Here is a 57671-nt window from a genome sequence, read left to right as displayed (position 1 = left end):
ACTGTTCCATTTTTTGATACAGCTCCACCATCAATTCCTCCATGTCCTGGATCGATTAGTATGACTTTTTGCTTATTTTCGTCACCTAAAGCTGTATATTTAAAATTATAAGAGATAAAAAATGCTGTTAATATAAAAAACAGAATATATTTAAACTTCTTCCTTGATACCATCTTTATACCTCCTAATCTGAACTGTTCTTTTTATTTTGTCCATGAAATTTATTTTTATTAGTTGTAGTTTATAAAAGAAGAGTAAGAATATCACAGATATTCTTACTCTTCTTTTATTATATATTTATCCAATACCTAATTATTATAATACTCCCATGGTAATAAACAATTGCATAACCCTAGATAACAGTTTTTTCCTAAAAAATAAAGACTTTTTAGGAGTTTTACTCCTTAAAGTCTTTAACACCTTTGAGATGGAGTAAAAACTCCATTTCAAACTAAAAGCCCTGTTTATGTATAAAGTCTACCTATTTATAATTGATTCAGCAATATTAGTTGAGTGATCTCCTATTCTTTCAAAATTGCTAATCATGTCTAAAAATACTGCTCCTTCTCTTGCAGTACAAGCACCTCTATTCAATCTCCTAATATGAGCTTCTCTATACTCTTTTTCTAACCTATCTATATTTTCTTCAATTATTAATATATTTTGAGCTTTTTGTATATTATTTTCTTTAAAACTACTTAAACTTATTGTTAAAGCATCCATAGTGCATTCATACATATGCTTTAATTCTTTCATACCTTCTTCAGTAAATATTAATCTTTTTTGTATTTTTTCACTAGATAGGTCTACTAAATTTTTGCAATGGTCACCTATACGCTCTATATCATTAACAACATGAAACATAGATGTAACTATATTTTTTTGTTCCTCTGATGTATCTTTATTAGATAATTTTACCAAAAAAATTGTAATCTCATTTTCAAGCAGATTTATTAATTTTTCGTTTTCATAAACTTGTTTAATCAAATCTTCATCAGATCTTTCAAATGATTGCATTGCAAGAGTTAAATTTTCTTTCGCTTTTTCTGCCATACGAACAATTTCTTGAGTTGCTTGTCCAATAGCTATTATAGGAGTCTCTAATAATCTTTCATCAATATACTTAGTCCCAAAAGTCTCTATTTCATCATCTCCTGGTATTATCTTATTTACTAATATAACTAAATAATTAATAAATGGTATCATAATTATAGTATTTACTATATTGAAAATAGTATGAGCATTAGCTATTTGTCTTTCTACATTATTTGCATCAAGTTTTATAACAATATCCTTTAAGAAGGGTATAAAAGGTATAAATATAATCGTACCCATCAAATTAAAAAACAAATGAATAAGTGCTGCTTTCTTAGCTGTTTTCTGAGTTCCTACGCTTGATATTAAAGCTGTTACGCAAGTACCTATGTTATTACCAAACAATATAGGTATTGCAACTTCAATAGGAAGGGTTCCTGTTGCTGATAAAGCTACTAAAATTCCTGTAGATGCTGAAGAACTTTGTATTACAGCTGTCATAATCATACCAACTAAAATTCCTAATGCAATATTCCCCTTAAGAGAAATAATCATCTTTCCAAAAAAATCTGATTGTGCTAATGGTGCCATAGTTTCTTTCATTAATTCCATACCCATAAAGAGTATACCAAATCCTAATATTATATTTCCCATTTCTTTTACTTTTTCTTTTTTAGAAAATAGGGTCATTGATGCACCTAAAGCTATAAACGCTGGTATAATTCCTGTCATATTAAAAGCTATAATTTGAGTAGTAATAGTTGTACCTATATTAGCTCCCATTATTACTCCTGCAGCTTGATATAAATTCATTAATCCCGCATTAACAAATCCCACTACCATAACAGTTGTTGCACTACTACTTTGAATTATTGCTGTAATAATAGCACCAGTAATAACACCTTTTATTGGATTTGATGTTATCTTTTCAAAGAAAACTTTCATGTTATCTCCAGCAAAATTTTCTAGACCGTCACCCATCAGCTTCATACCATATAAAAATAATCCTAATCCACCTAATAGGCCTATAATAACTACACTTAAATTCATACAACCCCTCCATATTTATTCTTCATAAAAATAAAGATTTCACATTACATAGGTCTTGTCTATTCTTTAATTGTTTTATGTATATACTACTATATTTAAACATATTCTTAATAAATTTAATACCACTTTATATTAAATTAAACTTATTATACCAATACATAACTTGCATTTACTTCAAAATTCCATATAATGTGCATAAAAAAAGCAAGAAAGATCTCTCTCTCTTGCTTCGAAACATTTCTTGTTATCTCTTTGAGAATTGAGGAGCTCTTCTTGCTTTCTTAAGACCGTATTTCTTTCTTTCTTTCATTCTTGGGTCTCTAGTTAAGAATCCTGCCTTTTTAAGCTCTGGTTTTAATGTTTCATCAGCTTTAACAAGTGCTCTTGATATACCATGTCTTATAGCTCCAGCTTGACCTGTAAATCCACCGCCGTGTACATTTACTAGTACATCAAATTTTTCTTTTGTTGCTGTTAAAACTAATGGTTGATTTACAATAAATCTTAATGTTTCTAATCCAAAATAATTTTGAATATCTCTTTTATTTATTGTAACTTTACCTTCGCCTGGTACAAGTCTTACTCTAGCTACTGCTTTCTTTCTTCTACCTGTTCCAAAATATTGAACTTTAGCCATCTATATGTATCCTCCCTTCAGTTATCCTAGTATCTTAACTCTAAAACTTCTGGTTTTTGAGCTTCTTGGTTATGTTCTGAACCACTATATACTTTTAATTTTTTAAGCATCTTTCTTCCTAAAGGTCCTTGTGGAAGCATTCTTCTTACTGCTTCAGCAAAAACAAATTCTGGTTTAACTTCTAAAGCTTTTTTGTAAGACATTTCTTTTAATCCACCTGGATATAATGAATGATGTCTTAACATTTTTTGCTCTAATTTTTTTCCTGTTAATAATATCTTTTCAGCATTCAATACTATAACATAATCTCCAGTGTCAACACTTGGTGTATAAGTTGGTTTATGTTTACCTCTTAATATTGAAGCAACTTGACTTGCTGCTCTTCCTAATGCTTTTCCTTCAACGTCTACAATATACCATTTTCTTTCTACTTCATTTGGCTTTGCGATATATGATTTCATCTTTTTCCCTCCTTGAACTTTTACTCGTGTTCTTCTATATCAAGACCGGAGCCTGTGGTCTTATATACTTTTACCAAACAAAGAATATTATAATACAATTAGCCGGGCGTGTCAACATATCTTTTTCATCTAAATCCCTAAATCTCTTTAAGTTTTTCTTTATTAAAAAATACTTCCTCTAAACACAATCCCTTGGCCGGAACACATTTTTTAGTCTCTAACCTATTCTTAGCTAATATAATATCTTTTATATGATCTGGTTTAATTTTTCCTGTTCCTACATCTAGTAAAGTTCCTACCATTATTCTTACCATATTATATAAAAAACCATCACCACAAATTATAAATTTAATTATATCTTCATTTTTGATTATTCTTAAAGAATATATAGTTCTTCTTGTAGTTTTTACAGAACTACCAGTTTTTCTAAAAGAATCAAATTCATGAGTACCTAAAAAATATTTACTACCTTCTATCATTAAATTTAAATCTAATTTTGGTGAAAAATTATATAAATAATTTCTACCAATTACAACTTTTTCTTCTCTATTTAAAATTGTATAACAATATTTTTTCCCTTCACTACTATATCTAGAGTGAAAGTCTATCTCTGTTTCTTCAGAAAGTAATATAACAATATCATCTGGTAACTTTGAATTGATTGCATATTTGAATTTATCTCCTGGAATACTACTTTCAGTGAAAAAATTAGCTATAAAACCCCTTGCATGTACTCCAGCATCTGTCCTACTACAACCTATAACCTCAATATTTTCTTTTGTAACTTTTTTAATAGCTTCCTCTAAAACTTGCTGAATTGTAAGAGCATTTTTTTGCTTCTGCCAACCAGCATAATTTGTACCATCATATTCTATTAAAAGTTTTATGTTTCTTTTCACTAACTACACCTCAGTATAATAAAATACTTTATGTCTATGCAAATCTTCTACTCCAAATAGATATAACGACTAAAATCAACATAATAATAGTTGCTATCAAATCTCTATTTTCTAGTTTTAATATCTTCATTCTTGTTCTTCCTTCACCTCCGCGATAGCACCTTGCTTCCATAGCCATAGCAAGCTCATCAGCACGTCTAAAAGAACTAATAAATAATGGAACAAGTAAAGGTATTAAATTTTTAGCCCTACTAAAAAGGTTACCAGATTCAAAATCTGCTCCCCTCGCCATTTGTGCTTTCATTATCTTATCTGTTTCATCCATAAGTGTAGGAATAAACCTAAGAGCTATAGTCATCATCATAGCAAGTTCATGAGCTGGCAATCCTATCTTTTTAAATGGATTTAGAAGTTTCTCTATTCCATCTGTTAATTCTATAGGTGAAGTAGTTAATGTTAATAATGAAGTTCCTACTATTAAAAAAACTAGTCTAATTATCATAAATGCTGCTAAAATTAACCCTTGCTTATAAATTTTTAAAAATTTCCATCTCCATAGGGGTATTTCTCCAACACCTCCACCGGTCATAAAAATATTCAACAAGGCTGTTATAAGGAGCAATATAAATATAGGCTTTAACCCTTTATATATATATTTAAATGGCACCTTAGAAATCATTATCATAACTGCTGTAAAAACTACAACAAAAATATATCCTTTAAAATTATTAACTAAAAATAGGTTAATTATATAAACTATTGATAGTATTATTTTAATTCTTGGATCCAATTTGTGAATAAAGGAATCTCCTGGAACATATTGTCCTATGCTAATATCTTTAATCATTTTTAGCTCCCCTTAATACCTTTAATATTTCTTGCTTTGCTTTGTCTACCGTAAAGATATCTTCGGATATATTAAAATTATTATTTTTAAGTTTTTGTATAAGATATGTAACTTGTGGGACTGCAAGGCCTACTTTTTCAAGGGTTTCTATCTCTTTAAAGACATTTGATGGTACATCATTGAGTATGCACTTACCTTTGTCCATAACAAGAATTCTTGTTGCAAACTTTGCAACATCTTCCATACTATGTGAAACTAATATTATTGTCATATTGTATTCTTCTCTAAGTTGCTTAACTCTATCTAAAATCTCATCTCTACCCCTCGGATCTAATCCAGCGGTAGGTTCATCTAAAATTAGTATTTTGGGTTCCATAGCAACGACACCTGCTATAGCAACTCTTCTTTTTTGTCCACCACTTAAATCAAATGGCGACTTATCTTTATAAATATCATAATCTAGGCCTACCATATTCATAGCTTTTTTTACTCTGCTAACTACTTCCTCATTTTTCAACCCAAGATTTTTAGGTCCAAAAGAAATATCCTTTTCAATTGTTTCCTCAAACAATTGATATTCTGGATATTGGAACACCAGTCCCACTTTCTTTCTAACATCGCTTAATTTTATTTTTTCTGCTGTAATATCTATTCCATCCACTATTATTTTGCCTCTTGTAGGTTTAAGTAATCCATTTATATGTTGAATAAGCGTGGATTTCCCTGAGCCAGTATGACCTATTAAAGCCGCAAATTCACCGTCTTCAATTGTTAAATTAACTTCATCAAGTGCTATTTTTTCAAAAGGTGATCCTGGCATATATATATGTGTTAAATTTTCTATTTTAATTGACATAATACGTTCACCATCTCATCTATAGTTAATATATCTGGATTAATATCTATACCACTTTTATTAAGTTCATAAGCAAGCTCAGTCATCTGTGGAACATCAAGTCCTATCTCTTTCATTAGAGGTACATTACTAAAAATATCCCTAGGTGTTCCTTTCAATATGAGTTTTCCCTTATCCATAACTACTATTCTATCTGCTTCAACAGCTTCTTCCATATAATGAGTAATTAGCACAATAGTAATTCCATAATTTTTATTAATATCTTTAATTGTATTAATTACTTCCTTCCTTCCAGAAGGATCTAACATAGCAGTTGGTTCATCTAATATAATACAATTTGGTCTCATAGCTAAAATACCAGCTATTGCTATTCTCTGCTTTTGTCCACCTGATAACAAATGTGGAGCATGTTTTCTATACTCATACATTCCAACTTTTTGTAATGACTCATCTACTCTTCTTCTTATTTCCAATGGCTCAACACCTAAATTTTCAGGTCCAAATGCTACATCTTCTTCCACTATTGTTGCTACAATTTGATTATCTGGATTTTGAAATACCATTCCTGCTTTGTTTCTTATATACCATAAGTTTTCAGGATTAGAAGTATCCATGTTATCTACATATACTTTTCCTCCACTAGGTAGCAAAAGCGCGTTCATATGCTTTGCTAAAGTAGATTTTCCTGAGCCATTATGTCCAAGAACTACTAAAAATTCACCTTTTTTAATTTCTAAATCCACTTCATTTACAGCAATTTTAGTGTCGTTCTCATTTTTTTGATATTTATAAACAACCTTTTTGCATTCTATCATATTTTCGCTCATATGAACAAATACCCCTTTAATTATCTATAAAAATAATATAACAAAATGGGGACTAAGCTAGAAAATACTTAATCCCCTCCTCTGCAATTATACTAATTCAAGTATAACTACTTCTGCTCCGTCGCCTCTTCTTGGTCCCATTTTATATATTCTAGTGTATCCACCATTTCTATCCGCATATTTTGGAGCAACATCTTCAAATAATTTATTAACTACTTCTTTTTCAGTAACATATGCTAATACTTGTCTTCTAGCATGAAGATCTCCTCTTTTAGCAAGAGTTATCATTTTTTCAGCCATATTTCTAGTTTCTTTTGCTCTAGTTATAGTAGTTTCTATTCTACCGTGTTTTAAGAAACTAGTTACTAAATTTCTTAGCATAGCTCTTCTCTGATCAGTTGGAAGCCCCAACTTGCGTTGCTGTGCCATGTTTCATCCTCCTTTACTCATCGGATTTCTTTAAGCCTAAACCTAAAGCTGCTAGTTTTTCTTGCACTTCTTCAAGTGATTTTTTACCTAAATTTCTAACCTTCATCATATCATCCATAGTTCTTTCAGTAAGTTCTTGTACAGTATTTATTCCTGCTCTCTTTAAACAATTATAACTTCTAACAGAAAGATCTAATTCTTCTATAGTCATTTCAAGAACTTTTTCTTTCTTATCTTCTTCTTTTTCAATCATAATTTCAACATTATCTGCATGATCAGTAAGTGTCATAAATAATTTAAAGTGTTCTATAAGAATTTTAGCTGAAAGACTTATAGCTTCTTCTGGTTTTATAGTGCCATTAGTCCAAACTTCGATAGTTAACTTATCGTAATCTGTGATTTGGCCAACCCTTGTGTTTTCTACCGTAAAGTTAACTCTCTTAACTGGAGTATATATTGAGTCGATAGGAATATTTCCTATAGGCATATCATCTCTTTTATTTTTATTTTGAGCTACATACCCTCTTCCTCTATCAACATTGATTTCCATATATAATTTTCCACCTTCTTCTAAGGTAGCTATATGTAAATCTTTATTGATAACTTCAACATCTCCATCTGATGTAATATCAGCAGCAGTTACTTCACCTGGTCCCTCTGCATCTATATATATAGTCTTAGGACCATCGCTTTCCATCTTTAATGCTAAGCCTTTAATATTAAGTATTAATTCAGTTACATCTTCTTTAACGCCTGTTACAGTTGAAAACTCATGAAGAACGCCATCCACCTTTATAGCATTAGCTGCAACTCCAGGTAGTGATGATAAAAGAATTCTTCTTAATGAATTTCCAAGCGTGATGCCATAGCCTCTTTCTAATGGTTCAATAACAAATTTGCCATAAGTACCATCTTCAGCAGCTTCAACACATTCTATTTTGGGCTTTTCTATTTCTAACATACGAACCCTCCCTTAATCAATTATATCAAACTGAGGGTAACTGATTCCATTCCAATCACCATTTATTATTTGCTATATAACTCAACAATCAATGTTTCATTTACTGGAACATCAATGTCTTCTCTGTTAGGTTGAGCAACAACTTTTGCTTCGAAGTTTGCTATATCTCCCTCTAACCAAGCTGGTAATGCTTTTGGATTTTCAGCAAATACTTTAAACTTTTCACTAGCTCTGCTATTTTCACGAACACTTATTACATCATTAACGTCTACTTGGTATGATGGAATGTTTACTTTCTTACCATTTACTAAGAAATGTCCATGAGTTACTAATTGTCTAGCTTCTGTTCTAGAAGAAGCTAAACCTAATCTAAATACTACATTATCTAATCTCATTTCAAGAAGTCTTAATAAGTTTTCACCTGTTATACCCCTCATCTTATCAGCTTTTTCATAGTATTTTCTAAATTGTTTTTCAAGTATTCCATAGATTCTTCTTGCTTTTTGCTTTTCTCTTAATTGAACTCCATAGTTAGAAAGCTTCTTTCTACTTTGTCCGTGCTGTCCTGGTGCATATCCTCTTCTAGAAAATGCACATTTGTCTGTATAACATCTATCCCCTTTTAGGAATAGTTTCATACCTTCTCTTCTACATTGTCTACATGTAGGTCCAGTATATCTAGCCATTCAAGTAACACCTCCTGTTTCTAATAATTAAACTCTTCTTCTCTTTGGTGGTCTACAACCATTATGTGGTATTGGAGTAACATCTTTTATTAATGTTATTTCAAGTCCCGCTGCTTGTAGAGATCTTATAGCAGCTTCTCTACCTGCACCTGGTCCTTTTACATAAACTTCAATGCTCTTTAAACCGTGTTCCATTGCTGATTTTGCTGCAGTTTCAGCAGCCATTTGTGAGGCAAATGGTGTGCTTTTTCTTGAACCCTTAAATCCTAAAGCACCTGCACTTGACCAAGATAAAGCATTTCCGTTAACATCAGTTAATGTAACAATTGAATTATTGAAAGTTGATTTTATATGTGCGCAACCGTGTTCTATATTCTTTCTTTCTTTTCTTCTTTTTCTCACTTTTGCCTTAGCCACTTATCGTCCCTCCTTCTTTAATTATTTCTTTTTCCTAGCAACTGCCTTCTTAGGACCTTTTCTAGTTCTTGCATTAGTTTTTGTTTTTTGTCCTCTTACTGGAAGCCCTTTTCTATGTCTTATTCCTCTATAACATCCTATTTCTACTAATCTCTTTATATCAAGAGCAATTTTTCTTCTTAAGTCTCCCTCAACTTCAAAAGTCTTGGTTACATAATCTCTTAAAGTATTAACTTCTTCTTCTGTTAAGTCCTTAACTCTTGTTTCAGGATTTACACCTGTTCCAGCAAGAATTTGACGAGCTCTTGATATCCCAACTCCATAGATGTATGTTAGACCTACTTCAATTCTTTTATCCTTTGGTAAGTCTATACCAGCTATTCTAGCCATTAAATACTACACCTCCTAATTTTCAATTATAATAACTTTATTTATATATAGCAGCCGCATATTATCTTTGTTTAAGTATCATACCTATACATAATATTGCAAAACTATAAATTTATCAATGGTTTTAAAAAAATTTAATGATTATTAACCTTGTTTTTGTTTATGCTTAGGATTTTCGCAAATAACCATTACTTTCCCTTTTCTTTTTATAACCTTACATTTTTCACATATAGGTTTTACTGATGGTCTAACCTTCATTTCTAACCCTCCTTATTTAGCTCTCCAAGTTATTCTACCTCTTGTTAAATCGTATGGAGAAAGCTCAACTGTAACTTTATCACCTGGTAAAATTCTTATAAAATTCATTCTTAATTTTCCAGATACATGCGCTAATATTTTTTGACCACTCTCTAACTGAACTTGAAACATAGCATTAGGTAACGCTTCTAAAACTGTACCCTGCATTTCAATTACATCATCTTTTGACATAAGGCACTTAACCCTCCTTATTAGCTTCCCTATTTTCTAAATACTTTCTAATTTTTGTATTACTAATATTATTAGATATTATCAACTGTTTTATATTTTCTGCTACTTCATTAGTTAAACTTAAATGTTTTAACTTTTTCTTCTTTGGTCTATCAAGCTTTCTTAGATCACCGTCTACAATGTAAACATACTCTTTACTAATTACATCTATAATAATAAAGAACTTTTCCGAATCTCTTCCAGCTTGAGAGTATACAACTCTACCTACAAGATTATCATAATCCAACATGGTCACCTCGACTAACTTAAAGTTAAAATTTCAGGGCCATTTTTCATGATCGCAACAGTATTTTCATAATGAGCTGATAATGTTCCATCATTAGTAACTACAGTCCAACCATTTGGTTCAACTCTAACATTATATTGACCTATATTAATCATAGGTTCAATTGCTAAAACCATGCCTTCGGTTAACTTAGGTCCTCTGCCTGGTTTTCCGAAATTAGGTATTTCAGGATCTTCATGCATATCTCTTCCTATTCCATGGCCTACGTAATCTCTTACTACAGAATATCCTTGTCCTTCTGCATATTCTTGAACAGCTGAAGATATATCTGTCAATCTATTACCTAAAATAGCTTTTTCTATACCCTGAAAAAAACTTTTTTTTGTAACTTCGATTAACATCTTAGCTTCTTTAGAGATTTCACCTACAGCAAAAGTTCTAGCAGCATCTCCGTGATATCCATTTAAAATAGCGCCACAGTCTATACTTACTATATCGCCTTCCTGCAACACTCTTTTACCTGGTATTCCGTGAACAACTTCATTATTTACAGAAGCACAAATTGACGCAGGGAAACCATAATATCCTTTAAATGAAGGAACAGCATTCTGACTTTTAATATATTCTTCTGCTATTCTATCCAATTCACCAGTAGATATTCCTGGTTTTACAATTTTTTCAATCTTCAAAAGAGTTTCAGCAACTACTTTTCCAGCCTGTCTCATATATTCTATTTCTTTATCATTTTTGATTATTATCATTACTTTTTGCTTCCCATGTAATTAGAAATAGTATTGAATACTTCTTCGATTGATTGTGTACCATCAACCACAAACAACTGATCTTTAGAATTATAGTATTCTACTAAAGGCTGAGTTTGTTTTTCGTAAACAGTTATTCTATCTCTAACTGTTTCTTCTGCATCATCTTTTCTTTGTACTATATCACTGCCGCAAGCATCACATTTTCCTTCAATCTTAGGAGGGTTGAATTTCACATGATAACTTGCACCACATGCTGGACAAACTCTTCTTCCTGTCATTCTTTCGAAAATCAATTTTCCAGGCACATCTATAAGCAATGCAGTGTCAATTTTTTGATTGTTTATTCTTAGAAAATCTTCTAAGGCTTCTGCTTGCTTTACTGTTCTAGGAAATCCATCTAATAAAAATCCATTTTTACAATCTGATTCAGATAATCTGTCTTTAACTAAATCAATTGTCAATTCATCTGGAACTAGCAGTCCCTTATCCATATATTCTTTAGCTTTTACGCCTAATGTTGTTTTCTCTGATATATTTTTTCTAAATATATCTCCAGTAGAGATATGTGGAATAGTATATTTTTCACTTATTAATTTTGCCTGTGTACCCTTACCTGCTCCAGGAGGCCCTAATAATATTATTTTCATAATTATCATCTCCAAATTCTTTGAATTATCTTACTTAAGGAATCCTTTATAGTGTCTCATCACTAATTGTGATTCTAATTGCCTCATAAAATCAAGAGCAACTCCAACTTCAATTAATAACGCAGTACCACCAAAAGATAGTCCCTTAAATTTACTATATGTTTCAACTACCATAGGAATTATCGCTATTACAGAAGCAAATAATCCTCCAAGTATTGAAACTCTCAATAGTACTCTTTCAATAAATCTTGCAGTAGGTTCCCCAGGTCTTATACCAGGTACAAAGCCCGCAGACTTATGTATGTTTTCAGCCATCTCATCTGGTTTGAAAGTAACTTCTGTATAAAACCATGTGAAGAAAATAACTAAAACAATTGTCGCTAAGGCATATGGCCATGAGTTATATCTAAATATACTATATTTGCTACCGGTTATAAACTTATAAAAAGCAGAATTTTGCCAAAAACCTCCTATTGTCGCAGGAAATTGCATTACAGACATTGCAAAAATTATAGCTATAATTCCTGATGAATTCATATTTATAGGAATATGTGTTGATTGACCTTTAGCCATTCTTCCACCAGAAGCTTTAGCTGCATACTGTATTGGAATTCTTCTTTCTGCTAATGTAGCTATAACTACTGCAGCAAATAATACTATAGAAAATGCCAACAATAATATAACTTCTATAAAATTAACTTCTTCACTTGTTTGCAAACTAGCAATTTGCATTATTTTTTGTGGTAATCTTGAAATTATATTTACAAATATTATCAACGATACTCCATTACCAATACCCTTAACTGTTATTTGATCTCCTAGCCACATTAAAAATGTAGATGCAGTAGTTAAAGTAAGTATAATCAAAAGTACATCTATTTTTTTTATATTAGATATAGCTCCTGCATTTCTGATTAATGCATATGTTCCAAAAGATTGAAGTGCAGCTAAAATAACTGCTCCATATCTAGTATATTTTTGTATTTTCTTTCTACCTTCTTCTCCTTCTTTAGAAAGCTGTTCTAATGAAGGAATTGCAATTGTCAACAATTGAAATATGATTGATGAATTAATATATGGTACAACTCCCATAGCAAATATACTAAAACTGCTTAGAGCTCCACCTGACATTAAATCATAGAAACTAAATAACGTTCCTGCTTTAGTTAAGTTAGATAATGCACCGGCATCAATTCCAGGAACAGGAATATGATTTCCCATCCTGATAATTGCTACCATCAAAATTGTAAATATAATTCTTTTTCTTAAGTTGGGAACTTTCCAAGCATTTCGTAAGGTTGATACCATTTTATATCACCTCTACTTTTCCTCCCATGGATTCTATCTTATCAACTGCACCTTTTGTGAACTTAGTAGCTTTAACAGTAAGCTTCTTTTCTAGTTCACCATGTCCCATTATTTTTACTCCATCTTTAACTTTACTAATTACACCATTTTCTTTTAATAATTCTGGTGTAATTTCTGTTCCATCTTCAAAAATGTTTAATCTATTTACATTAACTTCAACATATTCTTTAGCAAAGATGTTTGTAAAGCCTCTCTTTGGTAATCTTCTATATAAAGGCATTTGACCTCCTTCAAATCCTGGTCTTACGCCTCCACCTGATCTAGACTTTTGTCCTTTTTGTCCTTTTCCAGCAGTTTTACCTAATCCAGAACCGCTTCCTCTACCAACTCTCTTTGAAGCTTTTCTTGATCCTGCAGCAGGTTTTAATTCATGAAGTTTCATGCTTTACACCTCCTCTTGTTTATATTTCTTCTACTTTTAATAAGTAACTTACTTTTTGTATCATACCTCTTATTTGAGGAGTATCTTCGTGAGTAGCACTTTTACCAATTTTCTTTATTCCAAGAGCATTTACAGTAGCAATATGGTCTTTCTTTCTACCAATTAAACTCTTAGATAACGTAACCTTAAGCTTAGCCAAGGCAGACCCCTCCTAACCTAATATCTCTTCTACAGTTTTGCCTCTTAATTTAGCAATTTGTTCTGCAGTTCTTAGTTTTGATAATCCATCTATTGTTGCACCGACCATATTCTTAGGATTGTTAGAACCTAAAGATTTTGCTCTAACATCCTTTAATCCTGCTAATTCAAGGACTGCTCTAACAGGACCACCAGCGATAACTCCTGTACCTTCAGCAGCAGGCATTATTAAAACATCTCCGTTTCCAAACTTACCTTCTATTCTATGTGGAACAGTTGTTCCAACTATAGCTACATCTACTAAATGCTTCTTAGCATCTTCGATACCTTTTCTTATAGCTTCTGGGATTTCAACAGCTTTACCCATTCCAACTCCAACGTGTCCGTTTTCGTCTCCAACTACAACAAGTGCACTAAATCTAAAGTTTCTTCCACCCTTAACAACTTTTGCAACTCTGTTAATGAATACAACCTTTTCCTTTAGCTCTAGTGTATTAGGATCTATTTTCATACCTTTCCCTCCTTTTCTAGAATTTCAAGCCAACTTCTCTTGCACCTTCTGCAAGCTCTTTTACTCTTCCGTGATATACGTATCCGCCTCTATCAAAAACAACTTCTTCTATTCCTTTTTCTAAAGCTTTTTTAGCCACAAGTTCTCCAACAGCTTTTGCTGCTTCTTTATTACTTCCAATTTTTATACTAAAATCTTTATCTAAACTTGAAGCAGAAACTAAAGTTCTTCCAGCTACATCATCAATAATTTGAGCGTATATGTTTTTTTCACTTCTGAATACTGCTAATCTTGGTCTTACAGCTGTTCCAGAAATTTTATTACGAACTCTAAGATGACGTTTTTCTCTAGACTTTTTTCTGTCTACTTTGTTGAACATTTAATTCACTCCTTTCCGCTATTATTCCTACTATTTACCTGATTTTCCTTCTTTACGTCTTATAACTTCGTTTTCGTATTTAATACCTTTTCCTTTATATGGTTCAGGTTTTCTCCATACTCTTATGTTCGCAGCAACTGAACCAACTAATTCTTTGTCGATTCCTTTAACTACAACCTTAGTAGCTTCAGGCACTTCAAATTCAACACCTTTAACAGCATCTATTTCAACTGGATGAGAATATCCAAGATTTAATACTAATCCAGCACCTTTCTTTTGAGCTCTATAACCTACACCAACTAATTGTAGAGTTTTTTGGTAACCTTCAGTTACACCAACTACCATGTTATTAACTAATGCTCTTGTTAAACCATGTAAAGCTCTATGTTGAGCAGTATCACTTGGTCTTGTAACAACTATAGCATTGTTTTCTACTGCCATATTTATATCTTTATGCATTTGTTTTACTAATTCACCTTTTGGCCCTTTAACTGTAACAACGTTATCTGGCGTTACATCAAATTTTACTCCATTAGGTATTTCTATTGGAAGTCTTCCTACTCTTGACATGACCACACCTCCTATTCACAATAAATTACCAAATGTAACAAATAACTTCTCCACCTAATCCTGATTTTCTTGCATCTCTATCTGAAACTATTCCTTTAGAAGTTGAAATAATAGCAACTCCTAATCCATTTAATACTTTAGGAATATTGTCTTTTTTACAATAAACTCTTAAACCTGGCTTTGATATTCTCTTAAGTCCAGTTATAACTCTTTCTTTTTGATTGTATTTTAAAGCTAATTTTAGCATTGGAACTGCTCCATCTGCATATTCTTCAATATCCTTAACATATCCTTCTTGAAGCAATATGTTTGCTATAGCCTTTTTAACGTTTGAAGATGGAACTTCTACATATTCATGTCTAACTATATTTGCATTTCTTATACGAGTTAGCATATCTGCAATAGGGTCTGTCATAACCATTTATTATGCCTCCTTTCTAAATATCATATATTACCAACTAGCTTTTCTGCATCCTGGAATTTGACCTTTGTAAGCCAATTCTCTAAAACAAATACGGCATATTCCATATTTTTTAAGTACAGAATGAGGTCTTCCACATATTCTGCATCTTGTATATGCTCTAGTTGAAAATTTCGGTTCTTTTTTCCATTTTTCAATCATCGCTTTACGTGCCACGTTTTTCCCTCCTTATTATTGAGCAAATGGCATTCCAAGACATTTTAACAATTCTCTTGCTTCTTCGTCAGTCTTGGCAGTAGTAACAAATATTATATCCATACCTCTTACTTTATCTATTTTGTCATATTCTATTTCTGGGAATATGATTTGTTCTTTTAATCCTAATGCGTAGTTTCCTCTACCATCAAATGATTTAGCAGAAACTCCTCTAAAGTCTCTAACTCTTGGTAGAGCTACATTCATTAATTTATCAGCAAATTCATGCATTTGTTGTTTTCTTAATGTAACTTTGCATCCTATCGGCATATTTTCTCTTATTTTAAAGTTAGCTACAGATTTTCTAGCTCTTGTTAATATAGGTTTTTGTCCTGTAAGTTGTTGTAAATCAGAAACAGCTGATTCTAACACTTTAGCATTATCTTTAGCTTCACCTATACCCATATTAATAACTATCTTTTCTAACTTTGGAACTTGCATTATATTTTTATATCCGAACTTTTCCATTAATGCAGGTACTACTTCATTAACGTATTTTTCTTGTAGTCTATTCATTAGGTAACCCTCCTTTCAAAGCCTATAGTATTTCTCCGCACTTTTTGCAAACTCTAACTTTAGTTCCGTCTTCTAAAAGTTTTTTACTAACTCTTGTAGCAGAATTACATTTTGTGCAGTATAACATAACTTTTGAGCTATTTATAGCTGCTTCTTTTTTAACAATTCCACCTTGCATGTTTTCTCTGCTTGGTTTCATGTGTTTAGTAACAATATTTACATCTTTAATTAAAACCTTACCTTTTTTTGGGTATACAGCTAGAACTTCACTTGTTTTACCCTTATCTTTACCTGAAATAACAACTACTTTGTCTGTTCTTCTTACATGAACTTTAGCCATCACAGCCACCTCCTTTTTATAGAACTTCAGGTGCTAATGATAATATTTTGTTGAACTCTTTATCTCTTTCTCTCAATTCCCTAGCAATTGTTCCGAAAATACGAGTTCCTCTTGGTTGTTTATCATCTTTTATAATTACTGCTGCATTCTCATCGAATTTTATGTAAGATCCGTCAGCTCTTCTTACGCCTCTTTTGGATCTAACTATAACAGCTTTGATAACGTCTCCTTTTTTAACAACACCGCCTGGTGTTGCACTTTTAACGCTAGCAACTATTACATCTCCAATGTTCCCATACTTTCTTTTAGAACCGCCCAAAACTCTTATACACATAATTTCTTTAGCGCCAGTATTATCTGCAACTTTTAATCGAGTTTGTGGTTGTATCATGTGAACTTCCTCCTTTCAACCGTTAAATTATTTAGCTTTTTCAACGATTTCTACTAATCTCCATCTCTTATCTTTTGACAATGGTCTTGTTTCCATTATTAAAACTCTATCATTTATTCCAGCTTGATTGTTTTCATCATGAGCTTTGAATTTTCTTGTTTTATTTATTGTTTTTCCATATAATGGGTGACGAACTTTATCTTCAACTGCAACTACAATAGTTTTATCCATCTTATCTGAAACGACTCTACCTATTCTAGTTTTTCTGTTTCCTCTTTCCACTTGGTAATCCTCCTTTCAGTTGATTATTTAGTTAAGCCCTTGTATTTCTTTTTCTCTCAGTATTGTCTTGACTTGTGCTATTGATTTTTTAACCTGTCTGATTCTTATTGGGTTTTCAAGTTGGCCAGTTGCTAATTGAAATCTTAAGTTAAATAACTCCGATTTCAAGTCATTTAATCTTGTTGATAGTTCCTTAGAAGAACTTTGCTTTAATTCGTTTAACTCATTAGCCTTCATTTACTTCACCACCCATTTGTTCGAAATCTCTTCTTGTAACAAACTTAGTCTTCATTGGAAGCTTATGTGAAGCAAGTCTCATAGCTTCTCTAGCAACATTTTCTGGAACTCCAGATAATTCAAACAATACTCTACCAGGTTTAACTACAGCTACCCAATATTCAACAGCACCTTTACCTTTACCCATACGAGTTTCAGCAGGAGTTGCAGTTACTGGTTTATCTGGGAAAACCTTAATCCAAAGTTTTCCTCCTCTTTTTATATATCTATTTATTGCAATTCTGGCAGCTTCTATTTGATTACTTGTCATCCAACAACATTCAGTTGCTTGAATACCGTAATCCCCGTATGCAAGAAAATTACCTCTTGTAGCTTTTCCTCTCATTCTGCCACGTTGTTGCTTACGATGTTTTACCTTCTTTGGCATCAACATAAGTTATTCCTCCTTCCTTTATTGGTTAACTTCTTCTGCTTCAACTTTTCTTTTTGGAAGAATTTCACCATTATATACCCAAACTTTAACACCTATTTTTCCATATGTTGTATCTGCTTCAGCAAATCCATAATCTATATCTGCTCTTAATGTTTGTAGAGGTATTGTTCCTTCATGGTATTGCTCTGTTCTAGCTATTTCAGCTCCACCAAGTCTTCCTGCGCAAGCAGTTTTAACACCTTTTACTCCGCTTCTCATAGCTCTTTGTATAGTTTGCTTCATAGCTCTTCTGAAAGATATTCTTCTTTCAAGTTGATGAGCAATGTTTTCTGCCATTAATTGAGCATTTCCTTCTGGTTTCTTAACTTCAACTATGTTAATTATAACATTTTTTTCTGAAGTTACTTTAAGCAAATCTGCTTTTAATGCATCTATTCCTTTTCCGCCTTTTCCTATAAGCATTCCTGGTTTAGCAGTATATATATTTACCTTAACTCTCTTTGGAGTTCTTTCAACTTCTATTTTAGAAATTCCTGCAGAGTAAGATTTATCTTTTATAAACTTTCTTATCTTATCATCTTCGATTAGGTTATCTGCAAATTTTTTGCTATCTGCATACCATTTAGCATCCCAATCTTTTATAACGCCAACTCTGAGGCCATGTGGATGTACTTTTTGTCCCACTCTATTTCCCTCCTTCTATGCTCTTTCTTTAACAACTAGTGTAATATGTGCAGTTCTCTTCATTATTGAATATGCTCTACCTTGTGCACGTGGTTTAAATCTCTTTAAAGTTGGCCCTTGGTTAGCATAAGCTTCTGAAACATATAACTTATTAACATCTAAGTTAAAATTATTTTCCGCATTTGCTACAGCTGATTTTAATACTTTATTAATTTCTTCAGCTGCTTTTCTTGGAGTATAATTTAGTATAGCGAAAGCTTCGTTAACATTTTTTCCTCTCACTAAATCAAGGACAACTCCAGCCTTTGTTGTAGATACTCTAACATACTTTGCTATAGCTCTAGCTTCCATCTCAGTTCCTCCTTCCTACGACTATCTTACACGTGATGATTTTTCACTTTTATCTACGTGACCTTTAAATGTTCTAGTTAAAACAAATTCTCCCAATTTGTGTCCTACCATATCTTCGCTCACATAAACAGGAACATGTTTTCTACCATCATGAACTGCTATAGTATGACCTACCATTTGTGGGAATATTGTTGATGATCTTGACCAAGTCTTTACAACTTTCTTTTCACCTTGTTCATTCATAGCTTCTATTTTGTTTATTAAAGATTCCTTAACATAAGGTCCTTTTTTAACTGATCTTCCCATTTAGACTCCTCCTTTCGCATAATTTAAAAAGTCCAGGAAGAGAACCGAGATTCTCCCCTTTATTTTTATATTACTACTTTTGTCCTCTTTTCTTAACTATCATGCTATCAGAATATTTTTTATTCTTTCTAGTCTTATAACCAATAGTAGGTTTACCCCATGGCGTAACTGGACTTGGACGTCCGATAGGTGTTCTACCTTCTCCACCACCATGTGGATGGTCGTTAGGGTTCATTACAGATCCTCTTACAGTTGGTCTGAATCCCATATGTCTCTTTCTTCCTGCTTTACCTACTTTAATAATGTCATTTGTTAGATTTGAAACTGTTCCTATTGTAGCTCTACATTCTATTCTTACATATCTCATTTCTCCACTTGGAAGTCTTAAGATTGCATAATTTCCTTCTTTAGCCATAAGTTGAGCTGAAGAACCAGCTGATCTAACCATTTGACCACCTTTACCAGCTTGTAATTCGATATTATGAATTACTGTACCTACTGGTATGTTTTTAAGAGCAAGTGCATTACCTACTTTAATATCAGATTCCGCACCAGACATTACTGTATCTCCTACTTTTAATCCAACTGGTGCAATTATATATCTCTTTTCACCATCAGCATAATTTAAAAGTGCTATGTATGCTGTTCTATTTGGATCATACTCTATAGTAGCAACCTTTGCAGGTATTCCATCTTTATTTCTCTTAAAATCTATTATTCTATATTGTCTTTTTTCTCCACCACCACGATGACGGACAGTTATCTTACCTTGAGCATTTCTTCCTGCCTTTTTGCTCAATGAAACAAGAAGTGATCTCTCTGGTCTATCTGTTGTTATTTCTTCAAAAGTAGCAACTGTCATATGTCTTCTTGAAGGTGTAGTCGGTCTAAACTTCTTAACTGCCATTTATATTCCCTCCTTTTTTTCGCTTATCTGGCCTTTCGCCAATAACGGCTTAATGAATTACATTCCTTCGAAGAATTCTATTGTTTTACTGTCTGAAGTTAGCTTAACCATTGCTTTTTTATAGTCAGCTCTCTTTCCGATATGAACTCCAACTCTTTTAATCTTTCCATTTACTTTAACAGTATTTACTGATTCAACTTTTACATCGAATATTGCTTCTACTGCTCTTTTAATTTCAGATTTATTAGCATGAATATCTACAACGAAGGTGTATTTTTTATCAGCCATATCAGCCATGCTTTTTTCAGTTACTACTGGTCTTCTTATAATATCATAACTGCTCATTGCCATTATGCATACACCTCCTCAATTTTAGCAATCGCTTCTTTTGTAACAATAAACTTTCCATGCTTTAATATATCATAAACATTTAAGTTGTTAACTGGTAACACAGTTACTCCTTGTATATTTCTTGCTGATTTATAAACATTTTCATTAGATTCTGATACAATTATTAAAGCTTTTTCAGTTTCAAATGCGTTTAACATTTTAACCATTTCTTTTGTTTTTGGTGCTTCTAGTTCTAAGCTTTCAATAACTATCATTTCTTGTTCAACAACTTTGCTACTTAATGCTGATTTCATAGCAACTCTTCTCATTGATTTTGGAATAGACATTCTATAGTCTCTTGGTTTTGGTGCAAAAACTATTCCACCATGGATCCATTGAGGAGCTCTTATTGATCCTTGTCTTGCTCTACCTGTTCCTTTTTGTCTCCAAGGTTTCTTTCCTCCACCCGAAACTTCTGCTCTAGTTTTAGTTGATTGAGTTCCTTGTCTTTTATTTGCTAATTGTGCAACTACAACTTGATGTAAAGCACTTTCATTTACTTCTACTCCAAATACGTTATCTGCTAATTGGATATCTCCAACTTTTTGTCCTTCTCTATTAAATAAATCTAATGTAGGCATCCTATATCCTCCTTTCCTGAAAAACTTTTATTAAGCTTTCACTGTATCTTTTATTACAACATAACCTTTGTTTGGACCTGGTATTCCACCTTTAATTAAGATAACATTTTTTTCTGGCATAACTTTTACAACTTGAAGATTTAAAACAGTTGTTTTTTTGTTACCCATATGTCCTGGCATTTTTTTGTTTTTGAATGTTCTTGATGGGAATGATGATGCTCCCATTGAACCAACTGCTCTATGGTATTTAGAACCGTGAGCCATAGGTCCTCTGTGCATGTTCCATCTCTTAATTGTTCCTTGGAATCCCTTTCCTTTTGAAACTCCTGAAACATCAACTTTATCTCCAGCTACAAATACATCAGCCTTTATTTCATTTCCCACTTCATATTCATCTATGTTTTCTAATCTAAATTCTTTAACTATTCTCTTTAAAGCTACACCTGCTTTTGCAAAATGACCTTTAACAGGTTTATTAACTAATTTTTCTCTTATTTCACCGAATCCGATTTGGATAGCATTGTATCCATCTTTTTCTTCACTTTTCTTTTGAACAACTGCACATGGTCCTGCTTCTACAACTGTAACTGGAATAACTTTTCCATTTTCATCAAATATTTGAGTCATTCCTAATTTTCTACCTATTATAGCTTTTTTCATTTATCGCACCTCCCTAAATATTAGCGGATCACAAATTAGCAATCATAATATCTCATGATAATACCTTGTGATTATTAATTATAGTTTTATTTCAATATCTACACCTGCAGGTAAATCTAATCTCATTAAAGCATCAACAGTCTTTGGTGATGGACTTAATATATCTATAAGTCTTTTATGTGTTCTTATTTCGAACTGTTCTCTAGAATCTTTGTATTTATGAGTAGCTCTTAAGATTGTAACTATATCTTTTTCAGTTGGTAGTGGTACTGGACCAGCCACTTTAGCTCCTGTATTCTTTGCAGTTTCAACAATTTTTTCAGCTGATTGATCTAAAATATTGTGATCAAACGCCTTTAATCTAATTCTTATTTTTTGATTTGCCATTATATTTCCCTCCTTTTCATATCTCTTTACTTCATAATACTTTTCGGTGTAGTGTAAACTGCTCCAGGTGTTGCATATTTAAAATCACACCTACACATTTCATATCACCGTCGTCCGATTCAAGATCGAGACATGCTCAGCTAAGAATAACCTGGAAATCCCAGCAACCTCTTGCTTCATCGCCATTGTTGTGTTACAACTCTTATATTGTATAATATTTTTTTGATTTTGACAAGTATTTTTTAGTTTTTACATCAATTTATTTATATTTTATAAATTATATACAATATATCACTTTAAATTCAAAATAAGAGAAGAAAGTTCTCCCTTCTCCTCTTATCCATAAAGGCCTTTATTTATAATTAAATCAATAGAATTATTCTACTATAGTTGTAACAACTCCTGAACCTACTGTTCTTCCACCTTCTCTGATAGCGAATCTTAGGTTTGGTTCCATTGCTACTTGTGTTATTAATTCAACATTCATATCTATGTGATCTCCTGGCATAACCATTTCTACTCCTTCTGGTAATGCAATTGATCCTGTTACGTCTGTTGTTCTGAAATAGAATTGTGGTCTGTATCCGTTAAAGAATGGAGTGTGTCTTCCACCTTCTTCTTTCTTTAATACGTAAACTTGACCTACAAATTTTTTGTGTGGAGTTACTGTTCCTGGTTTTGCTAATACTTGACCTCTTTCGATTTCATCTCTTTGAACACCTCTTAATAATGCTCCGATGTTATCTCCTGCCATTGCTTCGTCAAGCATCTTTCTGAACATTTCTACTCCTGTACATGTTGTCTTTCCTATTTCTTCTTTCATTCCTACGATTTGTATTTCATCTCCTACATGAAGAATTCCTCTTTCAACTCTTCCTGTTGCAACTGTTCCTCTTCCTGTAATTGTGAATACATCTTCTACTGGCATTAAGAATGGTTGGTCTGTAGCTCTTTCTGGTGTTGGTATATATTCATCTACTGCTGCCATTAAGTCTAGTATACATTGATCGTCGCCTTCTTCTATTGCTTTTAACGCTGATCCTGTTACTACTGGACATCCATCTCCATCAAATCCATATTCGCTTAATAATTCTCTTACTTCCATTTCTACTAATTCTAATAATTCTGGATCGTCTACTTGGTCTGATTTGTTTAAGAATACTACTATGTGGTTAACTCCAACTCTTGATGCTAGTAGTATATGTTCTCTTGTTTGTGGCATTGGACCATCTGCTGCTGATACTACTAAGATTGCTCCATCCATTTGTGCTGCCCCTGTAATCATGTTCTTTACATAGTCAGCGTGTCCTGGACAGTCTACGTGTGCATAGTGTCTGTTTTCTGTTTCATATTCAACGTGTGCTGTGTTGATTGTAATTCCTCTTTCTTTTTCTTCTGGTGCTTTGTCTATATCTTCATAGTTTTGTACTTCTGCTCCACCAGCTTTTGCTAATGTCATTGTGATTGCTGCTGTTGTTGTTGTCTTACCGTGGTCTACGTGTCCTATTGTTCCTATGTTTACATGTGGCTTTGTTCTTTCAAACTTTTGTCTTGCCATTTTTAATTCCCTCCTATTATTTATAAGTTAAGCTTAAATATTTTTAGCTTTTTATAGTTTTATATTAATCTAATTATATCTTAATATTATTGACTTTAAACTACTATTTGTAATTTTTTTAGAATATTTATTTTAGAATAGCAGGTTAAAACTCCAATAATCTTATTAGTTGTTTAAATGATTTATAATATACAGAGACTATTTATCTCCTAAAATTTTATCAGCTATACTTTTTGGAACTTCTTCATAATGATCAAATTCCATTGTGTATGTTCCTCTACCTTGTGTTCTTGATCTTAAAACAGTTGCATATCCAAACATTTCTGAAAGCGGAACAAATGAATTTATAACTTGAGCACCTGCTCTTGGGTTCATACCTTCAATTCTACCTCTTCTTGAATTGATATCTCCCATTACATCTCCCATATATTCTTCTGGAACAACTACTTCAACTCTCATCATAGGCTCAAGTAACACTGGACTTGCTTTAGCCATAGCATTTTTAAATGCCATAGAACCTGCAACTTTAAATGCCATTTCTGATGAGTCAACATCATGGTATGAACCATCATAACATTTAACTTTAAAGTTTATAACTGGATATCCGCCTAAAATACCACTTTGGCAAGCTTCTTGAATTCCGTGATCTACAGCTGGAACGTATTCTCTTGGAATAACTCCTCCAACGATAGCATTTTCAAATTCATATTCTCCTTCATGCGGTATTAATTCAATCCAACAATGTCCGTATTGTCCACGACCACCAGATTGTCTTACAAACTTACCTTCAGCCTTAACAGCATTCTTGATAGTTTCTTTGTAAGCAACTTGAGGAGCACCAACGTTACATTCAACTTTAAATTCTCTTTGAAGTCTATCAACGATTATTTCAAGGTGAAGCTCACCCATACCAGCTATGATTACTTGACCTGTTTCCTGATCAGTATAAGTTTTGAATGTTGGATCTTCTTCTGCAAGCTTAGCAAGAGCTATACCCATTTTTTCTTGACCTGCTTTAGTCTTTGGTTCTATAGCTACATGTATAACGGGTTCTGGGAATTCCATACTTTCAAGTATTACTGGTGAGTTTTCATCACACAAAGTATCCCCAGTAGTTGTATTCTTTAACCCAATTATAGCACCTAATTCACCTGCATATAATTCTTCAACTTCTTCCCTGTGGTTAGCATGCATTTTAACAAGTCTTCCAATTCTTTCTTTCTTTCCCTTTGTACTGTTAAATACATAACTTCCACTCTTCATTATACCAGAATAAACTCTTGTGAATGCTAACTTACCAACAAATGGGTCAGTAGCTATCTTAAATGCTAATGCTGCTAGAGGTTCATCATCAGAAGCTATTCTGTCAACTTCTTCTCCGTCTTCATTAACACCTTTAATTGCTTCTATATCTGTTGGTGATGGAAGATAAGCAAGAACAGCATCTAATAAATGTTGAACTCCTTTATTTCTATATGCAGTACCGCATAATACTGGCACTATTTCATTAGATATAGTAGCCTTTCTTAATGCTGTATGTATTTCTTCTTCACTTATTTCTTCACCTTCAAGATATTTCATCATTAATTCTTCATCTGTTTCAACAATAGCTTCCATCATTGAAGATCTGTATTCTTCAGCTTGATCTTTTAATTCAGCTGGAATTTCAACCTCTTCAAAGTTTACTCCTAACTCATGATCAAAAATTATAGCTTTATTTCTAACAAGGTCTATATGTCCTTGGTAGTTATCTTCTTTTCCTATTGGAAGTTGTATAGGTACTGCATTAGCACGTAATCTTTCTCTTACAGAATTTACTGACATAAAGAAATCAGCACCTAATATATCCATCTTATTTACAAAAATCATTCTTGGAACTTTATATTTATCTGCCTGTCTCCATACAGTTTCAGTTTGAGGTTCAACCCCACCCTTAGCATCTAATATAGTTATAGCACTATCTAGTACTCTTAATGATCTTTCAACCTCAACAGTGAAATCTACGTGTCCTGGTGTGTCTATTATGTTTATTTGGTGTTCTTTCCAAAAACAAGTAGTTGCAGCAGAAGTAATTGTAATACCTCTCTCTTGTTCTTGAACCATCCAGTCCATAGTAGCCGCACCTTCATGAGTTTCTCCAATTTTATGAGTTCTTCCTGTGTAGAATAATATACGCTCTGTTGCTGTAGTTTTACCAGCATCTATGTGTGCCATTATTCCGATGTTACGAAATTTGTCTAACGGATATTGTCTTGCCACACTTTCTCCTCCTCTCAGTGAATAAATTACCATACTTATCTAAAGTTAAAATTTAGAATTGGATAAAACTGCTTCGGATTATACCAAAACAGTTTTATCACTAAATTTAAAATTATACTAGTATCTGTAGTGAGCAAACGCTTTGTTAGCTTCTGCCATTTTATGAGTATCTTCTCTCTTTTTAACAGCTGCACCAGTATTATTGGCAGCATCCATTAATTCTCCTGCTAATCTTTCTCTCATATACTTTTCGCCTCTTTTGTTAGCAGCTGCGATTAACCATCTTAATCCTAAAGTCTGTCTTCTTTCAGTTCTAACTTCTATTGGAACTTGGTAAGTAGCTCCACCTATTCTTCTTGCCTTTACTTCTAATAATGGCATAATATTGTTCATTGCTGATTCAAAAACTTCTATAGGATCGTTTCCTGTTTTTTCTGAGATTATATCAAATGCATCATAACACACTCTTTGAGCTAATCCCTTTTTACCATCTTCCATTACATTATTGATAAGTTTTGCTATAACTTGACTATTAAACTTTGGATCTGGTAATACATCTCTTTTAGGTGTATGTCCTTTTCTTGGCACTTTTCTTCCCTCCTTAACAATTGCATTTAATTCATAGGTACTCGGTATTACTACCGCAAAGTGCTCTTCTTCTGCAAAATATAAAATATTATATAATCTATATAAATGCCGAATCTAAGCACTATTTTTCAAACAAATTTTTTGTTTAAACTATTTTTGTTTTGGTCTCTTTGCACCATACTTTGATCTTGCCTGCATTCTGTTAGCCACACCAGCAGCGTCTAATGCGCCTCTAACAATGTGATATCTAACACCAGGAAGGTCCTTAACTCTTCCACCTCTTATTAAAACAACGCTATGTTCTTGTAGATTGTGTCCTATACCTGGGATATAAGCACTTACTTCAAATCCATTTGTAAGTCTAACTCTGGCAACTTTTCTTAAAGCTGAGTTAGGCTTTTTAGGAGTAGTAGTTTTTACAACTGTGCAAACCCCTCTTTTTTGTGGGCATTGTTTTAGAGCTGGTGCTGTTGACTTAGTTTCAACTGCTTTTCTTCCTTTTCTTACTAATTGGTTAATTGTTGGCATCCTTACACCTCCTTAATTTAATAAAGCTATATAAATTTTTGTTATTAACATTTATTGTTTAAGCACTAGCGAAACTGCTGATCCTACGTCTATTCCACATAGATTTCCCAGTTCTTTCATGCTGTCTACATATATAATGTCAAGAGAACTTTCTTTGGCTAACTTTATCACCGGCTGTAGTAAATCACCATCTGCATCTCTTGCAACATAAAGTAACTGGCCTTCACCGTTTTTCAGATGTTTCAAAGTTTGCTTTATACCAATAACTATATGGCCTTCAACTCGATTAACCACCTAGAGCCCCCCTTAACAACATTATCTTAGAGATAAGGATATATCCTTATCTCTAAGATGTCATCATATATACACAAAATGTATTTTAACATTTTACTTTGCCCATGTCAATAAAATCAATATTAAGCTTCGTTAATATTTATTAAATTTTCATCAGCATGTTCTGTATTTAATTTTATGGCTCTATATCTCATCATTCCTGTTCCAGCAGGAATTAACTTACCTATCAATACATTTTCTTTTAATCCAATCAAAGGATCTACTTTTCCTTTGATTGCTGCATCTGTAAGTACTCTTGTAGTTTCTTGGAATGAAGCTGCTGATAAGAATGAGTCTGTAGCAAGTGCAGCTTTTGTTATTCCTAATAAAGCAATATCACCTGTAGCTGGCTCTCCTCCTCTTTCTATAGCTTCATTGTTCATTTCCTCAAAATCAAATATATCAACTAATGTTCCTGGTAGTAGTTCTGTATCACCAGATTCTTTTATTTTAACTTTTCTAGTCATTTGTCTTACTACTACTTCCAAGTGCTTATCATTAATATCAACACCTTGTAGTCTATATACTTTTTGTACTTCAGATAAAAGATAGTTTTTAACTTCTTTTGGTCCTTTTATAGCCAAAATATCATGTGGATTTATAGAACCTTCTGTGATTTCATCACCAGCTTCAAGCCTATCACCATTATAAACCCTTATCCTTGATCCAAATGGTATATCATAAGATTTAACTTCTCCTGAATCAGTTGTCACATGTATTATTCTCTTTTTCTTAGTTTCTTCTACTCTAACAACACCTGAAACTTCACTTATTATTGCAAGACCTTTTGGTTTTCTCGCTTCAAACAATTCTTCAACCCTTGGAAGACCTTGAGTAATATCAGCTCCGGCAACTCCTCCAGTATGGAATGTTCTCATTGTAAGCTGAGTTCCTGGTTCACCTATTGATTGTGCAGCAACTATTCCCACAGCTTCTCCTATATTTATCTTCTTCGCTGTAGCCATATTCATTCCATAGCATTTAGCACAAACTCCATGTTTTGATTTACATGTAAATACTGATCTTATTTTCACTTTCTTAATTCCTAGTGCTTCTACCTTTTCTGCCATATCTATATCCATATAAGTATCTCTAGGAACTACTATTTCTCCTGTTTGAGAATTCATTATATCTTCTGCAGCATATCTTCCTGTAAGTCTTTCAGCTAAACTTTCAATTACTTCATTTCCTTCTTTGATTTCAGTAACTTCAAATCCTTCTAAAGTTCCACAGTCTTCTTCTCTAACTATAACATCTTGGCTTACATCTACAAGTCTTCTAGTTAAATATCCAGAGTCTGCTGTCTTAAGTGCTGTATCCGCATTACCTTTTCTAGCTCCATGTGTTGACAAGAAATATTCTAATACATCTAATCCTTCTCTAAAAGATGCCTTTATAGGAAGCTCTATAATCTTACCTGATGGGTTAGCCATAAGTCCTCTCATACCAGCTAGCTGTTTTATCTGAGCTTTTGATCCTCTGGCTCCAGAATCAGCCATCATAAAGATTGGATTAAATTTATCAAGATTATCCATTAACGCATTGGCTACATCTTCTGTTGTTGCACTCCATTTTTCAATTACTCTTTCATATCTCTCTTCTTGAGATATGAATCCTCTTCTATACATCTTTTCTATCTTTTCTATATTTTCTTCAGTATCTGAAAGTAATTTCCCTTTATTTGGTGGAACTGTCATATCAGATACCGATATAGTTATAGCTCCTATAGTAGAATAATGATATCCTTTTGCCTTTATTCTATCGAGCATAATAGATGTAGTAGTCGGACCATACTTATTGTAGCATTTATTAATTATTTTTTCTAAACTTTTTTTATTAACTAGGAAATCCACTTCTAATTTAAATTCATTTTCCGGATTGCTTCTATCAATAAAACCTAACTCTTGTGGTATAGACTCATTGAAAATAAGTTTACCTGGTGTAGCATCAATTATACCAAAAGATACCTTACCATCCTTAACTTTAGATACTTTAACTTTTACCTTAGCATGAATATCTACTTCACCTAATTGATAAGCCATTAGAAGCTCTTCTGGACTATGGAATACCTTACCTTCTCCTTTAACGCCATCCTTATCTAAGGTTAAATAATATGACCCTAAAATCATATCTTGAGTAGGTACACATACTGGCTTACCATCTGAAGGTTTTAATATATTATTAGCCGCAAGCATTAAAAATCTAGCTTCAGCTTGTGCTTCAACTGAAAGAGGTACATGCACTGCCATTTGGTCTCCATCAAAGTCAGCATTATAAGCAGTACATACCAACGGATGAAGCTTTATTGCTCTACCTTCTACTAGAATTGGTTGGAAGGCTTGAATACCAAGTCTATGGAGTGTAGGGGCACGGTTTAAAAGTACTGGATGTTCGGAAATAACTTCTTCAAGTACATCCCAAACTTGAGGCATTACTCTCTCTACCATCTTTTTAGAACTTTTAATATTATGTGCTGCTCCACTTTCAACTAGCTTCTTCATAACAAATGGTTTAAATAATTCAAGAGCCATTTCTTTTGGAAGTCCACATTGATACATTTTAAGTTCTGGACCTACAACTATAACCGAACGACCTGAATAGTCAACACGTTTTCCTAGAAGGTTTTGTCTAAATCTTCCTTGTTTACCTTTTAGCATATCTGATAATGATTTTAATGGTCTGTTTCCAGGACCTGTAACAGGTCTTCCACGTCTTCCATTATCAATCAAGGCATCAACTGCTTCTTGAAGCATTCTTTTTTCATTTCTTACTATGATATCAGGTGCTCCCAAATCTAAAAGTTTTTTCAATCTATTGTTTCTATTTATAACTCTTCTATATAAGTCGTTTAAATCTGATGTAGCAAATCTTCCTCCATCTAATTGAACCATAGGTCTTAAATCTGGAGGTATTACTGGAATTACATCAATAACCATCCATTCTGGTCTGTTTTTAGACTTTCTAAAAGATTCCACTACCTCAAGTCTTCTTATTGTTCTAACTTTCTTTTGACCTGTGCTAGTTTTTAAACCTTCTTTAAGTTCAATTGATAAATTCTCTAGGTCTATTTCTTCTAGTAATTGTTTTACTACTTCAGCACCCATTCCTGCTACAAAGCTATCTTCTCCGTACTTATCTACACTTTCCCTATACTCTTTTTCACTTAATAGTTGTTTCTTTAATAGTGGAGTTTCTTTAGGATCTAAAACAACATATGATGCGAAGTATAGTACTTTTTCTAGAGATCTAGGAGACATATCTAAGATAAGCCCCATACGTGATGGTATTCCTTTAAAATACCATATATGTGATACTGGTGCTGCCAATTCAATGTGTCCCATTCTCTCACGTCTAACCTTAGCTTTTGTTACTTCAACTCCACACCTATCACATACTATTCCTTTATATCTAACTCTCTTATATTTACCACAATGACATTCCCAGTCTTTGATGGGTCCAAATATTCTCTCACAAAATAATCCATCCTTCTCTGGTTTTAATGTTCTGTAGTTAATTGTTTCTGGCTTTTTAACTTCTCCTCTTGACCATTCTCTAATTTTTTCTGGTGAAGCTAACCCTATTTGCAAAGCCTCAAAATTATTTAACTCTATCAAGGGTAAATCCTCCCTCCACATTAATGTTCATCATTAAAATCTTCTAGTTCGAATTCATCTCCCAATTCATCTAATGATGGCAGCTCATCATAATCTAATTTAGCATCCTCATCTTCATTCTCTTTATCACTTTCTTCATCTGCATAGTCCTTAGCTTCTACATCATTGTTTGTTGAAGTTACAGTTCCTTCTTCATTACCTTCGATATTTACTCCTAATTCTTCCATTTCCTCATCAACAGATTCTTTTATTGTAATCTCTTCGTTAGCATCACTTAACACTTTTACATTTAAGCATAGTGCCTGTAATTCTTTGATAAGAACCTTGAAAGACTCTGGGACTCCAGATTCAGGAATATTTTCACCTTTTACTATTGCCTCATATGTTTTAACTCTACCTACAACGTCATCAGATTTAACAGTCAAAACTTCTTGAAGTGTATGTGCAGCTCCATAAGCTTCTAGAGCCCAAACTTCCATTTCTCCAAATCTTTGACCACCAAATTGCGCTTTACCACCTAGAGGTTGCTGTGTAACCAGTGAATATGGTCCTGTAGATCTTGCATGAATCTTATCATCAACAAGGTGATGAAGCTTTAATATATACATGTATCCTACAGTAACTCTATTATCAAAAGGTTCTCCTGTTCTTCCATCATATAATGTAGTTTTTCCATCTGCAGAATATCCAGCTTCTTCTAGTAATTCAACTATTTCGTCTTCTTCTGCACCATCAAATACTGGCGTAGCAATATGCCATCCCATTTCACTTGCGGCCATTCCTAGGTGAACTTCAAGTACCTGACCTATATTCATACGAGAAGGTACTCCTAGAGGATTTAAGCATATTTGAAGCGGTCTTCCGTCTGGTAAAAATGGCATATCTTCTTCAGGTAATATTCTAGATATAACACCCTTATTACCATGTCTTCCAGCCATTTTGTCTCCTACAGATATTTTTCTCTTTTGAGCTATATAACATCTAACTAACTCATTAACTCCTGGAGGAAGTTCATCACCGTTTTCTCTTGTAAATACTTTAACATCAACAATTATTCCAGCTTCTCCGTGTGGAACTCTAAGTGAAGTATCTCTAACTTCTCTTGCCTTTTCTCCGAAAATCGCTCTTAAAAGTCTTTCTTCAGCAGTTAACTCAGTTTCTCCTTTAGGCGTAACCTTTCCTACTAATATGTCACCAGCTCTTACTTCTGCACCAATTCTAATAATGCCTCTTTCATCTATGTTCTTAAGCGCGTCTTCACCTACATTTGGTATATCTCTTGTTATTTCTTCAGGTCCCAATTTTGTATCTCTAGCTTCTGCTTCATATTCTTCTATATGAATAGATGTGAATATATCATCACGTACAAGTTGTTCTGATACAAGCATAGCATCTTCGTAGTTATAACCTTCCCAAGTTATAAATCCAATTCTTATGTTTTGACCTAAGGCAATTTCCCCTAAATCAGTAGATGGTCCATCTGCTAATACGTCTCCACGTTTTACCTTGTCACCTTTATCTACTATAGGTCTTTGATTTATACATGTACCTTGGTTTGATCTTTTATATTTTAAGAGTCTATGTTTATCAATACCACCGTCAGAATCTCTTTTTATTTTTATTTCATCTGCACTAACATAGATTATAGTTCCGTCATTTTCAGCTTTTGGAAGAACTCCAGAATCCACAGCCGCTTTGTATTCTATTCCTGTACCTACTACGGGCGCAGCTGGCTTCACTAATGGCACTGCTTGTCGTTGCATGTTTGATCCCATTAGGGCACGGCTGGCATCATCATTCTCAAGGAACGGAATCATTGCCGTAGCAACAGAAACTATTTGTCTAGCAGAAACATCCATTAAGTCTACTTGCTCTTTTGGAATAACCATAACATCTTCTTCATCTCTAACAGTTATCTTATCATCAACAAAGTGTCCTTCTGAATCTAATGGTTCTTTTACTTGAGCAATTAAATAAAGATCCTCTTCATCTGCTGTCAAATATTTCATTTCATCAGTAACTTTACATGTTTTTTTGTCTACAACTCTATAAGGTGTTTCTATAAAGCCATACTCATTAACTCTGGCATAACATGCAAGTGAGTTTATAAGCCCTATATTAGGTCCTTCAGGCGTTTCTATAGGACACATTCTTCCATAATGAGAGTGGTGAACGTCTCTAACCTCAAATCCAGCTCTTTCTCTTGAAAGACCTCCTGGTCCTAACGCTGATAGTCTTCTTTTATGAGTTAACTCTGATAACGGATTAGTCTGATCCATGAACTGTGAAAGTTGTGAACTACCAAAAAATTCTTTAATAGCAGCTGCAACTGGCCTAATATTTATTAATGCTTGAGGTGTTATAACTTCTTGGTCTTGAATCGTCATTCTTTCTTTGACTACTCTTTCCATTCTTGACAATCCAATTCTGAATTGGTTCTGTAGCAATTCACCAACTGATCTTAAACGTCTATTTCCTAAATGATCTATATCATCAATATTACCAATTCCATAAGGTAATCCTAATTCATAGCTTATAGTTGCATTAATGTCATCTGTAACTATGTGCTTAGGAATCAATTCATGAATTCTTTTCCTTATTTCTTCTTTAATATCATTTTCATTAGTAAAATTATCCAATATGTTTTTTAAAGTTGGATAATGAACATTTTCCTTTATTCTTAAATCTGATATATCAAAGTCTATAAAATTATGTATGTCAACAAAATGGTTTCCTATAACTTTAATTATCTTATCTTCTACTTGAATTCTTACACTATTTACTCCACATTGTTCAATTTCATATGCTTTTTCTCTATCTATAACTTCACCTTTTTGAGTTAATATCTCTCCTGTAGCTGGATTTACAACATCTTCAGCTGCAATTTGGTTCGTTATTCTAAGAGAAATAGCAAGCTTCTTATTAAACTTATATCTTCCTACTCTAGATAAATCATATCTTTTTGCATCAAAAAACAAAGAGTTTATAAGTGAAACTGCACTATCAACTGTTGGTGGTTCACCTGGCCTTAATCTCTTATAAATTTCAAGTAATGCTTCTTCTCTAGTTTTTGTATTATCTTTTTCTATAGTAGCTTTTAATCTTTCTTCTTCACCAAAAAAGTCTACAATTTCTATATCACTTCCAAGCCCTAAAGCTCTTGTTAATATAGTTATCGGAAGTTTTCTAGTTTTATCTATTCTTACGTATATAATGTCATTAGAGTCAGTCTCATACTCTAACCACGCACCTCTATTAGGTATTACTGTTGAAGAAAATAATTTCTTACCTGTTTTGTCAACAGTATATCCATAGTATGCACCTGGTGATCTAACTAATTGGCTTACTATTACCCTTTCCGCACCATTAATTAAAAATGTTCCTTGTTGAGTCATTAATGGGAAATCCCCCATAAACACCTCTTGCTCTTTAACTTCTCCAGTTTCTTTATTAAATAGTCTTACTTTAACCTTTAATGGAGCAGCATACGTAGCATCTCTTTCTTTACATTCCTCTACACAATATTTGATGGCATCCTTGTCTAGCGTATAGTCAATAAACTCTAGCACAAGATTTCCTGTATAATCTTGTATAGGATTTATGTCATCAAATACCTCTTTTAGTCCTTCTTCCCAAAACCAGTCATAAGAATTTAATTGAACCTCAATTAAATTTGGCATAGGACACATTTCATTTACTTTTGAGAAGCTCATTCTCGTTCTTTTACCAATTTGAATAGGATGTACCATTAAAAATTTCACCCCTCGCATAAGAAATAACAAAAAATATATCTATATTTAATATTTAACCTAGATATACATGCTCATTTTATTAGTTTAACCAAAAAAAATAATTTAATTCATAAAATAGTAATTATTGTAATTGTTGTCTTACTTTTTAGCTTTATGCATTAAATTATAATATCACAATAGATTTTTAGTGTCAACAATGTTTTTCTATACATTTAAAAAAGGCACTCTTGTATAAGTGCCTTTTTTTAAAGTCAACTTCTTATTTTAATTCTATAGTAGCACCAACTTCTTCAAGTTTTGCTTTCATTTCGTCTGCAGCTTCTTTAGCTACTGCTTCTTTAACTGTCTTTGGAGCTCCATCAACTATTTCTTTAGCTTCTTTTAATCCTAATCCAGTTATTTCTCTAACAGCTTTGATAACTTTAATTTTTTGTGAACCTGCACTAGCTAAAACTACATCAAATTCAGTTTTTTCTTCTGCAGCAGCTCCGCCTGCAACTGCCCCACCTGCAACTGCAACTGGTGCAGCAGCACTTACTCCAAATTCTTCCTCACATGCTTTTACTAATTCGTTTAATTCTAATACTGACATTTCTTTTATACCTTGAATGATTTCTTCTCTTGTCATTATAATCGCACCTCCATATTTTTTAATCTAATTATTTTAGTATATTATACTTATTATTCAGCACTTTCAGCTGACTCGTTTTTTTCCTTTATTGCATTTAATAAGTAAACAAAATTTGACATTGGAGCTTTTAAGCTTCCAAGTAATTTTGCAATAAGTACTTCTTTTGGTGGTATTGATGCAACTTCTTTAATTTTAGTTTCATCATATACTGTACCTTGAACTAATCCAGCTTTCAACTCTAATTTTTTATGATCTTTAGCAAAATCATTAAGAATTCTTGCTGGAGCTGTAGCGTCATCATATGACATTGCAATAGAAACTGGTCCCTTTAGGTACTGTTCTAAACCTTCGATTCCTAATTCTTTAGCTGCTAAAGCAACTAATGTATTTTTGTAAATTTTATACTCTACGCCTGCTTCTCTAAAGTTTTTTCTAAGTTGAGTATCTTCTTCAACAGTTAATCCTTGATAATCAGCAAGAACAACAGCCTCTGCCTTTTCCATTTTTTCTTTTATCTCTTGAACCTTAGCTTGTTTTAATTGTCTATTTTTGCTTATCACCGCTGCCACCTCCTTAATAAAAATTAAAAACCTCTCCGCAGACAACGAAGAGGTTAAAATACTCTATACCGAACAAACCGAATATTTTAAATCCTCGGTAGGTTGGTTACCCGTTACGCCTTAGCACCTACTGTCTACGGAATATTATCATATTAATTTTTCAACCTTGTGTATTATATCAAATAACAGCAACTATGTCAATATTATTCTACAACTTTTGCTGGATTTATTTTTACTCCAGGTCCCATAGTGCTTGATAAAGATACAGATTTAAGATATTGTCCTTTTGCCGCTGCTGGTTTAGCCTTAATTAAAGCTTCCATTAAAGCAACATAGTTTTGAGCAAGTTTTTCATTTCCAAAAGATTTTTTTCCTATTGGAACATGAACAATTGCAGTTTTATCTACTCTGTATTCAACCTTACCAGCTTTAATTTCTGATATAGCCTTAGTAACATCAAATGTTACTGTTCCTGATTTAGGGTTAGGCATTAATCCTTTAGGTCCTAATACTCTACCTAATCTACCTACTAATCCCATCATATCTGGTGTAGCAACAACTACATCAAATTCAAACCAGTTTTCTTTTTGAATTTTTTCTATATATTCTTCTGCTCCAACATAATCTGCTCCTGCAGCTTCTGCTTCTTTAGCTTTATCACCTTTTGCAAAAACTAAAGCTCTAACTGTTTTACCTGTACCATTAGGAAGTACTACTGTACCTCTGACTTGTTGGTCTGCATGTCTTGGATCAACACCAAGTCTTACAGAAAGTTCTACAGTTTCATCAAATTTAGCTTTTGCAGTTTTTAAAACAAGGTCCATAGCTTCTGAAGGTGTATATAAAGCATCTTTATCTATAAGCTTCAAGCTTTCTTGATAGCCTTTACCTCTTTTTGCCATTTTCATTCCTCCTTGTGGTTTTAGCGGTTTTTACCTCCCACTAATTTAATAAAACTACTATTCTTCTACTGTTACGCCCATGCTTCTAGCTGTACCAGCTATCATGCTCATCGCTGTTTCTATTGATCCTGCATTTAAATCAGGCATCTTTGTTTCAGCTATTTCTTTTAATTGAGCTTGAGTTAACTTACCAACTTTCTTTCTGTTCGGTTCTCCTGAACCACTGTCTAATCCAACTGCTTTTTTAATTAAAACTGCTGCTGGAGGAGTTTTTAATATAAAGCTGAAAGATCTGTCTTGGTATACTGAAATTATAACTGGAATTGTCATTCCAGCTTGGTTTGCAGTTTTAGCATTATATTCTTTACAGAACGCCATAATGTTAACTCCGTGTTGACCTAATGCTGGACCAACTGGTGGAGCTGGAGTTGCCTTTCCTGCAGGAAGTTGAAGTTTTATCATTCCCATTACTTTTTTTGCCATAGTTTACACCTCCTCATACGTGGTAATGCGAGTTTTAAACTCTCCCACTTTATAAGACTTTGTCTTATAGTAGGTTAATCTAATTTTTCTATTTGATTAAAATCAAGTTCAACAGGAGTTTCCCTGCCAAACATATTAACTAAACCTTTGATCTTATGTTTTTCAACATTAATTTCTTGAATTAATGCAACGAAATTTTCCAACGGACCTGACATAACCTTAACACTTTCACCTACTTCAATATCCATGTCAACAACTTTTTGAGCTATTCCCATAGCTAACACTTCATCCTCAGTAAGTGGAACTGGCTTAGATCCAGGTCCTACAAATCCTGTAACCCCTCTTGTATTTCTTACTATGTACCAAGACTCATCTGTCATTATCATATTAACAAGCACATATCCAGGAAACACTTTCTTTTGAGTTATCTTTTTCTTGCCGTCTTTAACTTCAACGACTTCTTCCATTGGAACTTGTATATCATGAATTAAATCATGTAATCCTCTATTATCAATTGTTTTTTCTAAATTAACTTTTACTTTATTTTCATATCCAGAATAGGTATGCACAACATACCATCTTGCTTTCTCTGCCATATTATTAGGATGAGGCTATATCCTCATTCCTACCTCCCTTTTTTCTTTATTTAGTGAAAATAAGCTTAAAAAGGCCTTGAAATCCATAATCCATCAATCCAATCATTACTGCGCTAACAACACAAAAAAACAAAACAATTAATGTGGATTTTTTAACTTCATTCTTAGGAGGCCAAGTTATTCTCTTTGTTTCTGCCTTTACTTCCTTAAAAAACTTACCCACTCCTATAGATGATGGCTCTTTAACCTGTTTTTTTTCATTAGCAGCCATATTATTCACATCCTTAAAAAATTTTAGGAAAAACACTACCTATTTTGTTTCTTTGTGAAGTGTGTGTTTGTGGCAGAACTTACAATACTTATTCATTTCTAATCTTTCTGGATCGTTCTTTTTATTTTTCATTGTATTATAATTTCTTTGTTTACATTCTGTACATGCTAAAGTTACTTTTACTCTCATGTTCTACACCTCCTGATTCTGCGTATACACACACAGGTATTACTGATAACACTTATTATCTTAAGTACGTACTACCTAACAAATTTATCATAAGTTACACTGTATGTCAACTTGTTTTTAGCTTATACCCTTGATTTTGTTATCCTCTGTTTTAATTTCTTTTAAAAGGACTAAGTTTTTCAACCCAGTCCCATTTATAATTAAATCAATAGAATTATTCTACTATAGTTGTAACAACTCCTGAACCTACTGTTCTTCCACCTTCTCTGATAGCGAATCTTAGGTTTGGTTCCATTGCTACTTGTGTTATTAATTCAACATTCATATCTATGTGATCTCCTGGCATAACCATTTCTACTCCTTCTGGTAATGCAATTGATCCTGTTACGTCTGTTGTTCTGAAATAGAATTGTGGTCTGTATCCGTTAAAGAATGGAGTGTGTCTTCCACCTTCTTCTTTCTTTAATACGTAAACTTGACCTACAAATTTTTTGTGTGGAGTTACTGTTCCTGGTTTTGCTAATACTTGACCTCTTTCGATTTCATCTCTTTGAACACCTCTTAATAATGCTCCGATGTTATCTCCTGCCATTGCTTCGTCAAGCATCTTTCTGAACATTTCTACTCCTGTACATGTTGTCTTTCCTATTTCTTCTTTCATTCCTACGATTTGTATTTCATCTCCTACATGAAGAATTCCTCTTTCAACTCTTCCTGTTGCAACTGTTCCTCTTCCTGTAATTGTGAATACATCTTCTACTGGCATTAAGAATGGTTGGTCTGTAGCTCTTTCTGGTGTTGGTATATATTCATCTACTGCTGCCATTAAGTCTAGTATACATTGATCGTCGCCTTCTTCTATTGCTTTTAACGCTGATCCTGTTACTACTGGACATCCATCTCCATCAAATCCATATTCGCTTAATAATTCTCTTACTTCCATTTCTACTAATTCTAATAATTCTGGATCGTCTACTTGGTCTGATTTGTTTAAGAATACTACTATGTGGTTAACTCCAACTCTTGATGCTAGTAGTATATGTTCTCTTGTTTGTGGCATTGGACCATCTGCTGCTGATACTACTAAGATTGCTCCATCCATTTGTGCTGCCCCTGTAATCATGTTCTTTACATAGTCAGCGTGTCCTGGACAGTCTACGTGTGCATAGTGTCTGTTTTCTGTTTCATATTCAACGTGTGCTGTGTTGATTGTAATTCCTCTTTCTTTTTCTTCTGGTGCCTTGTCTATATCTTCATAGTTTTGTACTTCTGCTCCACCAGCTTTTGCTAATGTCATTGTGATTGCTGCTGTTGTTGTTGTCTTACCGTGGTCTACGTGTCCTATTGTTCCTATGTTTACATGTGGCTTTGTTCTTTCAAACTTTTGTCTTGCCATTTTTAATTCCTCCTAACATATGTAATAATTTTAAACCCTTTTTTCGTAAACTCATCCTGGTGTGTTACTTGATTATTCAAAACGTTGGAGCCCACGACCGGGTTTGAACCGGCGACCTCCACCTTACCAAGGTGACGCTCTGCCTGCTGAGCTACATGGGCATTTTAAATTAAATATAAAGGAGCCCATAAAAACTAGCATTAATTCCCGTTTGTTTACAGGGTATGCCAAAGTCCTACACCAATTATTAATTTTACTATTTTCATTTTTCTTTGTCAATATACTTTTTTCATCTTTTATTTAAGCATTTTTCCAATTTTCTTTTTACTCTCTGTAAAGCATTATCTATAGACTTAGAATGTCTATCTAAATCACAAGCAATTTCCTGATAGGACTTTCCTTCTAAATAAGAATTTAATACTTCATATTCTAGTTCTGATAAAACTCCCTCAATTTCATTTTCGATTTTTATAACTTCTTCTTTACTTATAACCACCTCTTCTGGATCCGATACTTTAACAGCAGATAATATGTCTAATAAAGTTCTATCTGACTCCTCATCATAAATCGGTTTGTTTAAAGAAATATATGTATTAAGAGGTATATGTTTTTGTCTCGTAGCTGTCTTAATGGCAGTTATAATTTGCCTTGTAACACATAATTCAGCAAATGCCTTAAAAGAAGATAGTTTATCTGATTTAAAATCTCTAATAGCCTTATATAACCCTATCATTCCTTCTTGATAAATGTCTTCCTTATCTGCACCTATTAAAAAGTAAGATTTCGCCTTAGCTTTAACAAAGTTCTTGTATTTGTTTATCAAATATTCTTGTGCTTCTCCATTACCACTCTTAGCTCTTATAGCTATTTCTTCGTCTAACATCTGATTTAAATCAATGCTATTAACACTCGCTTCAATATTATTTGACAAAATATCCCCTCCATACAACACATACACTTAAACGTCCCACTTCTTTGATTATACATTAATAGGAAATTTTTAGTCAAGATTTTTCAATGACTTTTTCTAATTTTTTGTAATTTTTCTAAAATTTCTCCACTTATTCTATCTTCTATTAAATTCCTATCTGTACTAATATTCCTTTTAGTTTTTTTATTTATGTTACTGCGAGTATTACATACTTCATTATAAAACTCAATTGATGACATCCTTATAGCACCTCTTTGAAAAACAACTTGTTGTTCAAGAGAATCTGATGTAACAACACAAACTTCCACTCTTCTACCAATTGAATTTACATATCTTTCAATAAAGCTATCTGCTGTTTCCCCTTCCTTTGTGAAGATTATAATAACATTATCGACCTTTTCTTTTTTTTCTATACTTCCTTTAAGAAGATGTGCATCAAAAACCAAAAATACCTTATACCCATTGTATGATGAATAATTCAACATTTCCTCTATAAGTTTTGTTCGAGCGGCTTCAAAACTATATTCTTTGATATTATTTAGTTCAGGCCAACTATTAATTACATTATATCCATCGACAAATACATTTCTCACAGTTACCTATTCCATTTTTTGCTTTAATATTTCATACATTAATATTCCAGCCGCCACAGAAGCATTTAAGGATGTTATCTGTCCTACCATAGGTATTTTTACAAGGACATCGCATTTATTCTTTGTAAGATTTGAAATACCCTTACCCTCACTTCCTATTACTAAAGCTATAGCTCCTGAAAAATCTGATTGGAAACAGTAGTTTTCTCCATGCATATCTGCACCATAAATCCATAATCCATTTTCCTTAAGTTTATCAATAGCATTATTTATATTAGACACTTTAGCTATTTTCATATGTTCGATAGCTCCTGCAGAAGTTTTATAAACTATTGGTGTAACTCCAACATTTCTTCTCTTAGGTATTACAATTCCATGAACTCCGCAAATTTCAGCAGTTCTTATTATTGAACCTAAGTTATGTGGATCTTCTATCTCATCTAAAACCAAAACAAAAGGCTTTTCGTTCTTATCTTTAGCATACTCTATAATATCCTCTACTTCACAATACTTATATGGTGTGACAATAGCCATAACACCTTGATGAGATCCAGTTACAGACATGCTATCAAGTTTTTTTCTATCTACTTCTTTTATTACCACCTTATTTTCCCTTGCTACCGCTATAATTTTATTAATTGACCCTGTTGTATTTCCACTAGCTATTAATATGTATTCAATTGTTCTGTTACTTTTCAAAGCTTCTAATACAGCATTTCTTCCTTCTATTAAATCTTCTCTTAATGCCTTTTCTTTAACACTATTTTCCTTATTGTTCCTCATATATTAAATCTCACTCTCCATTTTTGAGTATTTATTTCTAACATTAATAATATTCCCACAAGTCATAGCTCCTTCTGGGCAATTTTCATTTAAGCACTTTGGACCTGATTTTTTAAATAAAACAGGAGCAACTTTTTTAACTAATTTTAACATCTCATCAGCTAAAGCACGTATTTCCCATTGTGCTCTATTACAACATCTATGTTCAAAAAAGTTCATAAGACTTCTAGCATTCATTGTAAGAAGTATTTTAGTTTCACAAGCATTAGGGAAAACATATCTAGCGTCTTCTATTGCTTTTTTTTGTGCATTTTGCTTTTTCATACCTTGTTCAATATATTTCTCTTTAAGTATTTCGGCAATCTTATCATATGCTTTCTGACTTTCTTCCATTGAGTTTATAAAAAGTTCTTTTGCCTGCTCATCATTTTCAATTTCCGGAGGTATAATATATTCAAATTGATTTAACTTAACATATCTTTGACTTTGTTGTGAATATGACGCTATCCTATGCCTAACCAATTGATGAGTTAAACTTCTTGATACCCCCTCTACAGCAAAAGTAAAGCTTACATGCTCTATAGTTGAAGTATGCCCATAGGACATTAATCTATCTAAAAATTCATGAACATTTTTCTCATTTAAACCTTCTAAAATTTCATCTATACCTACAGCACTATAACAAAGCTTTGCAGCTGATGCAACAACTCTTTCCGGATTTGGAGTATATTCTATTAATCTAACTTTTAAAGCCATTTTCTTCTCCCCTTTAAATTTACTTTTATACTAATATTTTAAATCAACCTATTCTAATATATAAATATTTTTATTTTTGTTTATATGAAAACAAGGCACCTTTATCTTGCATAAGGCTATTTAAAAAATTTCTTTCAAATTTAATTTAATTCACATTATAAATTATTAATTTGATTATATACTATCAATGCTAATAACCATATTTAATATTTCATTAAGTCTATCTATCTGCTCTGTAATATATAAGAATCCTATTAAAGCTTCAAAACCTGTTGCGATCCTATACTCTTGAACATCTGCATTTTTAGGTACAGAACCAGACTTTGCATTCCTACCTCGTTTAAAAATTGCATGTTCCTCATCAGTTAACTCACTTTCTATTCGCTTCATGATTTCACTTTGAGAATGAGCCTTTACAAATGATATAGCCTTAACGTGAAGCTTATGAGCAGACATTTCTCTATTATTATCAACCAAATATGTCCTAATAAACACTTCATATATAGCATCCCCTACAAAAGCAAGCACTAGTGGATTTAGCCCCCTTGCTTGTTGTAATGTAAATTTACCCTTAAGAATGTCAAATTCCATTTAAATTTATCTCCTTAATTCCTATTTATAACTTTTATTAACTAAAACAATAATACTATACTTTACTCAAATTTAAAAGTGCAGTTGGTTTAACTGCACTTAGTAAAAACTTATTTAATATTCTAAAAAATTCTAACTTTAAAAAATAGCCAGTTTTTATCTGGCTATTTTATTAAAAAGATTTTAAATTTTCTTCCATCTTACCCCTTGAGGAGTATCTTCTAAGACTATTCCCTTTTCTTTTAAATCATCTCTTATCTTGTCTGCAAGGGACCAGTTTTTTTCTTTTCTAGCTTGTTGCCTTAATTCCACAAGCTTCTCTATCTCTTCATCCAAGTCACATATTGTAGAGTTTTGAAGTACTCCTAATGGAGAACCTAATTCTCTAATAAGACTTAATGCATAATCAACTACTTTCTTAGATGAATCTGCATTTATATTTGAGTTTATATCTCTTACCAAATCAAACATAACAGCAATTGCATCTGCCGTATTAAAATCATCATCCATTTTTTCAATGTATTTGTCTTTATATAAATCTAATTCCTTTTTATATTTATCTTCTTGGCCTGTAAGTTCAATTTTTGTTACTTCATTTTGAAGTCTTTCCAAATTTCCAATAGCATTGTATAATCTTTCAAGAGAAGCTTTCGCTGATTCTAACAAATCTTTACTAAAGTTTAATGGGGTTCTGTAATGAGCTGAAAGCATAAATAATCTTATAACTTCAGGGTCATATTGTTTTAAAATTTCTCTAGCTGTAAAAAAATTATTAAGTGATTTAGACATTTTTTTATTATCTATATTCAAGTAAGCTGAGTGCATCCAATAGTTAGCAAAAGTTTTTCCGTTTCTAGCCTCACTTTGAGCTACCTCATTTTCATGATGAGGAAATACTAAATCTGCACCACCAGCATGTATATCAATCGTATCTCCTAATAGATTATGAGCCATACATGAACATTCTATGTGCCATCCTGGTCTTCCATTTCCCCAAGGACTTTTCCAAGAAGGTTCCCCTGGCTTTTCACTTTTCCAGACTGCAAAATCCATAGGATCTTCTTTTCTCTCATCTACATTTATTCTTGCACCTGCTTGCAAATCTTCAAGATTTTGTCCAGATAATTTTCCGTATTCTTTGAATTTTTTTGTACTAAAATACACATCTCCATCTACTTCATATGCATATCCCTTATTTATTAAATCTTCAACAAATTCAATTATTTCGTCAATATATTCTGTTGCTCTAGGATTATTAGTTGCTCTTTTTATATTTAATCCATCAGCATCTTGATAATATTCTTTAATAAAGTTATCTCCAAGTTCCTTAACAGTTATTCCTTCTTTATTAGCTCTATTAATCATTTTGTCATCTATATCAGTAAAATTTTGGATATAATTAACTTCATATCCTTTATATTCGAAGTATCTTCTAACTGTATCAAAAACTAAAAATGTTCTTGCATTACCTATATGAAAGAAATCATATACAGTAGGTCCACAAACATACATATTAACCTTATTAGGATTTATAGGCTTAAACTCTTCTTTTTGCCTAGTCATAGTATTAAATACTTTCATTTTCTCCCCTCCTAAAACTAATTGTAATTTATATTTTATAACTTTATTTCTTCTTTTTCAAATTGTTCTTTTACTTTATTAATTACAGAAGATAAATCTATTTCTTCAACTTCTTCGCTACTTCTTAACTTAAATTCAACTTTGCCTTCACTTATCAGCTTACCAACAGTAACTCTTATAGGTATTCCCATTAAATCTGCATCTTTAAACTTTACTCCTGCTCTTTCTTTTCTGTCATCTAGAACCACTTCTACTCCTAAATCTTTTAAACCATTGTAAAGTTCTTCAGCAGCTTTCATTTGTTCTTCATTCTTAATAACAGCTGGGATAACTATAACATGATATGGAGCTACAGATAGCGGCCAAACTATTCCATCCTCATCGTGATGTTGTTCAATAATTGCTGCCATAGTTCTATTTACTCCTATACCATAGCACCCCATAATTAATGGTTTAACTTTTCCATCTTCATCACTAAACACAGCTCCCATAGATTCTGAATATTTAGTTCCAAGTTTGAATATATGGCCAACTTCAATACCTCTAGCAATAGTTAATTTTCCTCCACATTTTGGACATTTATCTTCACTTGTAACATTTCTAAAGTCTCCAACAGTTCCTTCAAAATCTCTTCCATAATTAACATTAACTAAATGATATCCTGTATCATTAGCTCCAACTATAAAATTATACATATTAGCAACTTCATTATCCACTAACACAAAATCTGCTTTTATACCAATAGGTCCTGCAAATCCTATTTCTGCTGAAGTAACTTTTCTAACTGTCTTCTCATCAGCCATTTCAAATTCAACAGCTCCACCTACAGCATTTATAACTTTAACTTCATTTACTTCTCTATCCCCTCTTACAACAACAGCTACAACCTTATTATCGGCTTTATATACAAGTGTCTTTGCAAATTTATTAGGGCCTATGTTAAAAAACTTAATTAATTCTTCTATAGTTTTAACTTCTGGAGTAGCTGTTTTTTCCATATCTTTAAGTTCTTCTTTTTGTGATGGTTCTGAAATTGCAATTGCTTTCTCCATATTAGCAGCATAATTACAAGAATCACAAAATACTACTTCATCTTCTCCAAACTCTGATTTTACCATGAATTCAGCTGAACCAGTTCCACCTATCGCACCTGAATCTGCCTCAACAGCACTACACTCAACTCCACATCTTGCAAAGATTTTTGTATATGCATCATACATTTTATTATAAGATTCATCTAGCCCTTCATAATCCTTATCAAAGCTATAGGCATCTTTCATTATGAATTCTCTTGATCTCATAACTCCAAATCTTGGTCTTCTTTCATCTCTATACTTTGTTTGTATTTGATATAGATTAAGTGGAAGTTGTTTATAAGATTTTATAACTCCTCTTGCTATATCAGTAAACACTTCTTCATGTGTAGGCCCCAAACAAAATTGTCTTTCATTTCTATCATTTAATCTAAACATTTCCGGTCCAAAAACATCCCATCTTCCAGACTCTTGCCACAATTCTGATGGAATTAATGCAGAAGCTAAAAATTCTTGAGCACCTGCTCTATCCATCTCTTCTCTTACAACATTTTCAATTTTTTTAAGACTTCTAAGTCCTAAAGGCATGAAATTATATATACCAGATGCCATTTTTCTCATCATTCCTGATCTTAGCATCAATTTATGACTTGGCAATTCTGCCTCTGCTGGAACTTCTCTTAATGTTGTGACTAACATATTTGACATTCTCATGTGTGTTTCCTCCCTATGCATTTCTATTAACTTTAATTTATTTAAATGGATTTATTTTTACAAAAAATAAATCCCCCCTAAAATATATTAGGGCGAATTTTTATCGCGGTACCACCTAACTTTGTACTTATTTCATATAACGGTTTACACCGGTAGTTTTTACCTACAGCTCAGAAGCAGGTTGAAAGCATTTGAAAATTTCTCAGCTAAAAATTTTCTCTCTGTATTTCACTTCTAATACTCTTCCTCATAGCAATATATTAAATTATCACGTTAAATTATACCTAATCAAATCGTTCAATGTCAATAAAAACTACATACTATCTAATATTTTTTCTCCTATGATTAAATCTTCTGGAGTAGTTATCTTTATATTATTATAACTTCCATCGTACAAATAAACCTTATGATTAAATCTTTCTACAATCATAGTATCATCTGTAGCTTGAATATCCTCTAGAACCGCCCTCTCATGGCATTTTAAAATTACATCATATCTAAAACATTGAGGTGTTTGAACACAAAATAATATATTTCTATCCAAAGTACCTGTAGAAAAGCCATTACTATCTCTTAATTTTATAGTATCTTTTGAATTTACACCACAAGCAGAGGCACCATAAGTCTTGGCATATTTTATTCCATTTTCTATTATACTGTTTTGAACAAAAGGCCTCGCTCCATCATGTATTAATACAATGTCACAACCTTTTGCAGCCCTTAATCCATTTAGCACTGATTCTTGTCTTGTACTTCCACCTTCAACAATAGCTTTTATTTTATTTATATTATACTCATTAATCACATTTTTACTACAATAATCCTTTTCATTCTTAGCTACAACAAGAACTATATTATCTATATATTCACTTTCACAAAAACTCTTCAATGTATAATAAAGAATAGGCTTCTCTTTTAATTTTAAAAATTGTTTATTAATCTCAGCTCTCATTCTGCTACCTTTACCCGCTGCCAAAATGACAGCGCAAGTATTATTCATTTAATACACCTCTTCTATATCCTCTATCTCTTTTGTCTAGCAAATATCATTCTTCCTGCAGCTGTTTGTAATACCGAAGTAACTATAACCTCCATTGTTTCCCCTATATGTCTCCTACCACCTTCTACAACTATCATTGTACCATCATCTAAATAAGCGATACCCTGTTCATTTTCTTTTCCGTCTTTAATTATTTGAATTGTCATCTCTTCTCCTGGTAGAACTATAGGTTTTACCGAATTTGCAAGTTCATTTATATTAAGTACTGGGACTCCCTGAACCCCTGCTACCTTATTTAAATTGTAATCATTAGTTATTACTTTACCTTTTAAAACTTGTGCAAGCTTTAAAAGCTTACTGTCAACTTCATCTATTTCCGGGAAGTCTCTGTCAGTTATCTGTACTTCTACGCTAAGTTCTTTTTGAATTTTATTAAGGATATCTAGTCCTCTTCTTCCTCTATTTCTTTTTAAACTGTCTGAAGAATCAGCTATGTGCCTAAGCTCATCTAAAACAAAGTTAGGTATAACTAAAGCACCTTCTATAAAACCACTTTGACATATATCTAGTATCCTTCCATCAATTATTACTGATGTATCCAATACTTTAGGTATTCCCACATGCGCTACTTTTGATTTTTTTTCTTTCGAAGAACCTACTTTTTTTATGTTTGATAGCACATTTATTATCTCTTCTTTTTTCTTTACAGCTATATCTCCACCAATTACTGCCAATATCAATGATATTATAATAGAAATAATGCTTCCAACAATACTTTTAGGTATAAGACTTACAATTAAAGTAGCTATAATTAATCCCACTATAGCACCAAATGTTCCAAGCAAAATTTCTACAGTAGGTATTTTTTGTATATTTTCTTCAAAATAATTCATAATTTTAGATATTAGTGAATTAATCCATGGCGATAATAAAAATAGTATAAGTCCTAAAACTAAGGAAGAAAAAATTAAAAATATAATGGATAATATGGTAGAATTTTTAAAATATACTAACCTATTTAATTCTAATAAAGATTGCCCTGCTACAAATCCTAAAACAAGTCCTATCAAAGTAAAAAGAACTCTTAAGATTTTTTTGAACATACTTATTCACCTCCTGAAATTACTAGTTCTATTTTATAGTTTTTCATACCATCAATAACAATATATATTATTATATTTGGTATTTCAATAAAACAAAAAATTATTTATAATTTGTTCATTAAAATTTTTTATTTTCCCTTCTTTATATTTTCGTCCAATAATTAACTTTTTAGTCCCCCTATAAATTAATTTAATATAGTTTTATTATATAAGTATAAATTATTTAACTTTTGTTCCATTGACAAAATTATCTGAAAATATTTATAATGAAATTATTAAACATAATCTTATTTTACAGTAAGGAGCTGAGACTAATGAAAGATATTATATTTGATGACTTTCAAAATGCGGTAGATGATTCCCTATTACGCCATAAAAGTTTACTTGATATAATAACAAAATTAGAAGAATCACAAGGACGTATAAATAGAGCCCTAGCTAAATCTGTAACAAATTGTGGATGTATAGAAATACATGCAAAAAAACAGCCATCACCAAATAATGATGATATAGATATGGATTCTTATAAAAAACAATTAAATACTCATTTAGACGGCACCCTTTGTGACAATTGTCGTGAAGTTCTTGAAAGAGAGATAGGTAATAATCTATTCTACTTGACCTCTTTATGCAATTTATTAGATTTAAATCTTTATGATGTACTTTTAAAAGAATATAATAAAATAAATACTTTAGGAAAATATACATTCAGATAATTACAAATATAGCACAAATAAGAATTAACCTTATTTTGTGCTATATTTGTTTGTCTATCATGAATTGTTCCCTTAACCTTCTAAGACCATTTTTTATAGCTTTAGCCCTAGCCTCACCTATTCCTTCTACCTGATCTAATTCTTCATAAGATGCCTCCATAACAGCCTTAAGTTCCTTAAAATTATTTATAACATTTTCTATAACATTTACTGGAATTCTAGGTATTTTATTTAACATCCTATATCCCCTTGGAGATACTAAAGTATCTACTAACGGAACCCCTATGTAACCAAGATTTTTAGATAAGTTATCCATTTCAAGTAATTCATCAGAAGACATCTTTTGAATTTGCTCATATATTTTATTATAGTGTAAATTATCTTGGCAATAATCTCTTATTAATAAAATACCATCTTCCTCTACACTTTTTATAAGCTCACTCAACTGCATAGATATAAGCCTTCCTTCATTGCCAAGCTCGCATATATACCTTTCTACTTCATCCACTATTCTCATAACCATTTCTGTTCTTTGAATCGCTGTTACAACATCAAATAGAGTAACTAAATCTTGAAACTCTAATAAATTAAGATTTACTACAACTCTATCTAAAACTGCTACATATTTTTCTAATGTTTGAAGAGCTTGATTAGCTCTAGCTAGTATTATACTACTATCTCTTAATACATATTTTATATCATTTCTATATACTGTAATAATATTCCTTCTTTGAGAGATCGCAATAACAATAGATCCTGTCTGTTTTGTTACTCTATGTGCTGTTCTATGCCTTGTTCCTGTTTCAAAGGTTGGTATACCAGCCTCAGGAAGCAATTGAGTATTAGCATAAAGAATTTTTTTTAGATCATTACTTAATACAATAGCTCCATCCATTTTGGCAAGTTCATATACATAAGATGGGCTATAATCAGCATTAATGTTAAATCCCCCATCCACTATTTTCATGATTTCTTCACTGTCACCTATTACTATAAGACCACCAGTCTTAGCTCTCAAAATATTTTCAAGCCCGTCCCTAAGTTGAGTACCTGGAGCCATAATCTCCAAAACCTCCATTAATTTCTTATCCTTTTCAAATCTCATCTTTTACCTCCTTTCTTATATGCTAAATATATTTTATTTTTAATTCATTCGTTTTCGTAAATCTAATTTATTTGAAATATAAAACATAATTAAAATACCTTGTTTACCGCTTCCCTTAAAGAAGATACCCCTATTATATTCTCCTTCTTGTTAATGATTTTATCTTTATTACGATAAGGTATAACTATATTTTCAAATCCCATCTTTATTCCCTCATTAACTAACCTGTCTGCAAAAGAAACAGGTCTCACTTCTCCAGTTAGTCCAACTTCTCCAAAAACCAACATCTTATTTATATTGAAATTTTTACCTTTAGCGCTTGAAATTAAAGCAATTGCTAACCCCAAATCAGCAAAAGTCCCTTCTAAATTAAGCCCCCCTACTACATTAACATATACATCGCAATTATAAAAAGGAATTCTAAGTTTTTTTTCTAAAACAGCTAAAATTAAGTTCAACCTAGAGTTGTCTATCCCAACAGCAGTTCTTCTTGGCATAGGTGCTTTAGTTTCACTTACTAACGCTTGAATTTCTACTAATATAGGACGAGTTCCTTCCATTACACCTATAACTACAGATCCTTCTGAATTAAAATTAGTTTCTTCTAAAAACACCTGTGAAGGGTTACTTATTTCAATAAGCCCTTCTTGTCTCATTTCAAAAACTCCAATTTCACTTGTAGTTCCAAAACGATTTTTTAACGTTCTAAGCACCCGAAACTCTTGAGTTCTTTCTCCTTCAAATGATAAAACAGTATCTACCATATGTTCTAAAACTCTTGGTCCTGCAAGTTCTCCCTGTTTAGTTACATGTGCCACTATAAACAAGGGTATATTTTTGGTTTTAGCTATCCTCATAAGTTCATTTGAACATTCCCTAACTTGCGATACACTCCCTGGTGCTGAAGTTATAGATGGCTTAAATAAAGTTTGAATGGAATCTATAATAATAAAAGCTGGATTCATATTATCTATATGCTTCTCAACGACATCTAAATTAGTTTCTGATAAAATGAATAGCTCCGAAGATATGTTGCCTATTCTATCTCCTCTTATTTTTATTTGCTCTCCTGATTCTTCTCCTGATACATAAAGTACTTTTCCTATTTTGTGAGCAATATTATTTGCACTTTGTAAAAGTATCGTGGACTTACCAATACCTGGAGCACCTGATATTAGTGTTAAAGACCCTTTTACTAATCCACCGCCTAAAACTCTATTTAATTCTTTAATACCAGTATCATATCTTTCAAAATCACCAGATTTGATATTAAGTATGCTTTCAGGTTTATTATCGATACTTATTCCAACTTTTTTAGTTAAAATATGTTCCTGTTTAATTTCTTCCACCATACTATTCCAAGTACCACATCCCGGACATTTTCCAAACCATTTAGGTGCCTCATATCCGCACTCTTGACATATAAATGAACTTTTAATTTTTGCCATAAATTATCTCTCCTATTTTATCGTACAAATTATTATTATACAATATTTTAAATTAAATTTGTGCTTATATAAAAAAAATTAAAAATAAATTCATTTTATCATCCTTATATTTTGAAAAAATTTATTAAGCCGACAGTTCAGAATTATACTGACTCTGTCGGCTTAATTTTAACTATTAATCATTTACTTCGCTAAACACTAATTTATTATCTTTAACAGATGCTATAACTCTATCTCCCTTTTTAATGTTACCTCTTAAAATTTCCTCCGATAATTTATCTTCAACAGCTTTAGTTATGGTACGTCTAAGAGGTCTAGCTCCATAAGTAGGATTAAATCCTTCCTTAGCTAGGAATACCTCTGATTTCTCATCAAATTCTAAGTTTATATCTTGATTCTTCAATCTATTAGCTACAGACCTTAACATATATTTAACTATTTGTCTTAAGTCTTTTTCTTGAAGAGTATGGAATACTATAATATCATCTATTCTATTTAAAAATTCCGGTCTAAAAGAATTTTTTAGCTCATTCATTATATTTTCTTTCATTTTTTCATATTCACTTTCACTTTCATCTTCAGAAACTGAAAATCCTAACGATTTTTGTTTATTAATTGTAGAAGCACCCACATTAGAAGTCATTATTATTATAGTGTTTTTAAAGTTTACAGTTTTCCCTTTGCTATCTGTGAGCCTTCCATCTTCTAATATCTGAAGTAAAATATTAAATACATCTGGATGAGCTTTTTCTATTTCATCAAACAACACTACTGAATAAGGATTACGTCTAACTTTATCAGTTAATTGCCCTCCTTCATCAAATCCTACATATCCTGGTGGAGAACCTATAAGTCTTGATACAGCATGTTTTTCCATGTATTCTGACATATCGACTCTTATTATACTATTTTCATCCCCAAACATAGCTTCTGCTAAAGCTTTTGAAAGCTCTGTCTTACCTACTCCAGTAGGGCCTAAGAATATAAAAGAACCTATTGGTCTATTAGGATCTTTTAGTCCAACTCTCGCACGCCTAACTGCTCTTGAAATCGACTTAACTGCCTCATCTTGACCTACAACTCTATTGTGAAGAATTTCTTCTAATTTTAACAACCTTTGTGATTCTGTTTCTGTAAGCTTCTCCACTGGAACATTTGTCCATTTAGAAACAACCTCTGCTATTTGTTCCTCTGTAACAACTTGAGTTAAAACTTGGTTCTTCTTTTTCCAGTTGTTCGTATAGTCATCTAACTTATCTTTTAAATCTTTTTCTTTATCTCTAAGTGATGCTGCTTTTTCAAAATCCTGTACTTTTATAGCATCTTCTTTTTCTTTCTTAGCTTTTTCTAGCTCTTCTTCTAAATTCTTAACATCTGGTGGTGCAGTTAAATTATGAATTCTAACTTTCGCTCCAGCTTCATCAATTAAATCTATAGCTTTGTCGGGAAGATACCTATCTGTTATATACCTATCTGATAAATTAACTGCAGAATCTATAGCTTCATCTGTAATTTTCACTCCATGGTGAGCCTCATATTTATCTCTTAGTCCTTTTAATATAAGCACAGACTCTTCCTTTGTAGGCTCTCCTATCATAACTGGTTGAAATCTTCTTTCAAGTGCTGAGTCTTTCTCTATATATTTTCTATATTCATCTATAGTAGTAGCTCCTATACATTGTATTTCCCCTCTTGCTAAAGCTGGCTTTAATATATTAGAAGCATCTATAGCACCTTCTGCTCCACCCGCTCCTATAATAGTATGAATTTCATCTATAAATAAAATTACATTACCAGCTGCATTAATTTCTTCCATGACCTTTTTAAGTCTTTCTTCAAATTCTCCCCTATATTTTGATCCTGCAATTAATGAAGAAAGATCTAAAGTTACAACACGCTTATCTTTTAAAATCTCTGGAATATTGCCACTTATTATTCTCTGAGCAAGCCCTTCTGCTACAGCTGTTTTACCTACTCCAGGATCACCTATTAAACATGGATTGTTTTTAATTCTCCTGCAAAGAATTTCAAGAACTCTTTCTGTTTCTTTATCTCTTCCGATAACAGGATCTAATTTTTCTTCTTCTGCCATACGAGTTAAATCTCTACCATATTTATCTAAAGTAGGAGTATTGTCACTAACTCTTGATTTATTAGGGGTAACTCCCGCTTGCTGACGCTCTGGACTAAAATCATTTAATACTTCCTTTTGAATTTTTGCAAAATCTAATCCTAAATTACTTAAAATTGTATATGCAACACCTTCAGACTCACTTATTAGAGCTAATAAGATATGTTCTGGCGTAATATAGTTATGATTTAACTTTCTAGCCTCTAATAAACTTAATTCCAATAATCTTTTGGTTCTTGGAGTTAATGGAATTTCATTTCTATATAAACTAATTTCACCTTTTCCTTCATACTCCTCTACAAGTTTTATAACATTTTCATCTGTTATATTGTTCTCATTTAAAATTCTTTTTGCTGCTCCATTTTCTTCTTTTAATATACCAATTAATATGTGTTCTGTACCTACATACCCATGTTTAAACTGTTGAGCAGTCTGCTGTGCATAATATAAAACCTTTTGTGCTCTATCACTAAATCTTCCAAACATCACAATAAATACACCTCCTTAATTTATATACTTACTGATTTTAAACTCTCTTTAACAAGTTTAGCTCTCTTAATATCTCTTTCCTTATCATTAAATTTGTCTTGAAATTTCTTTTGCATTGTAGCTGGTTGAATGTCTAGAAATAATTTGTTTAAAACTTTCTTATTAACATCCTTAATTATTCCCATTTCTACTCCTAATCTTACATTAGAAAGTAAATTTAGAGCTTCTCTAGAGCTAAGTATAACTGCTGACTTTAATATACCTACAGATCTTAATATCTTATCTTCTAATTCATACTTTCTTTTACTATAAATCTGGTCTCTAGTTAGTTTCTCTTGGTTTATAACTTGATTTACTATTCCAGTTAAATTAGTTAATATTTCTTCTTCACTAAGTCCTAATGTTATCTGATTAGAAATTTGATAAATATTTCCTTCCCCTTGAGATCCTTCACCATATAATCCTCTTATAGTCATTCCTACTTGAGTTAGCCCATTCAGTAATCCCACTATTTCTCTATTTATGGTTAAAGCTGGCAAATGAACCATTACTGATGCACGTAATCCCGTTCCAACATTTGTAGGGCAAGCTGTCAAATAACCTAGTCTCTCATCAAAAGCATATTCTAGTTTTTCTTCTAATAAATCATCTAGTTTATTTGTATATTCATATGCCTCTTTTAGATTTAATCCTCCTGTTATACTTTGAAGTCTTATATGATCTTCCTCATTTATCATTATGCTTGCAGTTTCATCATTACTCAACATAAAGGCTGCTTTGTCCTTATTATTTATTAACTTACTGCTTATTAAATGTTTTTCTAAATATGAATTATTTAATACATTATCACTTTGCCATAAATAAATAGTTTTGTACTGTTGTTCTGTATAAGGTACTGAATAAAACGCATCTTCAATATTTTTTACAACATCCTTTCCCTGTTCTTCATTAAGTTTATTAGGGAAAGGTATATCCTTAATATTTCTAGCAAGCCTAATCCTACTACTTATTACCATATCAGTATTGTCAGTCTCTGTATCTAACCAATTTTTCATAATATCACCTCCACCCTATTTATCACTTTCTCCTTTATTCTTCTCTATCTCTCTTATTTTATCTCTAATTTCTGCTGCCTTTTCATATTCTTCCATAGTAATAGCTTTCTGAAGCTCTTCTTTAAGTTTTATAATTCTTTTCCTTTGAACTAACTCTTCACCAGATTTTTTTGGTATTTTGCCAACATGTTCAACATTGCTTTGAACTCCTTTTATTACTGATAGTATTGTAGAATTAAAATTGCCGTAACACTTATCGCATCCTAAAAGTCCTTTTTCCTTAAATTCTCTGTAAGTTGACCCACAATTTTTGCAAACTAAATCAACAGGCCTACTACTTTTAGCTGAGGTCATATTTACATAATCCATAAGCCCACCTAATATATTCTGAAAAGAAAAAGGTGTTATTATATCTATATCTGGAACTATGTTAAACTCCTCATTTTTGCCAGCACATTGTGAACATAAATTCATTTCTTTTTTTACTCCATTAACTATTTTTGTTATATGGATTGTAGCTTCATTTTTATTACAAATATCACATAACATAGAATCACCCCTCTTATCTTAAACTTATAATTGTTTATTTTACTAATTTTATATGTCTACTTCCTTACATATTTTACCATATTATTGAAATTTTATAACAATACGACTTTTAACATCGCTTTTAGTATTTGTGCCCTTATAGTATTTTTATTTTCAAAAGGTACATCTATTGTTCTGTCATTTATAGCACCTTTCATAATATTACCTTCTCTACCACTAATAATATTTCTCTCAATTAATCCCTGTATTATTATCCTAGAATTTTCATAAGTTATACTATTACCTATCTTTTCATCGATAATTTTTCTCAAAGGTTCATTATTTTTATATTGAATTTTTGTTATCCTTATACATCCCCCTCCCCCTCTTCTACTTTCAACATAGTACCCACTTTCAGTTGAAAATCTAGTAGTTAAAACGTAGTTTATTTGTGAGGGTGCACACCTAAATTGATTTGCTAATTCATTTCTTCCAATTTCAAGTGCACTATCTCCTGTTTCTTCTAATAGTTCCTTTATAAATTCTTCTATTACATCTGATAGTCTAGGCATCTTTTCACCCCTTTATTGACTTTGCCTTTCTTTGACCTTTGTCTATCTTTATAATATTATCATCTATTGTTTTGTTCAATATCTGTTTTACTGAATAAATTCTATTTTCTACTGTTTATTAGTATTTATATCCCATTTTCTAAATTTCACTTAATATATCTGTTTTTTTCTATGTATTGTATAATGGTTTAAGTTAATTACCTAGATTTCGTACAAATATAAAGATTATATTTTCATATAATTACCTGTTAATATTATTCAATATATTCCATAGTCGCCCAGATTTTTAGGCGGAGCCTTCTGGAATAATTTCACAGAATTAAATTTGACAACACTAAAGAAAAGTAAAAGTCCATTTACTGTTTTGGATAATATTACATTAATTAATTTATTGTATTTAACTTCATATATTAAATTTTAATTGTATATATTTAGGGGTATAGAGTGCGTTAGCAATTAGTTTTGCCAGTTTTGTTATGGGTGGAATGTTAACTATAATTCCTTCGGAAGTTCTTTTAACAATACCTTTTATATTACCAATGCTTTTAACTAAAACTCTTATCCCTATATTTTCAAGTTCTGTTCCATACAAAACTGTAGATTTAAACCAACTTATGAGGTTGTGTGTTATAAATACTAGCCATAAAAATC

General features: G+C 32.2%; 71 protein-coding genes, 1 tRNA gene and 1 other annotated feature (1 of these 73 running past the window's edge). Of the genes, 1 reads left to right on the top strand and 71 read right to left on the bottom strand.

The window, feature by feature from the left end; genetic code table 11:
- The 65 genes from cwlD to OW729_RS01805 all read right to left on the bottom strand — a co-directional run.
- Positions 1 to 179 carry the 5' end (the start) of an N-acetylmuramoyl-L-alanine amidase CwlD gene (cwlD, locus tag OW729_RS02125; RefSeq protein ID WP_407647630.1) on the bottom strand. 598 nt of this gene lie to the left of the window's left edge, so only the first 179 of its 777 coding nucleotides appear in the window; its start codon is at positions 177 to 179; the stop codon falls past the left edge of the window.
- Between the two features lie 298 nt (positions 180 to 477).
- On the bottom strand, positions 478 to 2085 hold the full coding sequence (locus OW729_RS02120) for a Na/Pi cotransporter family protein (RefSeq protein ID WP_268059764.1): 1608 nt from the start codon (positions 2083 to 2085) through the stop codon (positions 478 to 480).
- Between the two features lie 244 nt (positions 2086 to 2329).
- Complete coding sequence (gene rpsI, locus OW729_RS02115; protein WP_268059763.1) at positions 2330 to 2722, bottom strand: 30S ribosomal protein S9; 393 nt, start codon at positions 2720 to 2722, stop codon at positions 2330 to 2332.
- A gap of 26 nt (positions 2723 to 2748) precedes the next feature.
- Positions 2749 to 3183 carry a 50S ribosomal protein L13 gene (rplM, locus tag OW729_RS02110; RefSeq protein ID WP_268059762.1) on the bottom strand — a complete coding sequence of 145 codons (435 nt, stop codon included), beginning with the start codon at positions 3181 to 3183 and terminating at the stop codon, positions 2749 to 2751.
- A 137-nt stretch (positions 3184 to 3320) separates the two neighbouring features.
- The gene (gene truA, locus OW729_RS02105; RefSeq protein ID WP_268059761.1) at positions 3321 to 4082 is read right to left on the bottom strand and encodes a tRNA pseudouridine(38-40) synthase TruA; all 762 of its coding nucleotides are present in this window, start codon (positions 4080 to 4082) and stop codon (positions 3321 to 3323) included.
- A 34-nt stretch (positions 4083 to 4116) separates the two neighbouring features.
- The gene (locus OW729_RS02100; protein ID WP_268059760.1) at positions 4117 to 4929 is read right to left on the bottom strand and encodes an energy-coupling factor transporter transmembrane component T family protein; all 813 of its coding nucleotides are present in this window, start codon (positions 4927 to 4929) and stop codon (positions 4117 to 4119) included.
- The gene (locus tag OW729_RS02095; RefSeq protein ID WP_268059759.1) at positions 4922 to 5785 is read right to left on the bottom strand and encodes an energy-coupling factor transporter ATPase; all 864 of its coding nucleotides are present in this window, start codon (positions 5783 to 5785) and stop codon (positions 4922 to 4924) included. Before OW729_RS02095 ends, OW729_RS02100 begins: the two co-directional genes overlap by 8 nt.
- Positions 5770 to 6612: an energy-coupling factor transporter ATPase gene (locus OW729_RS02090; protein ID WP_268059758.1), complete on the bottom strand. Its 843-nt coding sequence runs from the start codon at positions 6610 to 6612 to the stop codon at positions 5770 to 5772. Before OW729_RS02090 ends, OW729_RS02095 begins: the two co-directional genes overlap by 16 nt.
- An 87-nt stretch (positions 6613 to 6699) precedes the next feature.
- Positions 6700 to 7041, bottom strand: coding sequence for a 50S ribosomal protein L17 (gene rplQ, locus OW729_RS02085; RefSeq protein WP_268059757.1), 342 nt, complete (start codon positions 7039 to 7041; stop codon positions 6700 to 6702).
- Positions 7042 to 7054: 13 nt separating this feature from the next.
- Positions 7055 to 8002, bottom strand: coding sequence for a DNA-directed RNA polymerase subunit alpha (locus tag OW729_RS02080; RefSeq protein WP_268059756.1), 948 nt, complete (start codon positions 8000 to 8002; stop codon positions 7055 to 7057).
- A gap of 65 nt (positions 8003 to 8067) precedes the next feature.
- Positions 8068 to 8688 carry a 30S ribosomal protein S4 gene (gene rpsD / locus OW729_RS02075; protein ID WP_268059755.1) on the bottom strand — a complete coding sequence of 207 codons (621 nt, stop codon included), beginning with the start codon at positions 8686 to 8688 and terminating at the stop codon, positions 8068 to 8070.
- Between the two features lie 27 nt (positions 8689 to 8715).
- Positions 8716 to 9105, bottom strand: a complete 390-nt coding sequence (rpsK, locus tag OW729_RS02070; protein ID WP_268059754.1) for a 30S ribosomal protein S11 — start codon at positions 9103 to 9105, stop codon at positions 8716 to 8718.
- 21 nt (positions 9106 to 9126) lie between these two features.
- Complete coding sequence (rpsM, locus tag OW729_RS02065) at positions 9127 to 9495, bottom strand: 30S ribosomal protein S13 (protein ID WP_268059753.1); 369 nt, start codon at positions 9493 to 9495, stop codon at positions 9127 to 9129.
- A 144-nt stretch (positions 9496 to 9639) separates the two neighbouring features.
- Positions 9640 to 9753 carry a 50S ribosomal protein L36 gene (gene rpmJ, locus OW729_RS02060; protein ID WP_002509257.1) on the bottom strand — a complete coding sequence of 38 codons (114 nt, stop codon included), beginning with the start codon at positions 9751 to 9753 and terminating at the stop codon, positions 9640 to 9642.
- A gap of 12 nt (positions 9754 to 9765) precedes the next feature.
- Positions 9766 to 9984, bottom strand: coding sequence for a translation initiation factor IF-1 (gene infA, locus OW729_RS02055; protein ID WP_268059752.1), 219 nt, complete (start codon positions 9982 to 9984; stop codon positions 9766 to 9768).
- Positions 9985 to 9991: 7 nt separating this feature from the next.
- Positions 9992 to 10273, bottom strand: coding sequence for an RNA-binding protein (locus OW729_RS02050; RefSeq protein ID WP_407647614.1), 282 nt, complete (start codon positions 10271 to 10273; stop codon positions 9992 to 9994).
- Between the two features lie 11 nt (positions 10274 to 10284).
- Positions 10285 to 11031, bottom strand: a complete 747-nt coding sequence (map, locus tag OW729_RS02045; RefSeq protein ID WP_268059751.1) for a type I methionyl aminopeptidase — start codon at positions 11029 to 11031, stop codon at positions 10285 to 10287.
- A complete protein-coding gene (locus OW729_RS02040) occupies positions 11031 to 11681 on the bottom strand; it encodes an adenylate kinase (protein WP_268059750.1) in 651 nt (216 codons plus the stop codon). Before OW729_RS02040 ends, map begins: the two co-directional genes overlap by 1 nt.
- Positions 11682 to 11711: 30 nt before the next feature.
- Positions 11712 to 12989: a preprotein translocase subunit SecY gene (gene secY / locus OW729_RS02035; protein WP_268059749.1), complete on the bottom strand. Its 1278-nt coding sequence runs from the start codon at positions 12987 to 12989 to the stop codon at positions 11712 to 11714.
- Position 12990: 1 nt separating this feature from the next.
- On the bottom strand, positions 12991 to 13431 hold the full coding sequence (gene rplO / locus OW729_RS02030) for a 50S ribosomal protein L15 (RefSeq protein WP_268059748.1): 441 nt from the start codon (positions 13429 to 13431) through the stop codon (positions 12991 to 12993).
- Between the two features lie 19 nt (positions 13432 to 13450).
- The gene (rpmD, locus tag OW729_RS02025; RefSeq protein WP_268059747.1) at positions 13451 to 13630 is read right to left on the bottom strand and encodes a 50S ribosomal protein L30; all 180 of its coding nucleotides are present in this window, start codon (positions 13628 to 13630) and stop codon (positions 13451 to 13453) included.
- A gap of 12 nt (positions 13631 to 13642) precedes the next feature.
- Positions 13643 to 14140, bottom strand: a complete 498-nt coding sequence (rpsE, locus tag OW729_RS02020; RefSeq protein ID WP_268059746.1) for a 30S ribosomal protein S5 — start codon at positions 14138 to 14140, stop codon at positions 13643 to 13645.
- A gap of 16 nt (positions 14141 to 14156) precedes the next feature.
- Positions 14157 to 14519 carry a 50S ribosomal protein L18 gene (gene rplR, locus OW729_RS02015; RefSeq protein WP_268059745.1) on the bottom strand — a complete coding sequence of 121 codons (363 nt, stop codon included), beginning with the start codon at positions 14517 to 14519 and terminating at the stop codon, positions 14157 to 14159.
- Between the two features lie 30 nt (positions 14520 to 14549).
- Positions 14550 to 15089 carry a 50S ribosomal protein L6 gene (gene rplF / locus OW729_RS02010; protein WP_268059744.1) on the bottom strand — a complete coding sequence of 180 codons (540 nt, stop codon included), beginning with the start codon at positions 15087 to 15089 and terminating at the stop codon, positions 14550 to 14552.
- A 25-nt stretch (positions 15090 to 15114) separates the two neighbouring features.
- Entirely contained in the window at positions 15115 to 15510 is a 396-nt protein-coding gene (gene rpsH / locus OW729_RS02005) for a 30S ribosomal protein S8 (protein WP_268059743.1), read from the bottom strand.
- Positions 15511 to 15540: 30 nt separating this feature from the next.
- Positions 15541 to 15726: a type Z 30S ribosomal protein S14 gene (locus OW729_RS02000; protein WP_268059742.1), complete on the bottom strand. Its 186-nt coding sequence runs from the start codon at positions 15724 to 15726 to the stop codon at positions 15541 to 15543.
- A 15-nt stretch (positions 15727 to 15741) separates the two neighbouring features.
- Positions 15742 to 16281 carry a 50S ribosomal protein L5 gene (gene rplE, locus OW729_RS01995; RefSeq protein ID WP_268059740.1) on the bottom strand — a complete coding sequence of 180 codons (540 nt, stop codon included), beginning with the start codon at positions 16279 to 16281 and terminating at the stop codon, positions 15742 to 15744.
- 22 nt (positions 16282 to 16303) lie between these two features.
- Positions 16304 to 16621: a 50S ribosomal protein L24 gene (gene rplX / locus OW729_RS01990; RefSeq protein WP_268059738.1), complete on the bottom strand. Its 318-nt coding sequence runs from the start codon at positions 16619 to 16621 to the stop codon at positions 16304 to 16306.
- Between the two features lie 16 nt (positions 16622 to 16637).
- Complete coding sequence (rplN, locus tag OW729_RS01985; RefSeq protein ID WP_268059737.1) at positions 16638 to 17012, bottom strand: 50S ribosomal protein L14; 375 nt, start codon at positions 17010 to 17012, stop codon at positions 16638 to 16640.
- 27 nt (positions 17013 to 17039) lie between these two features.
- On the bottom strand, positions 17040 to 17294 hold the full coding sequence (gene rpsQ / locus OW729_RS01980; protein WP_268059736.1) for a 30S ribosomal protein S17: 255 nt from the start codon (positions 17292 to 17294) through the stop codon (positions 17040 to 17042).
- A 27-nt stretch (positions 17295 to 17321) separates the two neighbouring features.
- On the bottom strand, positions 17322 to 17531 hold the full coding sequence (gene rpmC / locus OW729_RS01975; RefSeq protein WP_268059735.1) for a 50S ribosomal protein L29: 210 nt from the start codon (positions 17529 to 17531) through the stop codon (positions 17322 to 17324).
- On the bottom strand, positions 17521 to 17964 hold the full coding sequence (gene rplP, locus OW729_RS01970; protein ID WP_268059733.1) for a 50S ribosomal protein L16: 444 nt from the start codon (positions 17962 to 17964) through the stop codon (positions 17521 to 17523). The genes rpmC and rplP overlap by 11 nt, the downstream gene beginning before the upstream one ends.
- Before the next feature lie 18 nt (positions 17965 to 17982).
- A complete protein-coding gene (gene rpsC / locus OW729_RS01965; RefSeq protein WP_268059732.1) occupies positions 17983 to 18648 on the bottom strand; it encodes a 30S ribosomal protein S3 in 666 nt (221 codons plus the stop codon).
- 15 nt (positions 18649 to 18663) lie between these two features.
- Complete coding sequence (gene rplV, locus OW729_RS01960) at positions 18664 to 18999, bottom strand: 50S ribosomal protein L22 (RefSeq protein ID WP_268059730.1); 336 nt, start codon at positions 18997 to 18999, stop codon at positions 18664 to 18666.
- A gap of 21 nt (positions 19000 to 19020) precedes the next feature.
- A complete protein-coding gene (gene rpsS / locus OW729_RS01955; protein ID WP_268059729.1) occupies positions 19021 to 19305 on the bottom strand; it encodes a 30S ribosomal protein S19 in 285 nt (94 codons plus the stop codon).
- Between the two features lie 73 nt (positions 19306 to 19378).
- Complete coding sequence (rplB, locus tag OW729_RS01950) at positions 19379 to 20212, bottom strand: 50S ribosomal protein L2 (RefSeq protein WP_268059728.1); 834 nt, start codon at positions 20210 to 20212, stop codon at positions 19379 to 19381.
- Positions 20213 to 20269: 57 nt separating this feature from the next.
- The gene (rplW, locus tag OW729_RS01945; protein ID WP_268059727.1) at positions 20270 to 20563 is read right to left on the bottom strand and encodes a 50S ribosomal protein L23; all 294 of its coding nucleotides are present in this window, start codon (positions 20561 to 20563) and stop codon (positions 20270 to 20272) included.
- A complete protein-coding gene (rplD, locus tag OW729_RS01940) occupies positions 20563 to 21183 on the bottom strand; it encodes a 50S ribosomal protein L4 (protein ID WP_268059726.1) in 621 nt (206 codons plus the stop codon). Before rplD ends, rplW begins: the two co-directional genes overlap by 1 nt.
- Positions 21184 to 21213: 30 nt before the next feature.
- Complete coding sequence (gene rplC, locus OW729_RS01935) at positions 21214 to 21843, bottom strand: 50S ribosomal protein L3 (protein ID WP_268059725.1); 630 nt, start codon at positions 21841 to 21843, stop codon at positions 21214 to 21216.
- 78 nt (positions 21844 to 21921) lie between these two features.
- The gene (rpsJ, locus tag OW729_RS01930; protein ID WP_268059724.1) at positions 21922 to 22230 is read right to left on the bottom strand and encodes a 30S ribosomal protein S10; all 309 of its coding nucleotides are present in this window, start codon (positions 22228 to 22230) and stop codon (positions 21922 to 21924) included.
- A gap of 376 nt (positions 22231 to 22606) precedes the next feature.
- Positions 22607 to 23788 (bottom strand): elongation factor Tu, encoded by a 1182-nt coding sequence (gene tuf / locus OW729_RS01925; RefSeq protein ID WP_268059706.1) that lies wholly within the window; start codon positions 23786 to 23788, stop codon positions 22607 to 22609.
- 198 nt (positions 23789 to 23986) lie between these two features.
- A complete protein-coding gene (fusA, locus tag OW729_RS01920; RefSeq protein ID WP_268059723.1) occupies positions 23987 to 26047 on the bottom strand; it encodes an elongation factor G in 2061 nt (686 codons plus the stop codon).
- 117 nt (positions 26048 to 26164) lie between these two features.
- On the bottom strand, positions 26165 to 26635 hold the full coding sequence (gene rpsG / locus OW729_RS01915; protein WP_268059722.1) for a 30S ribosomal protein S7: 471 nt from the start codon (positions 26633 to 26635) through the stop codon (positions 26165 to 26167).
- 150 nt (positions 26636 to 26785) lie between these two features.
- On the bottom strand, positions 26786 to 27163 hold the full coding sequence (gene rpsL, locus OW729_RS01910) for a 30S ribosomal protein S12 (RefSeq protein WP_268059721.1): 378 nt from the start codon (positions 27161 to 27163) through the stop codon (positions 26786 to 26788).
- 51 nt (positions 27164 to 27214) lie between these two features.
- Positions 27215 to 27457, bottom strand: coding sequence for a ribosomal L7Ae/L30e/S12e/Gadd45 family protein (locus OW729_RS01905; protein ID WP_268059720.1), 243 nt, complete (start codon positions 27455 to 27457; stop codon positions 27215 to 27217).
- Between the two features lie 122 nt (positions 27458 to 27579).
- Positions 27580 to 31110 (bottom strand): DNA-directed RNA polymerase subunit beta', encoded by a 3531-nt coding sequence (rpoC, locus tag OW729_RS01900; protein ID WP_268059718.1) that lies wholly within the window; start codon positions 31108 to 31110, stop codon positions 27580 to 27582.
- Between the two features lie 20 nt (positions 31111 to 31130).
- A complete protein-coding gene (rpoB, locus tag OW729_RS01895; RefSeq protein WP_268059717.1) occupies positions 31131 to 34859 on the bottom strand; it encodes a DNA-directed RNA polymerase subunit beta in 3729 nt (1242 codons plus the stop codon).
- 262 nt (positions 34860 to 35121) lie between these two features.
- Positions 35122 to 35490 (bottom strand): 50S ribosomal protein L7/L12, encoded by a 369-nt coding sequence (rplL, locus tag OW729_RS01890; protein WP_268059715.1) that lies wholly within the window; start codon positions 35488 to 35490, stop codon positions 35122 to 35124.
- Positions 35491 to 35543: 53 nt separating this feature from the next.
- Positions 35544 to 36050, bottom strand: coding sequence for a 50S ribosomal protein L10 (gene rplJ / locus OW729_RS01885; RefSeq protein ID WP_268060020.1), 507 nt, complete (start codon positions 36048 to 36050; stop codon positions 35544 to 35546).
- Positions 36051 to 36067: 17 nt separating this feature from the next.
- Positions 36068 to 36211 (bottom strand) — a sequence feature (ribosomal protein L10 leader region).
- Positions 36212 to 36256: 45 nt separating this feature from the next.
- Entirely contained in the window at positions 36257 to 36955 is a 699-nt protein-coding gene (gene rplA / locus OW729_RS01880) for a 50S ribosomal protein L1 (protein WP_268059714.1), read from the bottom strand.
- Between the two features lie 57 nt (positions 36956 to 37012).
- Positions 37013 to 37438, bottom strand: coding sequence for a 50S ribosomal protein L11 (rplK, locus tag OW729_RS01875; protein ID WP_268059712.1), 426 nt, complete (start codon positions 37436 to 37438; stop codon positions 37013 to 37015).
- Between the two features lie 74 nt (positions 37439 to 37512).
- The gene (nusG, locus tag OW729_RS01870) at positions 37513 to 38034 is read right to left on the bottom strand and encodes a transcription termination/antitermination protein NusG (protein WP_268059711.1); all 522 of its coding nucleotides are present in this window, start codon (positions 38032 to 38034) and stop codon (positions 37513 to 37515) included.
- 46 nt (positions 38035 to 38080) lie between these two features.
- Positions 38081 to 38305, bottom strand: a complete 225-nt coding sequence (gene secE / locus OW729_RS01865) for a preprotein translocase subunit SecE (RefSeq protein WP_268059709.1) — start codon at positions 38303 to 38305, stop codon at positions 38081 to 38083.
- 39 nt (positions 38306 to 38344) lie between these two features.
- Positions 38345 to 38494 carry a 50S ribosomal protein L33 gene (gene rpmG / locus OW729_RS01860; RefSeq protein ID WP_268059708.1) on the bottom strand — a complete coding sequence of 50 codons (150 nt, stop codon included), beginning with the start codon at positions 38492 to 38494 and terminating at the stop codon, positions 38345 to 38347.
- A gap of 214 nt (positions 38495 to 38708) precedes the next feature.
- Complete coding sequence (gene tuf, locus OW729_RS01855; protein ID WP_268059706.1) at positions 38709 to 39890, bottom strand: elongation factor Tu; 1182 nt, start codon at positions 39888 to 39890, stop codon at positions 38709 to 38711.
- 85 nt (positions 39891 to 39975) lie between these two features.
- A tRNA-Thr gene (locus tag OW729_RS01850) sits at positions 39976 to 40051 on the bottom strand.
- 128 nt (positions 40052 to 40179) lie between these two features.
- A complete protein-coding gene (gene sigH / locus OW729_RS01845; protein WP_268059705.1) occupies positions 40180 to 40821 on the bottom strand; it encodes an RNA polymerase sporulation sigma factor SigH in 642 nt (213 codons plus the stop codon).
- Between the two features lie 83 nt (positions 40822 to 40904).
- Entirely contained in the window at positions 40905 to 41414 is a 510-nt protein-coding gene (locus tag OW729_RS01840; RefSeq protein WP_268059704.1) for an NYN domain-containing protein, read from the bottom strand.
- Positions 41415 to 41420: 6 nt separating this feature from the next.
- Entirely contained in the window at positions 41421 to 42197 is a 777-nt protein-coding gene (gene rlmB / locus OW729_RS01835) for a 23S rRNA (guanosine(2251)-2'-O)-methyltransferase RlmB (RefSeq protein WP_268059702.1), read from the bottom strand.
- A gap of 3 nt (positions 42198 to 42200) precedes the next feature.
- A complete protein-coding gene (gene thyX / locus OW729_RS01830; RefSeq protein ID WP_268059701.1) occupies positions 42201 to 42953 on the bottom strand; it encodes an FAD-dependent thymidylate synthase in 753 nt (250 codons plus the stop codon).
- Between the two features lie 174 nt (positions 42954 to 43127).
- Positions 43128 to 43544, bottom strand: coding sequence for a Mini-ribonuclease 3 (locus OW729_RS01825; protein ID WP_268059700.1), 417 nt, complete (start codon positions 43542 to 43544; stop codon positions 43128 to 43130).
- A gap of 183 nt (positions 43545 to 43727) precedes the next feature.
- Positions 43728 to 45125, bottom strand: coding sequence for a cysteine--tRNA ligase (cysS, locus tag OW729_RS01820; RefSeq protein ID WP_268059699.1), 1398 nt, complete (start codon positions 45123 to 45125; stop codon positions 43728 to 43730).
- A 35-nt stretch (positions 45126 to 45160) separates the two neighbouring features.
- Entirely contained in the window at positions 45161 to 46873 is a 1713-nt protein-coding gene (locus OW729_RS01815; RefSeq protein WP_268059698.1) for a proline--tRNA ligase, read from the bottom strand.
- Positions 46874 to 47186: 313 nt separating this feature from the next.
- The gene (ispD, locus tag OW729_RS01810; RefSeq protein ID WP_268059697.1) at positions 47187 to 47873 is read right to left on the bottom strand and encodes a 2-C-methyl-D-erythritol 4-phosphate cytidylyltransferase; all 687 of its coding nucleotides are present in this window, start codon (positions 47871 to 47873) and stop codon (positions 47187 to 47189) included.
- A 23-nt stretch (positions 47874 to 47896) separates the two neighbouring features.
- On the bottom strand, positions 47897 to 48976 hold the full coding sequence (locus OW729_RS01805) for a PIN/TRAM domain-containing protein (RefSeq protein WP_268059696.1): 1080 nt from the start codon (positions 48974 to 48976) through the stop codon (positions 47897 to 47899).
- 314 nt (positions 48977 to 49290) lie between these two features.
- On the opposite strand from OW729_RS01805, the gene OW729_RS01800 reads away from it, so the two are divergent.
- Positions 49291 to 49692 carry a nucleoside triphosphate pyrophosphohydrolase family protein gene (locus OW729_RS01800; RefSeq protein WP_268059695.1) on the top strand — a complete coding sequence of 134 codons (402 nt, stop codon included), beginning with the start codon at positions 49291 to 49293 and terminating at the stop codon, positions 49690 to 49692.
- 40 nt (positions 49693 to 49732) lie between these two features.
- On the opposite strand, the gene disA is transcribed toward OW729_RS01800, so the two are convergent.
- From disA to OW729_RS01770, 6 genes are all read right to left on the bottom strand, one after another.
- Complete coding sequence (gene disA, locus OW729_RS01795; RefSeq protein ID WP_268059694.1) at positions 49733 to 50797, bottom strand: DNA integrity scanning diadenylate cyclase DisA; 1065 nt, start codon at positions 50795 to 50797, stop codon at positions 49733 to 49735.
- 89 nt (positions 50798 to 50886) lie between these two features.
- Complete coding sequence (gene radA / locus OW729_RS01790; protein ID WP_268059693.1) at positions 50887 to 52245, bottom strand: DNA repair protein RadA; 1359 nt, start codon at positions 52243 to 52245, stop codon at positions 50887 to 50889.
- A 175-nt stretch (positions 52246 to 52420) separates the two neighbouring features.
- A complete protein-coding gene (locus OW729_RS01785) occupies positions 52421 to 54865 on the bottom strand; it encodes an ATP-dependent Clp protease ATP-binding subunit (protein ID WP_268059692.1) in 2445 nt (814 codons plus the stop codon).
- A gap of 20 nt (positions 54866 to 54885) precedes the next feature.
- On the bottom strand, positions 54886 to 55920 hold the full coding sequence (locus OW729_RS01780) for a protein arginine kinase (protein WP_268059691.1): 1035 nt from the start codon (positions 55918 to 55920) through the stop codon (positions 54886 to 54888).
- 15 nt (positions 55921 to 55935) lie between these two features.
- Positions 55936 to 56469, bottom strand: a complete 534-nt coding sequence (locus OW729_RS01775; protein ID WP_268059690.1) for a UvrB/UvrC motif-containing protein — start codon at positions 56467 to 56469, stop codon at positions 55936 to 55938.
- 92 nt (positions 56470 to 56561) lie between these two features.
- On the bottom strand, positions 56562 to 57020 hold the full coding sequence (locus OW729_RS01770) for a CtsR family transcriptional regulator (RefSeq protein WP_268059689.1): 459 nt from the start codon (positions 57018 to 57020) through the stop codon (positions 56562 to 56564).
- Between the last annotated feature and the right edge of the window lie 651 nt (positions 57021 to 57671).

It is taken from the genome of Clostridium brassicae, assembly GCF_026738875.1.
Taxonomy (GTDB): Bacteria; Bacillota; Clostridia; order Clostridiales; family Clostridiaceae; genus Clostridium_H; species Clostridium_H brassicae.
The sequence above is the reverse complement of the archived record's forward strand: the minus strand, read 5'-3'. Positions and strand labels throughout refer to the sequence as shown.

What these genes read in the sequence shown, in the direction of transcription:
- OW729_RS02120 (WP_268059764.1), bottom strand. Translation starts at nt 2,085, where the DNA reads ATGAATTTAAGTGTAGTTATTATAGGCCTATTAGGTGGATTAGGATTA.
- rpsI (WP_268059763.1), bottom strand. Translation starts at nt 2,722, where the DNA reads ATGGCTAAAGTTCAATATTTTGGAACAGGTAGAAGAAAGAAAGCAGTA.
- rplM (WP_268059762.1), bottom strand. Translation starts at nt 3,183, where the DNA reads ATGAAATCATATATCGCAAAGCCAAATGAAGTAGAAAGAAAATGGTAT.
- OW729_RS02100 (WP_268059760.1), bottom strand. Translation starts at nt 4,929, where the DNA reads ATGATTAAAGATATTAGCATAGGACAATATGTTCCAGGAGATTCCTTT.
- OW729_RS02095 (WP_268059759.1), bottom strand. Translation starts at nt 5,785, where the DNA reads ATGTCAATTAAAATAGAAAATTTAACACATATATATATGCCAGGATCA.
- OW729_RS02090 (WP_268059758.1), bottom strand. Translation starts at nt 6,612, where the DNA reads ATGAGCGAAAATATGATAGAATGCAAAAAGGTTGTTTATAAATATCAA.
- rplQ (WP_268059757.1), bottom strand. Translation starts at nt 7,041, where the DNA reads ATGGCACAGCAACGCAAGTTGGGGCTTCCAACTGATCAGAGAAGAGCT.
- OW729_RS02080 (WP_268059756.1), bottom strand. Translation starts at nt 8,002, where the DNA reads ATGTTAGAAATAGAAAAGCCCAAAATAGAATGTGTTGAAGCTGCTGAA.
- rpsD (WP_268059755.1), bottom strand. Translation starts at nt 8,688, where the DNA reads ATGGCTAGATATACTGGACCTACATGTAGACAATGTAGAAGAGAAGGT.
- rpsM (WP_268059753.1), bottom strand. Translation starts at nt 9,495, where the DNA reads ATGGCTAGAATAGCTGGTATAGACTTACCAAAGGATAAAAGAATTGAA.
- rpmJ (WP_002509257.1), bottom strand. Translation starts at nt 9,753, where the DNA reads ATGAAGGTTAGACCATCAGTAAAACCTATATGTGAAAAATGTAAGGTT.
- infA (WP_268059752.1), bottom strand. Translation starts at nt 9,984, where the DNA reads ATGTCAAAAGATGATGTAATTGAAATGCAGGGTACAGTTTTAGAAGCG.
- OW729_RS02050 (WP_407647614.1), bottom strand. Translation starts at nt 10,273, where the DNA reads ATGTTGGATTATGATAATCTTGTAGGTAGAGTTGTATACTCTCAAGCT.
- map (WP_268059751.1), bottom strand. Translation starts at nt 11,031, where the DNA reads ATGATAATAATCAAAAATGATAAAGAAATAGAATATATGAGACAGGCT.
- OW729_RS02040 (WP_268059750.1), bottom strand. Translation starts at nt 11,681, where the DNA reads ATGAAAATAATATTATTAGGGCCTCCTGGAGCAGGTAAGGGTACACAG.
- secY (WP_268059749.1), bottom strand. Translation starts at nt 12,989, where the DNA reads ATGGTATCAACCTTACGAAATGCTTGGAAAGTTCCCAACTTAAGAAAA.
- rplO (WP_268059748.1), bottom strand. Translation starts at nt 13,431, where the DNA reads ATGAAACTTCATGAATTAAAACCTGCTGCAGGATCAAGAAAAGCTTCA.
- rpsE (WP_268059746.1), bottom strand. Translation starts at nt 14,140, where the DNA reads ATGAAAATAGATCCTAATACACTAGAGCTAAAGGAAAAGGTTGTATTC.
- rplR (WP_268059745.1), bottom strand. Translation starts at nt 14,519, where the DNA reads ATGTTCAACAAAGTAGACAGAAAAAAGTCTAGAGAAAAACGTCATCTT.
- rplF (WP_268059744.1), bottom strand. Translation starts at nt 15,089, where the DNA reads ATGTCAAGAGTAGGAAGACTTCCAATAGAAATACCTAATGGAGTAAAA.
- rpsH (WP_268059743.1), bottom strand. Translation starts at nt 15,510, where the DNA reads ATGGTTATGACAGACCCTATTGCAGATATGCTAACTCGTATAAGAAAT.
- rplE (WP_268059740.1), bottom strand. Translation starts at nt 16,281, where the DNA reads ATGAATAGACTACAAGAAAAATACGTTAATGAAGTAGTACCTGCATTA.
- rplX (WP_268059738.1), bottom strand. Translation starts at nt 16,621, where the DNA reads ATGGCTAAAGTTCATGTAAGAAGAACAGACAAAGTAGTTGTTATTTCA.
- rplN (WP_268059737.1), bottom strand. Translation starts at nt 17,012, where the DNA reads ATGATACAACCACAAACTCGATTAAAAGTTGCAGATAATACTGGCGCT.
- rpmC (WP_268059735.1), bottom strand. Translation starts at nt 17,531, where the DNA reads ATGAAGGCTAATGAGTTAAACGAATTAAAGCAAAGTTCTTCTAAGGAA.
- rplP (WP_268059733.1), bottom strand. Translation starts at nt 17,964, where the DNA reads ATGTTGATGCCAAAGAAGGTAAAACATCGTAAGCAACAACGTGGCAGA.
- rplV (WP_268059730.1), bottom strand. Translation starts at nt 18,999, where the DNA reads ATGGAAGCTAGAGCTATAGCAAAGTATGTTAGAGTATCTACAACAAAG.
- rpsS (WP_268059729.1), bottom strand. Translation starts at nt 19,305, where the DNA reads ATGGGAAGATCAGTTAAAAAAGGACCTTATGTTAAGGAATCTTTAATA.
- rplB (WP_268059728.1), bottom strand. Translation starts at nt 20,212, where the DNA reads ATGGCAGTTAAGAAGTTTAGACCGACTACACCTTCAAGAAGACATATG.
- rplW (WP_268059727.1), bottom strand. Translation starts at nt 20,563, where the DNA reads ATGGCAATGAGCAGTTATGATATTATAAGAAGACCAGTAGTAACTGAA.
- rplD (WP_268059726.1), bottom strand. Translation starts at nt 21,183, where the DNA reads ATGCCTACATTAGATTTATTTAATAGAGAAGGACAAAAAGTTGGAGAT.
- rplC (WP_268059725.1), bottom strand. Translation starts at nt 21,843, where the DNA reads ATGAAAAAAGCTATAATAGGTAGAAAATTAGGAATGACTCAAATATTT.
- rpsJ (WP_268059724.1), bottom strand. Translation starts at nt 22,230, where the DNA reads ATGGCAAATCAAAAAATAAGAATTAGATTAAAGGCGTTTGATCACAAT.
- tuf (WP_268059706.1), bottom strand. Translation starts at nt 23,788, where the DNA reads ATGGCAAGACAAAAGTTTGAAAGAACAAAGCCACATGTAAACATAGGA.
- rpsL (WP_268059721.1), bottom strand. Translation starts at nt 27,163, where the DNA reads ATGCCAACAATTAACCAATTAGTAAGAAAAGGAAGAAAAGCAGTTGAA.
- rpoB (WP_268059717.1), bottom strand. Translation starts at nt 34,859, where the DNA reads ATGGTACATCCTATTCAAATTGGTAAAAGAACGAGAATGAGCTTCTCA.
- rplL (WP_268059715.1), bottom strand. Translation starts at nt 35,490, where the DNA reads ATGACAAGAGAAGAAATCATTCAAGGTATAAAAGAAATGTCAGTATTA.
- rplA (WP_268059714.1), bottom strand. Translation starts at nt 36,955, where the DNA reads ATGGCAAAAAGAGGTAAAGGCTATCAAGAAAGCTTGAAGCTTATAGAT.
- rplK (WP_268059712.1), bottom strand. Translation starts at nt 37,438, where the DNA reads ATGGCAAAAAAAGTAATGGGAATGATAAAACTTCAACTTCCTGCAGGA.
- nusG (WP_268059711.1), bottom strand. Translation starts at nt 38,034, where the DNA reads ATGGCAGAGAAAGCAAGATGGTATGTTGTGCATACCTATTCTGGATAT.
- secE (WP_268059709.1), bottom strand. Translation starts at nt 38,305, where the DNA reads ATGGCTGCTAATGAAAAAAAACAGGTTAAAGAGCCATCATCTATAGGA.
- rpmG (WP_268059708.1), bottom strand. Translation starts at nt 38,494, where the DNA reads ATGAGAGTAAAAGTAACTTTAGCATGTACAGAATGTAAACAAAGAAAT.
- tuf (WP_268059706.1), bottom strand. Translation starts at nt 39,890, where the DNA reads ATGGCAAGACAAAAGTTTGAAAGAACAAAGCCACATGTAAACATAGGA.
- rlmB (WP_268059702.1), bottom strand. Translation starts at nt 42,197, where the DNA reads ATGAGGAACAATAAGGAAAATAGTGTTAAAGAAAAGGCATTAAGAGAA.
- thyX (WP_268059701.1), bottom strand. Translation starts at nt 42,953, where the DNA reads ATGGCTTTAAAAGTTAGATTAATAGAATATACTCCAAATCCGGAAAGA.
- OW729_RS01825 (WP_268059700.1), bottom strand. Translation starts at nt 43,544, where the DNA reads ATGGAATTTGACATTCTTAAGGGTAAATTTACATTACAACAAGCAAGG.
- cysS (WP_268059699.1), bottom strand. Translation starts at nt 45,125, where the DNA reads ATGAAAGTATTTAATACTATGACTAGGCAAAAAGAAGAGTTTAAGCCT.
- OW729_RS01815 (WP_268059698.1), bottom strand. Translation starts at nt 46,873, where the DNA reads ATGAGAATGTCAAATATGTTAGTCACAACATTAAGAGAAGTTCCAGCA.
- ispD (WP_268059697.1), bottom strand. Translation starts at nt 47,873, where the DNA reads ATGAATAATACTTGCGCTGTCATTTTGGCAGCGGGTAAAGGTAGCAGA.
- OW729_RS01805 (WP_268059696.1), bottom strand. Translation starts at nt 48,976, where the DNA reads ATGTTCAAAAAAATCTTAAGAGTTCTTTTTACTTTGATAGGACTTGTT.
- OW729_RS01800 (WP_268059695.1), top strand. Translation starts at nt 49,291, where the DNA reads ATGAAAGATATTATATTTGATGACTTTCAAAATGCGGTAGATGATTCC.
- disA (WP_268059694.1), bottom strand. Translation starts at nt 50,797, where the DNA reads ATGAGATTTGAAAAGGATAAGAAATTAATGGAGGTTTTGGAGATTATG.
- radA (WP_268059693.1), bottom strand. Translation starts at nt 52,245, where the DNA reads ATGGCAAAAATTAAAAGTTCATTTATATGTCAAGAGTGCGGATATGAG.
- OW729_RS01780 (WP_268059691.1), bottom strand. Translation starts at nt 55,920, where the DNA reads ATGAAAAATTGGTTAGATACAGAGACTGACAATACTGATATGGTAATA.
- OW729_RS01775 (WP_268059690.1), bottom strand. Translation starts at nt 56,469, where the DNA reads ATGTTATGTGATATTTGTAATAAAAATGAAGCTACAATCCATATAACA.
- OW729_RS01770 (WP_268059689.1), bottom strand. Translation starts at nt 57,020, where the DNA reads ATGCCTAGACTATCAGATGTAATAGAAGAATTTATAAAGGAACTATTA.